The following is a 57,671-nucleotide window of genomic DNA, read 5'->3' as shown; positions in this document are numbered from 1 at the left end:
GACATCCGACGAGAGCAAAGGAGCTCGGTACGTGACCGACGCAACGACCGATCCCCGCTTCGCCGCGCTGGCCCCCGCCCTCGGCGGCCGCGCGCCCGGCAAGATCATCGCCGTGCACCTGGCATACGAGTCGCGCGCCGCCCAGCGCGGACGCCGCCCCGCCGCTCCGTCCTACTTCTTCAAGCCCGCGAGCTCCGTGTCGGCGAGCGGATCCGAGATCGAGCGCCCCGCGGGCACCGAGCTGCTCGCGTTCGAGGGCGAGGTCGCGCTGATCATCGGCACGGCCGCGCGCAGCGTGTCGCTCGAGCAGGCCTGGGACCACGTCGGATGGGTGACCGCGTCCAACGACTGGGGCCTGTACGACCTGCGCGGCAACGACAAGGGCTCGAACGTGCGCAACAAGGGCCGCGACGGCTACACGCCGCTCGGCCCCCAGCTGATCGACGCGCGCACGATCGACCCGCGCGCGCTGCGGGTGCGCACCTGGCGCAACGGCGAGCTCGTGCAGGACGATCGGACGAGCGACGAGCACCTGATCTTCCCGCTCGCGCAGTTCGTGGCCGACCTGTCGCAGCACTTCACGCTCGAGCCGGGCGACATCATCCTCACCGGCACGCCCGCGGGCTCGTCGGTGGCCGTGCCCGGCGACGTGATCGAGGTCGAGGTGGACGCTCCGGATGCCGCCGGCGCGCCCTCGAGCGGGCGTCTCGTCACGACCGTGGTCGAGGGACCGGGCGACTTCGACCCCGCGGTCGGGTCGCTGCCGAAGGTCGACGACCTGCAGCGCGAGGAGGCGTGGGGGTCGCGCGAGGCGGCCGGCCTCGCCGAGCCGCAGCCCGTGCTGACCGACGCGCTGCGCGCCAAGCTCATGGAGGCCCCCGTCGCGGGCCTGTCGCAGCAGCTGCGCCAGCGCGGCATCCGCTCGATCTTCATCGACGGCCCGAAGTCGGACACGCCCGGCGCCAAGATCGTCGGCACGGCCAAGACCCTGCGCTTCGTGCCGCTGCGGGAGGACCTCTTCAAGACCCACGGCGGCGGCTACAACGCCCAGAAGCGCGCGTTCGACGCGGTGCAGCCGGGCGAGGTGATCGTGATCGAGGCGCGCGGCAACGCCGGATCGGGCACGCTCGGCGACATCCTGGCCCTGCGCGCGCAGGCGCGCGGCGCGGCCGGCATCGTGACGGACGGCGGCGTGCGCGACTACGCGCAGGTCGCGGGCTTCGACATCCCCGTGTTCTCGCAGGGCGGCCACCCCGCCGTGCTCGGGCGCTACCACGTGCCGTGGGAGCACGACGTGACGATCGCCTGCGGGGGCGTCACCGTGCAGCCCGGCGACATCATCGTCGGCGACGACGACGGCGTGATCGTGATCCCGCCCGCCCTGGCCGAGGAGGTCGCCGACGGATGCCTCGCGCAGGAAGCCGAGGACGCGTGGATCGCCGCGCAGGTCGAGGCCGGGCATCCGGTCGACGGCCTGTTCCCCATGAACGCCGAGTGGCGCGCGCGCTACGAGGCCGAGACCGGTGCGCACCGGGACCAGGCCTGACACGACCATGACCGCCATCGAGACCGCGAGCAAGTCCGAGCGCGCGTACGAGTGGATCCGGGAGCGCATCTCCCGGCGCGAGTACGGGCCGGGCTACCGCCTCGTGCTCGGCACGATCGCCGACGCGCTGGACATGAGCGTGGTGCCGGTGCGGGAGGCGATCCGGCGTCTGGAAGCCGAGGGGCTCGTGGAGTTCGAGCGCAACGTCGGCGCGCGCGTGGCGCTGGTCGACCGCGACGAGTACGTGCACTCGATGCAGACGCTCGGCGTGGTCGAAGGGGTCGCCACGGCGCTGTCGGCCCCCGGCCTCACCCCCGACGATCTCGATCGGGCCGAGGCGGTCAACGCCCGGCTGAAGGCGCTGCTCGACGACTTCGACCCGTATCGCTTCTCGCGCCTCAACGAGGAGTTCCACTCGCTGCTGTACGCGGCCTGCCCCAACCCGCACATCGTCGACCTGGTGCACCGCGGCTGGAACCGCGTGCACAACCTGCTCGACACGACCTTCGCGTTCGTGCCCGCTCGCGCCCACGAGTCGGTGCAGGAGCACGCGCACCTGGTCGAGCTGATCCGCTCCGGAGCGGACGTGCTCGACATCGAGATGGCCGCGCGCCAGCACCGCTGGCGCACCATGAACGCCTATCTCGCCGACCACTGACCATCTTCCGATCCACCCCTCGACGCAGGAGGAACCCGAATGAACACCACCCCGAACGAGACCGCTCCCGACTACACCGAGCGGCACGTTCCCGCCGACCTGCCGGAGAAGATCCAGCACTACATCGGCGGAGCGCACGTCGACTCGATCGACGGCGACACGTTCGACGTGCTCGACCCCGTGTCGAACCAGACGTACATCCAGGCCGCGGCGGGCAAGAAGGCCGACATCGACGCCGCCGTCACCGCCGCGCGCAAGGCGTTCCTCGAGGGCCCCTGGCCCGAGATGCTGCCCCGCGAGCGGTCGCGCATCCTGCACCGCATCGCCGACATCGTCGAGTCGCGCGATGCCCGCCTCGCCGAGCTCGAGTCGTTCGACTCGGGTCTGCCCATCACGCAGGCGCTCGGCCAGGCCCGCCGTGCGGCCGAGAACTTCCGCTTCTTCGCCGACCTGATCGTGGCGCAGGCCGACGACACCTTCAAGGTGCCGGGCCGCCAGATCAACTACGTCAACCGCAAGCCGATCGGCGTCGCCGGCCTGATCACTCCCTGGAACACGCCGTTCATGCTCGAGTCGTGGAAGCTCGGCCCGGCGCTGGCCACGGGCAACACGGTCGTGCTCAAGCCGGCCGAGTTCACTCCCCTGTCGGCCTCGCTGTGGGCCGGCATCTTCGAGGAGGCGGGCCTGCCCGAGGGCGTGTTCAACATCGTGCACGGCTTCGGCGAGGACGCCGGCGACGCGCTCGTGAAGCACCCGGATGTGCCGCTCATCTCGTTCACGGGCGAGAGCCGCACGGGCCAGATCATCTTCGGCAACGCCGCGCCCTACCTGAAGGGCCTGTCGATGGAGCTCGGCGGCAAGTCGCCCGCCGTGGTCTTCGCCGACGCCGACCTCGACGCCGCGATCGACGCGACCATCTTCGGCGTGTTCTCGCTGAACGGCGAGCGCTGCACGGCCGGCTCGCGCATCCTGGTGCAGCGCGACGTGTACGACGAGTTCGTCGAGCGCTACGCCGCCCAGGCGAAGCGCGTGAAGGTCGGCTACCCGCACGACCCGGCGACCGAGGTCGGCGCGCTCGTGCACCCCGAGCACTACGACAAGGTGATGTCGTACGTCGAGATCGGCAAGAGCGAGGGCCGTCTGGTCGCGGGCGGCGGTCGCCCCGAGGGCTTCGACGAGGGCAACTTCGTCTCGCCCACGGTGTTCGCGGACGTGAAGCCGGATGCCCGCATCTTCCAGGAGGAGATCTTCGGCCCGGTCGTCGCGATCACGCCGTTCGACACCGACGAGGAGGCCCTGGAGCTGGCCAACAACACCAAGTACGGCCTCGCGGCGTACATCTGGACCAACGACCTCAAGCGGGCGCACAACTTCTCGCAGAACGTCGAGGCCGGCATGGTGTGGCTGAACTCGAACAACGTGCGCGATCTGCGCACGCCGTTCGGCGGCGTCAAGGCCTCGGGCCTCGGCCACGAGGGCGGCTACCGCTCGATCGACTTCTACACCGACCAGCAGGCCGTGCACATCACGCTCGGCAAGGTGCACAACCCGACCTTCGGCAAGGAGGGCGGATCGGCTCACTGAGCCACCGCCCCCACCCACCTCCGCCCGCCCCCTGTTCGTCGAGCGAGCGAGCGAAGCGAATCGAAACGGCGCACCATCGCCATGAGGCCGTTCCACCGTTTCGACTCGGTCGCTTCGCTCCCTCGCTCAACGAGCGAGGTGGGTGGGACATCCCGAACCAAGAAAGCAGAGACGTTGACATGACCACCGAACCCACCACCGACCGCCGCGGAACCCTGACCTCGTCGGGCTTCTTCGTCTCGCAGGAGGCCCCGATCGAGGCCGAGAACGCCGTCGCGACCCCGAAGGCGCCGGCGCCCGACATCCTCCGCTGCGCCTACATGGACCTGGTCGTGACCGACCTGAAGAAGTCGCGCGAGTTCTACGTCGACATCCTCGGCCTTCACGTGACCGAGGAGGACGACGAGGCCATCTACCTGCGCTCGACCGAGGAGTTCATCCACCACAACCTCGTGCTGCGCAAGGGTCCGATCGCGGGCGTCGCCGCGTTCTCGTACCGCGTGCGGACCCCTGAGGACCTCGACAAGGCCGTGGCCTTCTATGAGGAGCTCGGCTGCCGCGTCATCCGCAAGCCGGAGGGCTTCACGAAGGGCATCGGCGACTCGGTGCGCGTGGAGGACCCGCTGGGCTTCCCGTACGAGTTCTTCTACCAGGCCGACCACGTCGAGCGTCTGTCGTGGCGCTACGACCTGCAGATCCCCGGCGAGCTCGTGCGCCTGGACCACTTCAACCAGGTCACGCCGGATGTGCCCCGCGCGGTGCGTCACTACCAGGACCTCGGCTTCCGCGTCACGGAGGACATCCAGGACGAGGAGGGCACGGTCTACGCCGCGTGGATGCGCCGCAAGCCCACCGTGCACGACACCGCCGCGACCGGCGGCGACGGCCCGCGCATGCACCACGTCGCCTTCGCCACGCACGAGAAGCACAACATCCTGGCGATCTGCGACAAGCTCGGAGCGCTGCGCCGTTCGGACGCGATCGAGCGCGGCCCCGGCCGCCACGGCGTCTCGAACGCGTTCTACCTGTACCTGCGCGACCCCGACGGCCACCGCGTCGAGATCTACACGCAGGACTACTACACGGGCGACCCCGACAACCCGGTCGTCACGTGGGACGTGCACGACAACCAGCGCCGCGACTTCTGGGGCAACCCGGTCGTCCCGAGCTGGTACACCGAGGCGTCGCTCGTGCTGGACCTGGACGGCAACCCGCAGCCCGTCGTGTCGCGCGAGCACAAGAGCGAGATGGCGGTGACCATCGGCGCCGACGGCTTCTCGTACACCCGCGCCGACGACGAGCAGGAGATGCCGTCGTGGAAGCAGGGCGAGTACAAGCTCGGCCACCAGCTGTAAGGACGAGAGCACATGCTGACATCGGAGCAGATCGCTCAGATCGCCGCGGAGCTGGCCGAGGCGGATCGCGCCCACAGCGTGATCCCCCGCATCACGGCCCGCTTCCCCGAGGCGACCATCGAGGACTCGTACGCGATCCAGGGCATCTGGCGCGACTCGCAGATCGCCGCGGGGCGGCGCCTCGTGGGGCGCAAGATCGGTCTGACGTCGAAGGCGATGCAGCAGGCGACGGGGATCACCGAGCCCGACTACGGGGTCATGTTCGATGACACCGTGTGGGAGTCGGGCTCGGTGATCCCGGCCGAGGACTTCTCGAACATCCGCATCGAGGTCGAGCTCGCGTTCGTGCTGAAGGACCCGCTGGAGGGCCCCGCCTGCACGCTGTTCGACGTGCTGCGGGCCACCGAGTACGTCACGCCCGCGCTCGAGGTGCTGAACTCGCACATCGAGATGGAGGGTCGCACGATCGTCGACACGATCAGCGACAACGCCGCCTACGGCGGCATGGTGCTGGGCGGCCGGCCCATGCGGCCCGACGACCTCGACCTGCGCTGGGTGGGCGCCATGCTCTACCGCAACGAGCAGATCGAGGAGACGGGCGTCTCGGGCGGCGTGCTGGGTCACCCCGGAATGGGCGTGGCGTGGCTCGCGAACAAGATGCACCAGCACGGCGCCCGGCTCGAGGCGGGCGAGATCATCCTGGCCGGCTCGTTCACGCGACCCGTGTGGGCCAAGGCGGGAGACAGCATCCTGGCCGACTACGGGCAGATGGGGACGATCGCATGCAGTTTCGCCTGAGCCCCACGCTGCGGCATCGCCTGGCCGAGTCGGATCGCGCGCTGTACGGCGGCTGGATCTGCTCGGGATCGCCCGTGATGGCCGAGATCATGGCCGGAGCAGGGCTCGACTGGCTCATGATCGACATGGAGCACGGACCGGTCGGGCTGAGCGAGGTGCAGTCGCTGCTGCAGGCGACCGCCGCCTACCCCGTGACGACGATCGTGCGGGTGCCCGCGAACGACGCCGTGTGGATCAAGCAGGTGCTCGACCTCGGCGCCCAGACGATCATGGTGCCCATGGTGTCCACGGCCGCCGAGGCCGAGGCGGCCGTCGCGCACGCGTCGTACCCGCCCCGGGGCCACCGGGGCGTGGGCAACGCGCTCGCGCGATCCGGCCGCTGGAACCGCGTGGACGACTACCTCGCCCACGCCGCCGAGCACACCTCGGTGATCGCGCAGATCGAGACCGCCCAGGGCGTCGAGAACGCCGAGGAGATCGCGGCGGTCGACGGCGTCGACGGCGTGTTCGTCGGCCCGAGCGACCTGGCGGCGTCGATGGGCCTGATCGGCCAGCAGACGCACCCGGATGTCGTCGCCGCCGTGCAGCGGGCGTTCGAGGGCGTGCGGGCGGCGGGCAAGCCCGTCGGCGTCAACGCGTTCGTCGAGTCGGCCGCGCGCGGCTACGTCGAAGCCGGTGCGCGGTTCGCGCTGGTGGGCGCCGACGTGGGACTCGCGGCCCGCGGCGCCGAGAAGCTGGCCGCGACGTTCATCCCGGCGGCCGACGACACGCAGCGCGCGTCGTACTGACCCCGGACACGAGACGAGGGGCGAGCGGATCACTCCGCCCGCCCCTCGTCGTGTCGGGGCCGTCGTGCGTCAGGCCTGCAGCTGACGGCGACGGACCAGCATCAGGGCCGCGCCGGCGCCGATCAGCAGGATGGCCGCCGGGAGGATCGGCGCCATGACCGCGCCCGTGGCGGCGAGCGCGCTGCCGACCACCGTGAAGGTGTCGGTGAACTGCGTGCCGTCGGGCGCGGTGACCACGAGCGTGTACTCGCCGGAGGCAGCCCAGCCCGGGATGCGGATGCCCGTCGCGAAGTCGCCCGAGTCATCCGTCACCACGGTGATCGGGCCCGCGATCACGTCGCCGCCGGGTCCGATGACCTCGACCTCGAGCTCGGTGTTCGGCGGGAAGCCGCCGCCCGTCACGGGCAGCTCCTCCCCCGCGTCGACCGACTCGCCCGCGTCGACCTCGGGTGCGTACACCGCGACCGACGCCGCGCTCACGTGCCCGTCGGCATCGGTGACGGTGACGGTGTAGTCGCCCGGCGCCGCGTCGGCTGGGATGGCCACTGCCGTGCCCGCCGGCAGCGTCCCCTCCGGCGTCATGGTGACGGTGACCGGGTCGCCCACGGGGTCGCCGTCGGCGTCGGTCAGCTGCACCGTCACCTCGGTGCTCGGCGGCCAGCCCTCGCTCGTGACCGGCAGGTCGGATCCGGCGTAGCCGGGACCTGCCGCCGCGGTGCGCGGCGTGTACACCCCGAACGCCGCGAGCGCCCGGATGCCGCCGCCGGTGGTCGCTACCACGGCGTACTCTCCGGCGGTGGCGTCATCCGGCACCGCGATCGGCGCCGTGAGGCCGCCCTCGCCGTCGGTCGTCACCGTGACCGGGTCGCCAACGGGGTCGCCGTCGGCGTCCGTCAGCTGCACCGTCACCTCGGCGTTCGCGGGCCAGCCGCTGCCGGCCGCGTCGAACTCGTCACCCGGGAACGCCGCCGCGGGGGCCGCCACGGTGGGCGTGTACACCGTGATCGTCACCGGAGCGGAGGGCTCCGACACGTTGCCCGCGTCATCGGTCGCGGTCGCGGTGATGGTGTGCTCCCCGTCTTCCAGCGGCTCGGCCGGGGTGAACGTCCACGTGCCGTCCTCGCCGACCTCGGTCTCGCCCACCGGCTCGCCGTCGACGATCACGGTGATCGTGGTGCCGGGCTCGCCGGTGCCCGCGATCTCCGGGGTCGGGTCGCCGATCGCGGCGCCGTCGTCCGGCGTCGTGATGACCGGCGCGTCGGGAGCCGCCGTGTCGACCGCGAACGCGATCGGACCATCGGTCGCCGTGTTGCCCGCCTCGTCGATCGCGGCGGCCTCCACGGTGTGGTCGCCGTCGGCGAGCGGCTCGGTGGGCGTGAACGTCCACGTGCCGTCCTCGCCGACCACGACGTCGCCCACGGGCTCGTCGTCGATGATCACGGTGACGGTCGAGCCCGGCTCGCCCGTGCCGGTGATCGGCGGCGTCGGGTCGTTCACCGCCTCGCCGTCGGAGGGCGAGGTGATCTCGACCGTGGGCGGCGTGGTGTCGACCGCGAACGCGTTGGTCGTCGGCTCCGACACGTTGCCCGCGGCGTCGGTCTGGGCGGCCGTGACGGTGTGGTCGCCCTCGGCGAGCGGCTCCGTCACGGGCGCCGACCAGGTGCCGCCCTCGTCCACCAGCACGTCGTTCGCGATGGGGGCGCCGTCGATCGAGACGTCGACCAGCGCACCGGGCTCACCGGTACCCGTGACGGTCGGCGTCGCGTCGGCGATGCTGCTGCCGTCGGCCGGCGTCTCGATCACGGGCGCGGCGGGCGCGACCGTGTCGATCACGAACGCGACGGGCTCGGACGGGCCCGACTCGTTGCCTGCGGCATCGGTCTGCGTCGCCGTGACCGTGTGCTCGCCCTCGTCGAGCGGCTCGGCGGGCGTGTAGCTCCACACACCCTCCTCGTCCACGACGATCGGCTCGTCGGCGGCCACCGGAGTGCCGTCGATCACCAGCTCGACCGTGGCGCCGGGCTCGCCCGTGCCGGTGATGGCCGGCGTGGCGTCGGCGACCACGTCGCCGTCGGCGGGTGAGGTGATCACGGGCGGCGCGGGGGCCGTCGTGTCGACCGTGAAGTCGTTGCTCGCGGGGTCCGACTCGTTGCCTGCGGCGTCGGTCTGGGTGGCCGTGACGGTGTGGTCGCCCTCGGCGAGCGGGTCGACGACCGGCGTCGACCACGTGCCGTCCTCGGCCACGAGCACATCGTCCGCGACCGGCGCTCCGTCGATCTCGACGTCCACGAGCGCGCCGGGCTCACCCGTGCCCGTCACCGCGGGCGTGGTGTCGTTCGTGCTGCTGCCGTCCGCCGGCGTCAGGATGACCGGGGCGTCGGGGGCGGTGACGTCCGTGACCTCGAACTCGTCGGTCGCGACGATGTCCGTCGGCGTGCCGTCAGGGTTCAGCGCCGTCGCCGTGATCGTGTACGTGCCCTCGGCCGCGGTGCCCGGGATCGGGTACGTCGTGTCGGCGGGGATGGCGCCATCCGCGTCCGTGGTGACGACGATCGGGTCACCGACCGCATCGCCCGCCGGGTCGGTGACCTGCAGGCTCACCCGGTTGGTGACAGGCCAGCCGTCGCCGGTCGCGGTCGTGGAACCACCCGTCTCGGCGTCGGTCGCCGCGACGGTCGGGGTGAAGGCGAGCTGCACGTTCGGGCCGACCGACGACGTGGCCAGATCGAGCGTCAGCGCGTCGGTGCCCGGCAGCAGCACGACCTGCACGGCCGTCACAGACGCCGTCTCGCCGATGCCATCGACTCCCGTGTTCTGCACGTTCAGGTTGATCTGCACGACCTCGGCCAGCAGGTCGAGCACGTCTGCCAGGCCGTCCGTCAGGCCGGTGACCGCCGTGTCGAGGGCGGTGCCCGCGGTGGCGACCGCGGTGTTGAGCACGGGCTGGATCACCGCACCCAGGGCGTCCTGCACGATGCCGGTCGCCAGACCGAGCGGCAGCGGCGCGAGCAGGCCCGTGCCGGCGATCTCGAGATCGGCGTCGGCGGCCAGGAGGTCCTGCACGGTCCCCGTGTAGTCGATCGTGAGGCCCGCGAGAGTCCCGCCCAGCGGCGAGGGGATCGCGAGGTCGGAGTCGACCGTGAGGTCGATGTAGTCGAGGGCGTTGTTCAGCAGGCCGGTGACGTCGGTCTGCAGCTCGCCGAGCAGCTCTGCGACATCCTCGCTGATCGCCTGCAGCAGGGCCGGGCTCAGCAGCGTCGAGTTCGCCGGGATGTCGTTGAGGTCGATTCCGCCGGCGAGATTGACAGTGATGGCGCCCGTGCTGGGGGTGATGGTGATGAGGTCCGTGCTGAGCGTGTCGTCGAGCAGGTCGGACACCGCCGCGCCGAGCCGCGAGTCCACCGTCACGGTGGTCGTGGGGTCGATGACCCCGCCGACCCCTGGGACCAGCGCGACGACATCCTCGACGGCCCCGCCGAGCGCGGTCTGCAGGTCGTCCTCGAGCCCGTTGACCGCCGTGTCCACCGCGGTGACGGCCGCATCCACGTCGCCCGTGAGCCCCGCGACGAGCGGCGACTGCAGGTTCGCCGTGGCGGCGGCGATCTCAGTGGTGCGGGTCAGCGTGCCGTCCTCGGCGAGCGTGGCCTCCGATCCGACGGCGCCCAGCCCGACGTTCGCGGTGGCGAGCAGAGCGTCGCCGCCGATGACCGGCACGTCCGTCAGCGGAAGCAGGTCGAGTCCGAGGCCGGTCGTGCCGGTGTTGGCGGTCGAGGCTCCCCCGGGGAAGGCCTCGGCGTACTGCTCGACCACGCCGAGGTCCAGCACGTCTCCGACGAGGACCTCGTTCGGCAGCCCGAGCGTGAGCAGGCTCAGGGCCTCGACGTCGAGGCCGGGGTCGTCCACGTCCGACGCCGGTCCTTCTGTCGCGTCGACGTAGTCCGCGTGCGCGCCTTCGATGCCCGCGACGGAGTCGAGGTCTCCGCCCAGCAGCGCACCGTCGAGGAACACCGCATCGGCATGCGACTCCTCGCCGACGACGGCGAGTGCGGGGGTGGGCGCGTAGACGCCCAGGGCCGCGAGGCTCGCGGCGGCGAGGCCGGCGACGGTCGAGGTCGCCCTCCGTCTGGCCAGACGCCTGCGCCGAGCGGCGCTGCGGGCAGATGACGCTTCATTGCGGGACATGCATGCTCCGATTCCCTCGAATCCGAATGGGAAGAGCGGGGTCACCGGGGTGCGCCGCAGGCGCGTGTGGCGAGTTCCCCCCTCGCGGCGCCAGTATCCGAGCGGGGCGGCAGACATGTCCACGCCCCCACGCGCCGCCGCGCGCACAGTGCGACGGCCGTGAACGAGGGGAACCTGCGAGAAGTCTGGGTGTCGCCGGTGCGGGACTCCTATGTCACGGGACACGTAACGAAAGCATCACGACATCCGGGCTGGACACGGCGTGCGCCGATCCGCTATTCGCGCGGGGACCTCACCAGTCGCCGTCCTCGTCGCGGAAGCTCTGCACCGCCACGTCGAGCCACGCGCGCGTGCGGGCGTTCGGGCGCATCTCGCGCGACCAGGCGAGCGCGACGAACGGGTTCGAGCCCGGTTCGTCGTCCGTCGGCGTCATGGCCAGGGGCTTCGACACGACGCGCAGCCCCGCGTACGACAGGTCGAGCTTGGGGCGCTGGAACAGCACCGAGAACCCCATGCCCGCGCCCACGAGCGAGCGGACGGTGGCATAGCTGCGCGACCGATGCCGCACGTCGGGCGTGATGCCCGCGTCGCGGAACAGATCGAGCACACGCGTCGAGATGGGCGGCGCGTTGAACAGGATGACCGGGTCGTCGGCCACATCCTGCAGCGTGACCTGGTCGCGGTCGGCGAGCGGGTGGTCGTCGGCCAGCAGCAGGTACGGCCGCACCGACAGCAGCGACACGGTGCGGATGTCCGGCCCGAGGCCCGCGTCGTACAGGAACGCGACATCGATGGAGCCGGCGAGCAGCTGATCCTGCAGGTCGTCGTGATACCCCTCGACGAAGTTGACGTCCACCTCGGGGCACGCCTCGGCGAACGCGCGGAGCATGTGCGGGATCACCGCGGGGGCGAGCGGCATGTAGCAGCCCACCGTGAGAGGCCCGCGCACCCGCGCGCGGTCGTCGCCCGACAGGTGCACGAGCTCGTCGGTGAGGTCGAGGATCTGCCGCGCCTGCGCGAACGCCGCCTGGCCCGCAGAGGTCAGGGTCAGGCCGTGCGCCTTGCGCTTGACGCACAGCTGAGTGCCGGTCAGCCGCTCGAGCTCGGCGAGCGACATCGAGATCGCCGACGGCGCCATGTGCAGGCGGCGTGCCGCCTCGCTGATCGTCCCGGCCTCAGCCGCCGTGACGAAGTGCCACAGCTGACGGAGCGTGATGCTGGGGTTGCCCCGGATGTCCATGGCAATGCCTCCCCGACACATCTTCAGCAGGACTGACGAATCAGCACTGAATTCGCCTGTTTACGTGAGCATACCCGGCGGACAGCATGGAACCATGCCCGACAACGCCGTCTTCCTCAGCCGCGCCGCCGAGATCCTCGGGGCCGAGAACGTCTACCAGCCCGGCGAGGAGCACCCGTACCTCGAGAAGTCCTACGCCGACCCCTACGCCCTGCACCCGGATGCTCCGTCCGCGGCCGGCGTGCGCCCGGGCAGCACCGAGGAGGTGCAGGCGATCGTGCGCCTGGCCAACGAGACGGGCACGAGTCTGTGGACCGTCTCGCGCGGCAAGAACCTGGGCTACGGCGGCGCCGCCCCCCGCACCCCCGACCAGGTCGTGCTCGATCTGAGCCGCATGAACGCCATCGAGAAGGTCGACCCCGAGCTCGCGTACGCCGTCATCCAGCCCGGTGTGACGTTCTTCGACCTGTTCGAGCACATCCAGCAGAACCGCCATCCGCTGTTCGTCTCGGTGCCGGCGCTCGGGTGGGGCTCGGTCCTCGGCAACGCGCTCGACCGCGGCTACGGCATGTCGCCGTACGGCGACCACGTGCAGCAGCTGTGCGGCCTGGAGGTCGTGCTGCCCGACGGATCGCTGCTGCGCACGGGCATGTGGGGGCTCGAGGACAGCCCGCTCGCCAACGTGTTCAAGGGCGGCTTCGGCCCGAACATCGACCAGCTGTTCACGCAGTCGGGCCTGGGCATCGTCGTGCGGGCCGGCATCTGGCTCATGCCGTGGCCCGAGGCGTTCGCCTCCGGTGACATCGTGGTCGACGACGTCGACGACGTCACGACGCTGATCGACCGGATCGCCGACCTGCGCCGTCGCGAGATCTTCCAGAACAACTGCCTCGTGGGCAATGTCGTGCGCGCCGGCACCATGAACGGCCCCCGCTCGCGCTGGTACACCGGCGAGGGGTCCATCCCCGACGACGTGGTCGAGGAGATGCGCCAGAAGATGGGCATCGGGCACTGGAACGCCCGCTTCGCGCTCTACGGCGATCCCGGCATGATCCGCGAGCGCATCCGGATCATCCGGGAGACGTTCGACCTGCCCGGCTTCGAGGTCAAGGTGCGCCTGTACGAGGGCCAGGACGGCAAGCCCGTCACGTACGACGACATCGACGAGAAGGACAAGACCACGATGGCGGGCGTGCCCACGCTCGCCGGTCTGAAGACCGTCGGCTGGTACGCGGAAGACGGCGGCCACACCGACCTGGCCCCGCTCATGCCGGCACGCGGCGAGGAGGTCTACGACTTCTACAAGGAGGTCAAGGCGCTCTACGCCGAGCACGGCTTCGACCTGTACATCGGCTACCACGTGTACGCGCGCCACCTCGTGCACGTCACGATGATCTTCTTCGAGAACGGCAACGCCGAGCAGCTCGAGCGCGCCCGCGCCCTCTACCAGGCCGTGTCGGAGGCGGCGCTGCGCCGGGGCTACACGCCCTACCGGGGCCACATCGACAACATGGACGACATCGCGGCGGGCTTCTCGTGGAACGACGGCGCCGCCATGCGCTTCCAGGAGCTGCTGAAGGACGCGATCGATCCGAACGGCATCCTCTCCCCCGGCAAGCAGGGCGTCTGGCCGAAGCGCCTGCGCGGCTGATCCGCGCTCCCCTCTCCGAAAGCAGGTTCCTCCATGCCCCGCGCTCCCCTCCGTCCGTTTCCGGCCCCCCGCGGTCTCACGCTCCTCGCGGGCGCCGGATGCGCGCTCGCGCTCATCGGGTGCGCGCCGGGTGGCACGTCGGCGCCGGCGGCCGACGGCGCGGATGCCGTCACCGTGCTGTATGCCCCGATCGCGTACGAGCCGCTGTTCATCGCCGAGCAGGAGGGCTTCTTCGAGGACGCCGGGCTCGAGGTGGAGATCAAGCGGGGCGGTCCGCCTCAGGACAACCTGGCGCAGGCGATCGGCGGCTCCGCCGACATCATCACGGCGGCCTGGGACACCATGACCACCTCGACGTCCGAGGGCGTCCCGGTGCGCGTGATCGCGGGGAACAGCGTGGTGAGCGACACCGTCGACACCTCGGGGCTCATCGTGCGGGCCGACAGCGGCATCGACGAGCTGGCGGATCTCCAGGGGCGGACGATCGCCTTCGACTCGCTCGGAGCGGGAGGCTCGGCCGAGGTCTATGCCGCGCTCGCCGACGCCGGGATCGGCAAGGACGAGGTCCGCCCCGTGGCGGTCCCGTATGCGGGCATGGCCGCGGCGCTCGAGGCCGGTCAAGTCGACGCGGTCTTCCCGTCGGAGCCCTTCTACACCCCGCTGGCGACGGATGCCGCCGACCGCGTCATCGCCAACCCCGTGCGCGAGACGCGCGCCGGTGCGCCGATCACGCTCTGGGCCGCCAGTACGCCGTGGCTGGAGGCGAACGGAGACACCGCCGCCCGATTCCTGGAGGCCATGGACCGTGCCATCGCGTTCTACGAGGACGAGGCGAACCTGGACGCCGTCAAGGCGATCCGCGCCGAGGTGTCGCAGACGCCGCTCGCCGAGGTCTCCGACACGCTTGTGCCGATGCGTCTCGCGATCGACACCGACGCCGTGTCGACGGCGGTCGACCAGCTGGTCGATTTCGGCACGGTCGACCGCGCCGTCCCGGTCGAGGACATCCTCTGGCGCGACGCGCCCACCCATTGACGGGTCCGTCGCACGCTGCCGAACGGCCGTCGCCGGAAAACTCCGTTCTCCGCGTGTGAGAACGTCGTTTTCCGGCGACGCGGCGTCAGCGGGCGACGAGGGAGAGCTCGGTCGGCGTGAGCAGGTGCGGCTCGGCGCCGCCGAACTCGAGGCGCTGCGGCGAGGCGGGGTCGAAGGGCGGCTGACCGGCCGGCTCGCCCGTGCGGGCGAAGCCGACGAACCACTCCCGCAGCGCGGCCGACGTGACGTCGAAGACCTCGTCGCCGAGGCCCGCAAGCATCGGGGCGTCGTGCCAGACCGCCCGCTCTCCGAACAGGAACGGCAGCGGGAAGCAGTGCGGGCTGCCCGCGCCCCGGAGGGGGCTCTGCACGCCGAACGACGCGACGTACGTCGGGATGCCGGCAGCCGCTGCCAGCTCGAGGTGCGCGAGCCGGAACTGGTGCAGCGTCATCGCCTCGATCATCCGCTGCTTCGGCGACGCATCCGGGCGCTTGGCATCGATCCACGCGGCCGCAGCCGCGGGGCCGGCGAACTTCGCGCCGAGGAAACCATCGACCGCGGGCGGGGGAAACGCCTCGTCGGGCGCGGGGAACAGGAACGCCGCGGCCTCCTCGGACGTCGACAGCAGCAGCAGCTCTCGCACGTGCAGCCGCGGCGCCGACGCCGCGAAGTCGTGCAGGCCGGCCGGGATGGGCCCGGCCGCCGCCGGCATGAGAGCCATGCCCTTGCCGGCATATGTGCGCGCCAGCGCACCCTGCGCCTCCAGCACGGCGTCGGCCGAGGCCTCGCGCAGGTCGCCGCCGAGCGCGTCGAGCAGCACGGCACGGCGCTGCGCGTAGGCGTCCGCCGTCAGCGGCGCCTCGCGCGGCAGGCTGATCAGCGCGGTGCGGGCGAACAGCCCCTCCGTGTCGGGCAGGGTCGAGAGCGCGTACGCGTACCACGCGCCGGCCGAGTCGCCGGCGAGCGTGATGTTGTCGGGATCCCCGCCGAAGGCGGCGATGCGCGCGACCACCCAGTCGATGGCGTGCAGGAGGTCACGCAGGCCGCGCTGCGACTCGAGCGGATCGCCTTCGGGGCCCAGGTGGCCGAGCACGCCGATGCGGTAGTTCACGGTCACCAGCACGATCCCCGCTTGCTCGACCAGCTCGGGCGACGTGAACCAGCGGGCATTGCCCGTTCCGGTCATGAACCCGCCACCGGGGATGAACACGACCACGGGCGCGCCGACCGCCCCGTCGGGCGCCTGCACCCGCAGCTGGAACGCGTCATGGCTCTGCGGCAGCTCGCCGTTCGCGCCGCCCAGCAGCGGGTTCAGCGATCCCGGCCGCTGCGGAAACGCGAGCGGGCGCTCGACCACGACATCCGGGATCCGGTCGGACAGCTCAGAGAAGCGGTCGGACGGGTCGAGCCGCTCGCCGTAGCGGACGACGACGTCGGTCATCGCAGGAACTCGTAGTCGTCGGGGTTCACCTGCTCGGTGATCCGCCAGTACTCGCTGGTGCGATACGGCCACACCTGCGAGACGCGGTTGAACCGGTTCTTGTACCAGGTCTTCACGTACGGCTGACCCCAGGTCATCCGGTAGTTCTCCTCGTCGACCCAGGCGATGTGCCGGTCGAGGGCCTCCTGCTTCAGGTCGAGCGCCTTCGCGTCGCGCTCGAGCAGCTCCCGGATCGACTTGACCGCGTACTCGGCCGCCCGCTCGATCATGAAGTGCAGCGCGCCGCCGACCACGCCGCCGGTGTTCGGGCCGAGCAGCATGAACAGGTTCGGGAATCCCGGCACCGTGATGCCCGCGAAGCCCTTGGCGTCGCCGCCCCAGTAGTCGTGGATCTCCACGCCGCCCCGGCCCACGATCTCAATCGGGTCGAGGTAGTCGGACGGACGGAAGCCGGTTGCGTAGATCACCACGTCGACGTCGAGCTTCTCGCCGTCGCCCGTGATGACGCCATCCTGCTCGAACGACGTCAGGCCGCTCGTGATCACGCGCGTCTGCGGCGACTTCAGCGCCCGCGCCCACACGCCGTTGTCGCGCAGCATGCGCTTGGCGGACGGCGGGTACGTCGGGATGGCGACCTCGAGCAGGTCGGGTCGACCCTCGTACTGCTCCTTGTAGCGCTCGACGACCGCCTGGCGGAACTCCTCGTTGGCGCGCGAGACGCTGTGGGGCACGCCCTCCCAGCCGTCCTCGGCCTTGGCGATGTGCAGACGTCCGTCGATGCCGCCCGCCGTGACCCACAGGCGGAACCAGTGCCCGTAGTGAGGCACCTTGGCGTGCAGCCATCGCGCGGCGTCGCTCATCAGCTCGTGGTACGTCGGAGCCGGCAGCATCCACGGCGCGCTGCGCTGGAACACGTACAGCTGTGCCACGTCGTCGACGATGGCCGGCACGATCTGGTACGCGCTGGCCCCCGTCCCGATCACGGCGACGCGCTTGCCGGCGAGGTCGGCCGAGTCGTCCCACTCCTGCGAGTGCATCTGCACGCCGGTGAACGTCTGCTGGCCCGGGAACTCCGGGATGAAGGGATGGTCGAGCTGCCCGACGCCCGTGATCACCGCCTGGAACGTGCGCGTCTGCTCCTGGCCGTCCCGGGTGCGGGTCGTGGCCGCCCACGTGCCGCTCTCCTCGTCGAACACGGCCTTGACGAGGTGGGTGCCGAACTCCACGGTCTCGTCGGTCCATCCGGCGCGCTCGAACGTGTCTTTGAGGTACTCGAGCACCTCGTGGCCCTCGGCGAACTGGTGCGGCCAGTCGGTGCGCTGGGCGAACGAGAAGCTGTAGCCGTAGGTGGGGGTGTCGAGGCGCACGCCCGGGTAGCGGTTCTTCCACCACGTGCCGCCGAGCGTGTGGGAGCCCTCGATCCACGTGAACGGGATGCCGGCCTCCTGCAGACGCCAGGCTGCGGCGATGCCGGAGATGCCGGCGCCCACGATCAGCGCCTCGAACGGACGGCCGTTCGCCAGGTCCTCGAACCGCCAGTCGGCGGCGCCGTTCTTGTCGGGCGCGATGTCGAGCTCGTGCTTGAGCTGCCCCGCGTAGCCGGCGTCGCGCGTGCGGCCGTCCGTGAACCAGTCGAGGATCTCGTCGGCCATGCCCTCGGGAAGCGTGTCGACCGACCGGATGCCCTCGTCGCGCAGACGGGTCAGCGCCGCGAAGCCGATCTCCCGAGCGCGCTCCTGCTGCGCGGGGGTCATGCCGCCGTGAGGCTCGAGGTAGGGGCCCATGGGCGGGATCGGCGGGCGCACCGCGTCCTCGAGGATCGACGTGTCGCGCAGCGCGGCGGCGAGCGACGCCAGCAGCACCGGCAGCTCGGCCTTCGCGACGTACGCGCGCAGCTCGTCGTCGGTCTCCGTGATCGCGGGGTATTCCTCGATCCAGTAGAGGTCGCCGTGCGGCGCGCGGGTGGCCTCCGACAGCGGTGTCGGGTTCGCGTTCATCTCATCCTCCTGCGATGGATCAGGCGTGCTCGGGAGCCGTCGCGGGCGACGGCGAGACGGATCGGCGGATCGCGCGGGCGCGATCGTCGACGAAGGTGCGCAGCTTGTCCACGACGCGGTGCTCATCGGCCGCCGTGAACACCGCGGCGACGTAGCGGTCGGGACGCACCGCGATGAAGACGGGTTCGCCGGGCGCGGATGCCGTGAGCACGGGCGTCGACTCGGCGACCTCGCCGGCCTGAGCCGGCGCGCCCGGAGGCAGCACCCGCAGGTGCACGGCGTCGATGCCGTGCCAGTACGGGTCGCGCGCGTCGAGGCGGTTCGCGGCGCCGCCGACCTGCAGCAGCGCCCACCCCCGGCCGAGGTGGACGTCGAGCCCCGCCTCCGACCCGTCGGCGGCGAGGACGGTCGGCTGGCTGAGCGCCCGCCCCACGGCGACGCCCTCGAGGGCCGTCTCGCCCGCGACCGCAACGCCCGCGGCGTAGTCCGCCGGCGTGATGAAGCGCATGTTGGCCAGGAACTCGCGCACGCGCGGCACCATGCTCACCGTGCGCACGACCGCGTCGCGCACGCGGGTCACGACCGGGTTGGTGGCCATGACGACCGCGCCGATGCGGTGCGAGACCGTGACCATCTTCGCGCCGTGCGTGCGACGCTCGAGCTCGTACGAGTCGAGCAGGCGCTCGCTCGCGCCGCCCTTCACCGCCTCGATGAGCTTCCATGCCAGGTTGGTCGCGTCGCGCACGCCCGCGTTGAGGCCCTGCCCCGCGAACGGGGGCATCAGGTGCGCCGCGTCGCCGATCAGGAACGCGCGCCCGGTGCGATACGTGCGCGCGACGCGCTGATGCGCGACGTAGACGGCCGCGCGGCGCACGTCATCCGGGCGCAGCTCGGGGCGGAAGCGCGGCACGACGAGCTCGCGGATGCGCTCCGGCGTCGTCATGGCCTCGGCGTCCTCGCCGTCGAACAGCATGAACTCGATGCGCAGCCGGCCGTCCACGCCGGGCACCAGAACGTACGGCCGCTCGCCGTCGCAGTGGAACTCGGCGAACGGGTCGAGGGAGCGGGTCTCGTTCAGCAGGTCGATCACGAGCCAGCGCTGCGGCTGCGTGGTGCCGACCAGGTCGACGCCGAGGGCCGAGCGCGTGAAGCTGCGCCCGCCGTCGGCGCCGATCAGCCATCCGGCCTGGATCGTGCGGGTCTCCCCCGCCGCGGAGACCGTGACGGCCACGCCGTCGGTGTCGTGCGTGATGCTCGTCGCCTCGGCGCCCCGCACGAACTCGAGGCCCTCATGTGCCACCGCGCGGTCCCAGAGCAGCTGCTCGAGGATCGGCTGGTCGAACTGCGTCTTCGCCGGATGGCCCATCCGCGACGCCACGGGCTTGGCCTCGAGCAGCAGCTTCTCGCCGAGGCCGAAGTAGCGGCTGCCCGTGTCGAGCAGCGACTCGGCCTTGAGCGCGTCGGCCACACCGAGCTGCTCGAACGTGCGGAACGACTCGTCCTGCAGGCTGATCGCACGGGGCAGGTCGCCCGGGGCGGTGGCCTTCTCGACGATCGTGGTGCGCACGCCCGCGTCGGCGAGCAGCAGCGCGGCGACGAGCCCGATCGGGCCCGCCCCCACGACGACGACGTCGCGCTCGATCAGATCGGAGGACATCCGGATCGCCCTCAGCGCCGCACCATCTTGTTGACGAGCGTGCCGAGCTCGGTCACCTCGACCTCGACCACGTCGCCGTCTTCGAGGAACGTCGGCGGGTCCATGAACAGGCCCACGCCGCCGGGGGTGCCGGTCACGATGATGTCGCCCGGCTCGAGCTTGGTGAACGTGGTGACGTACTCGATCTGGGAGGGGATGTCGAAGATCAGGTCGGCCAGGGCGGCGTGCTGACGCACCTCGCCGTTCACGCGCGTCGTGATCTCGAGCTTCTCGATGTCGGCGATGTCGGCGGCCGGCACGTAATAGGGGCCGAACGTGCCCGACTCGGGGAAGTTCTTGCCCGGGATCCACTGGCCGGTGTGGCGCTGCCAGTCGCGCGCCGAGAAGTCGTTGAAGGCGGCGTAGCCGGCGACGTGGTCGAATGCCTCGTCGCGCGACACCTTGTAGGCCGGCTTGCCGATCACCAGGGCGACCTCGCCCTCGTAGTCGTACTGGGTCGACTCGGCCGGGATCGCTGCGTCGGCGCCGTGAGGCCAGAGCGTGTCGGAGAAGCGCGAGAACACCGTGGGGTGCGGCACATCCGCTCGCCCGGTCTCCTCCTTGTGGGTGCGGTAGTTGACGCCGATGCAGATCACCTTGTTCACGCCGCCGACCACGACGTCGAAGACCGTGCCCTCGACGGGCTGGGAGGGGGCCTCACCGTGCGCCGGGACGTCGGAGAGCGCACCCGACAGGATGGCGTCGCGCAGCGACGGGGCCACGTTCAGGCCCGACGGTCCGAGGTCGTACAGCGTGCCGCCGTCCTCGACACCCCACGTGTGCCCACCGTCGACGGTCTGGTAGCTGGCGTATCGCATGTTGTCCTCTCTGACACGTCCGGCATCGGCGCGAGAGGCGGAGCCGGGGGAACGTCCGGCGCCTCGGCAACGGGGCGCCTGGTGCCAGAGTACTCCAGATTGTGCATCCGTCAACCTGGAATGCATTATCCGCGCCCGTGGCGCGTCGTACATTGCCGCCGCAGGCGCCTTATATTGCATACATGGCTCGACGCGGCGAATCCGAGACCCTCAGCACCGAGGTGCGCGAGCGCCTGCGCGGCGACATCCTGGCCGGCCAGTGGGTGCCGGGCGAGAAGCTGCAGCTTGTCGCGCTGTCCTCCCACTACGGCACCAGCAGCACGGTCGTGCGCGAGGCCCTGACCCGCCTCACGGGCGAGCGCCTGGTCGAGCTGAAGCCCAACCGCGGCTTCTTCGTGCCGCGCCTCTCGCTCGAGGAGCTGCGCGACTTCAACGAGCTGCGCTGCCTCTCGGAGGAGTTCGGGATCAAGCTGGCGATCGAGCGCGGCGACCTGCAGTGGGAGTCCGAGGTCTTCGCCGCGCACCACACGCTCGAGCGCACGCCGCGCCACCATGAGGACGAGTCGCTCAACCCGGGCTGGGTGGCGGCGCACGCGGCGTTCCACGCCAAGCTGCTGTCGTCGTGCGGCCTGCCCGTGCTGATCGACCTGGCCGCCACCCTGTCCGACGAGACGTCGCTCTACCGCCGCTGGGCGGCGCCGTCGAAGAACCAGGTCCAGCGCGACATCGAGCAGGAGCACCGCGACATCCTGCAGGCCGTGATCGACCGCGATGCCGAGCGCGCCGGCGCCCTGCTGCGTCGCCACTACACGCTGACGATGGAGCTCATCCTGGAGTCGGGGCTGCTGCCAGAGGCGACCTCCTAGCCGGACGCGGCGGCGCGCCGTCGCACACCGCCCGGCTCGCGCCAGGTCCGCGGATCACGGCTCTGACGCGCATCCGCGTCGTTGCAGAACCGACGCGGACATTCAAGCCCTTCTGCACGGCAGACTCGCGTCCTTAGGGTTGCCTGCATGGGCGAGGAGATGCAGACCATGGTGCGCACCGAGGTGACCATCGACGGCACGAGCCACTTCCTGTCCCAGGGCCACGATCTTGAGGCCCTCAAGCAGCGGATCATCGAGGCGCTCCACGCGGGTGGCCGATTCGTCAGCTTCACCGTCGTCGGGAACCGCGCTGTGGACGCATTGATATCGCCAGGGACGCGTGTGGTGTTCTCGGTCGAGACAGTGCAGTACGACCCCCGCGACACCGGCGACGAAGCAACGCCGTACGGCGGGCTGTACGACCTGTAATCCGTCCACGCACGGGACTTCCCGTGATTATGCATTCCTGCTACTGTTGTGCACTATCCAGCGGTCAGTGACGACAGGAGCACCATGGCATTCGGCGTGATCAGCGAGATCGGCTACGTCTCGCTTCAGACCAGCGACATCGAGGCGTCCGTCTCGCATGCGAAGGACATCCTGGGCCTCGTCGAGACCGGCCGCAGCGGCAACGCCGTCTACATGTCGAGCCGGGCGAAGCTGCACCACGAGATGGTGTACCTCGACGCCCCCGAGCACGGCGTCGGGCACATCGGCCTGATCGCCGCCGGCAAGGCGGGCCTGGACCTCGCCCGCACGCGCGTGCGCGACGCCGGGTACCCGATCTTCAGCGAGACCGCACTGCACCCCGGGGTCGAGGACGGCTTCGCGTTCGTCGGCCCGGAGAACTTCGTGTTCGAGATCTATATCGGCCCGGCCCGATCCGACATCACCCTCGCGGGCCACACCCCCGACCGCTTCGGTCACGTCAACCTGCACCCGCAGAACCTGCAGGCGATGCTGACGTTCTTCACCGACGTGCTCGACTTCCGCGTCTCCGACGTGATCGGCGACGACTTCGCCTACTTCCTGCGCTGCAACGCCGAGCACCACGGAGTCGCGCTCATGAAGGGCAAGGGATGGATGCACCACCACGCCTGGCAGGTGCAGTCGATCGCCGAACTGGGCAAGGTGGGCGACCGCCTGCACGAGCACGGGCTGCGCCTGCTGATGGGCCCCGTCCGCCACGGTGCCGGCCACAACATGGCCGCGTACTACGTCGAGCCGACCGGCGCCGTCGTGGAGCTCTACACCGACATGGAGTGGATCCTCGACGACGACCGTCCGCCCATCGTGTGGCCGCAGGACGACCGCGCGTGGGCCACCAAGTGGTCGATCTACGACTTCAGCGAGTTCCGCTCGCACGGCCTGTTCCCCGCGCGCGAGGCCGTCGTCGCGCAGTAGCGTCGAGGCACCGTCCCGGCGCCCGGCGGCACCGGCTCAGGCGCCGCGGGCCCGGTCGCCGCGCGGGATGAGGAAGGCCAGGCCGAACATCGCCGCGGCGAGCACCGCCGACGCGGCGAACACGGCGCCGGACGACGCGATCACCGTGGCGCGGTCGTGCTCGTCGCCGCCCAGGCGCGAGATGATCCCGTTCGAGACGGCGCCCAGCACTGCGGCCACCACCGCCTGACCGATCGAGCGCGAGAACATCACCGCGCCCGAGGCCACGCCGCGCTCCTGCCACGGCACGGTCGTCTGCACGCCCACGATGGACGGCACTGCGACGAGACCGAAGCCCATGCCCGTCACGAAGAGCACGGTGGCCACGAGCCAGATGCTCGGCCACTGGGCGGCGACCGCGATCCCGATCGACGTGATCAGCACGAGCACCGACCCCGCGATGATCACCGCTCGGAAGCCGAACCGCAGATAGAGGTGGCCCGCGAACGACGACGAGATGGGCCATCCGATCGTCATGGTCGCCAGCGCGAGCCCAGCCAGCAGCGGCGTCGCGCCCGCGCTGCCCTCGAGGAAGGTCGGGATGTAGGCGGTGTACCCGATCAGCACCCCGCCGAGGATCACGTTGAGCAGTGCCGTCGATGCGACGACAGGCCGCGTGAAGATCCACAGCGGCAGGATGGGCTCGGCCGCCCGCCGTTCGACCAGCACGAACAGCAGGATGAGCACCGCTCCCCCGGCGAACACGCCGATCGACGGCGCCGACGCCCACGCCCACGCCACGCCGCCCTCGAGCACGCCGAGCAGCAGCAGGGTGAGGCCGGCCGTGAGCAGCGCGGCGCCTGCCCAGTCGATGCGGCGCTCGGCGCGCTCGACGTGCTCGTGGTAGCTGCGGGCGAGCAGCCAGTACGCCAGCAGGCATAGGGGGATGTTGACGAAGAAGATCCAGCGCCAGATGTCGAACTGCGCGAACACGCCGCCCAGGGTCGGGCCGATCACCGACGACGCGCCCCAGACGCTGGACACGTAGCCCTGCACACGGGCGCGCTCCTCGAGCGTGTAGATGTCGCCGACGATCACCATCGTCATCGGCAGGATGGCCCCCGCACCGATGCCCTGCACCGCACGGAAGACGATGAGCGACGTCATGTCCCAGGCGGCGCCGCACAGCACCGATCCCAGCAGGAACACCGCGATGCCGAACAGGAGGACGGGCTTGCGCCCCAGCTGGTCGGCGAGCTTCGAGTACACGGGCGTGAGCACGGCGCCGGTGAGCAGGTAGATCGAGAACAGCCACGGGAACGACTCGTATCCGCCGATGTCGGCGACGATCGACGGCACCGCGGTGGCGACGATCGTGGAGTCGACGGCGACCAGGCCGGTCGCGACCATGACGGACAGAAGGATGGGTCCCCGCTCGCTGCGGAGACCCACGGCGGCGGAACTCACCCGTCCATCCTGGCACCGCCGCGAGGACCGGGACGCAGGATGCCGGAAGCCGCTGGTGGTCGCGAGACGCCGCATGCCCGGATGGCCATGCGGCGTCTCGTGGCCGCCCGCCGGCCGGCTGGCAGCGCTACTTGCGCAGGCGCGTCAGGATGCGCCCGCGGGCATCCTGGAACCGGGGGTCGGCCTTGGTGGCGACCTGGTCGCGATGGGTGCCGAAACCCGTCTCGATCACGTCGACGACCGTGGCCGGCTTCTCGGCGATCACGATGACCTTGTCGGCGAGGTAGATCGCCTCGTCGACGTCGTGGGTGACGAGCATGATGGTGACGCCGAGCTTCTCGCGCAGGTCGATCACGAGGTCCTCGAGGTCGAACCGCGTCTGCGCGTCGACCGACGCGAACGGCTCGTCCATGAGCAGCACCTTGGCGTTGTACGCCAGGGCGCGGGCGATCGCGACGCGCTGCTGCATGCCGCCCGACATCTCCCACGGATACTTGTCGCCCTGCCCCGCGAGGCCCACGGCCTCCAGCGCCTCGTCGGCGGCCTTGTCGCGCGCGGCCTTCGGCTCGCCCTTGCCCTGCAGCGGGAAGGCGATGTTCTCGCGCGTGGTCATCCAGGGCATGAGCGAGCGCGAGTAGTCCTGGAACACGACCGCGATGTCGGGGTGCGGGCCGTTGATGGCCTGCCCGTCGACCGAGACCGTGCCGGCCTTGGGCGCCAGCAGGCCCGACAGGCCCTTGAGCAGGGTGGTCTTGCCCACGCCCGAGGGGCCGACGATCGAGACGAACTCGCCGCGCGCGACCTCGAGACTGAGGTTCTCGAGGATGCGCTTCTCGGTGGCGCCCGAGCCGTAGCCCATCGAGATGCTGTCGACCCTGAGCAGCGCCTCGCCCGAGGTGGCGCTCAGGGTTCCGGTGTGGATTCCGTTCGGGATCGTCATGTCGAACCGTCCTTCATCGTTGTCGTTGTCGTCCGGGCTCGTCACTGAGCGCCCGAGCGGAAGTACCAGGAGAGAACGCGGCGTTCGAACAGGCCGAACAGCAGCACGAGGATGTAGCCGATGACGCCGACGAGCAGCGCGCCGCCCCACGTCGCGGGGATCTTGAACGTGCTCGACGACTCGAGGATGTAGAAGCCGAGACCGATGTTGGCCGCGAAGAACTCGCTCACGACCATCACGACGATGCCGATCGGCAGGGCCACGCGCAGGCCCGCCACGATCTGCGGCATCGACCCGGGCAGGACGACCCGCCGGTAGTAGAGGCCCCGCGGCACGCCGAACACCTTCGCGACGCGGCGCACCGACGGGTCGACGCCGCGCACACCGTCGATCGTGTTGAGCAGGATGGGCCAGAGGCACGCGAACGCGACGGCGTAGATCTTGGGCTCGCGACCGATGCCCAGCGCGCCGATGATCAGCGGAACGAGCGCGGTCTGCGGCACCGACCGCAGGAAGTGGATGAACGGGTCGAGCGTCTCGCGCAGCCAGCGCACCTCGCCGATCACCAGTCCCAGGCCGATGCCCAGCACGGCGGCGGCCAGGAAGCCCACGAACAGGTTCACCAGGCTGGTGCCCATCGCGGCGACGAGCTCGCCGCTGGCGAAGTCGGCGACCACGCTCTGCACGATCTGCGACAGCGGCGGGATGAACAGGTTGGTGCTGGCCGCCGACGCGACCCACCAGAGCGCGACGAGCAGGATCGGCAGCCAGAGCCGCTCGACGACGCCCAGCGCGGCGCTCGCTGCGGCCGGCATCTCGGTGCGCTGCGCGCCGAGCGGACGCCAGACGGTGCGGAACACGCCGATGCGGGGCTCACGCGCCTGCGCGCGGATGGTCGAGGTGCGGGTGTCAGTCATCGCTCTGCCTGTTCCATGCGAGGAGGTGCTTCTCGGCGTACTGCAGCAGCGCGGCGACGCCCCAGCCGAACATGCCGGCGAAGAAGAGGTATGCGAACGTGTGGTCCCAGCGGCCGTTCTCCTGCGCGAGGGTGATCAGGCGACCGAGACCGGGCACCTGGGTGAGCACCTCCACGCCGACCGCGGTGAGGATCGCGATGGACGCCGCGATGCGCACGCCTGTGGCGATGAACGGCAGCGCCGAGGGCAGCAGCACGCGACGGAACCACAGCGCCCGCGGGATCCGGTAGATCTTGGCGGTGTCGACGATGCCGGCGTCGAGGCGACGCGATCCGAGGATCGACTGCACGAGCACCGGCCAGACGGCGCCCAGCACGATCATGGTGACCTTCATGTTCACCGACTGGCCCAGCAGCAGGATCATCACCGGCATGAGCGCCATGATCGGGAACGCGCGGCCGAAGTCGACGATGAGCGAAGTCGAGCGGTCGACGAACCTGTTCGCTCCGAAGAACAGACCGAGCACGACGCCGAGGACGGTGGCGATCAGCCAGCCGATCAGCGCCGCGAAGACGGTCTGGCCGAGGCCCTGCCAGAACGACGGCGCCACGAGGACCTCGCCGATGGCCAGCACGACCTCGATCGGCGACGGCACCATCGAGGGCCCCAGGCCGACCGCTGTGGCGAGCTGCCAGAGCCCCAGGATCACGATCAGCGCGATCAGGCGGCGGCCGGCGAGCGTCCAGGACGCTCGGCGGGGCACGCCGATTGCTGCGGTTGTCATGGTGTTCCTCTCCGATGAGGTCTCATGCTCGTCTGGATCAGATGAGCCGGATGTCCGGGACCGGCTGGTCCCGGACATCCGGTCGGTCAGCTGCGGGGAGCGTCGGCCCAGAGGATCTCGTCGACGGGCTTCGGCTCCTTCTCGACGAAGCCGAACTCCTTCAAGGCCTGCGTGGTCGCCTCGGCGACGTCGACCGGCGTCTCGAGCGCGGCCGGCGTCAGCACCTTCGAGACCTCCTCGACCGGCTTGCCGCTGATCTCCGAGCGCACCGCCAGCACGGCGTCGAGGTTGGCCTCGTCGTTGTAGAAGTCGGCAGCCTTCTGCATGGCCTCGTTGAACTTGTCGGCCGTGCCGGGGTTCTCCTGCAGCCACGGGTCGGTCGCCGCCCAGAGCGTGATCGGCAGTCCGCCGCGGAACTCGCGCGACGGGTTCGAGATGACCTTGTACGCCGGGTCCTGCGAGAGCGGCCCGTAGAACGCGTCGGACGGGAAGGCCGCGTCGACCTGGCCGCCCTCGAGCGCCGCCTGCATGCCGGCGAACGGGATGAGGACGTCCTCGACCTTCTCGGGGTCGACGCCCGCGGCCTCGAACGCCTGCTTCACGGCCACGTTGCCGCCCGATCCCAGGTCGTTGAAGGCGATGGTCTTGCCCTCGAGGTCGGCGAGCGACTCGATGCCACTGTCGGCGCGCACCACGACGCCGGACGTGTCGAACTCGGTCGAGACGACCGCGTTCGACGAGATCACCTTGATGGGCACGCCCTCCGACGTGGCGGTGACCGCGACGTCCCACGAGACGATCGTGAGGTCGGCGGATCCGCCCATCACCTGGGCGAGGTTGTCCTGCGGCGTGCCGCCGGGCTTGATCGTGACATCCAGGCCGACCTCGTCGAAGAAGCCCTCGCTGTCGGCGAGGTAGACGGGCTCGTAGTTGATCGGCGCGGTGACCACCGTGATCTCGGTCTTGCCGGGCCGCTCCCCCGACGCGGCGTCGCCGCTGGCGGGCGCGGGAGCGGGGCTCGAGCACGCCGTGGCGACGAGGGCGGTGGCGGCCATGGCGGCCAGGCCGGCCCAGCGGGCGGTGCGACGGATGCTGTGGCTCATGGGTCTGCTCTCCTCGTTGAGATGGAACCTCGGGTCCGCCGGGGACCCGACGGGGCTGCTCTCCCCCATGGAGAATGCATTACGCAGACGATAACGCATTCCCACGGGATTGTGGAACCTTTCGCTGAGAGATATTTCACTCAGTCCAGGCGGATGGCCACCGAGGTGAGCTCGGTGTACGCCTCGACGCCCTCGCGGCCGTTCTCCTTGCCATAGCCCGACGCCTTGAAGCCGCCGAACGGCATGTTGGGGTCCATGCCCGAGTACGTGTTGACGCGCACGTTGCCCGCCTGCAGGCGCCGCGCGACCCGATGGGCACGCGAGAGATCGCGCGTCCAGATGTACGACGACAGCCCGTACTCCGACGCGTTGGCACGCCCCAGGATGGCGTCGAGGTCATCCGGGTCGTCGAAGGTCTGGGTCACAAGCACGGGGCCGAAGATCTCCTCGCGCACGACCGACATGTCGGCGTGCGTATCGGTCAGCACGGTCGGCTGCACGAAGAAGCCCGGCCGATCAGGCGCGGATCCGCCCACCGCCACACCGGCGCCCGCTTCGCGCCCCTGCTCGATGTAGCCCAGCACCCGGTCGCGCTGCCTCGCCGAGATCAACGGCCCGGTCGTGACGCCCTCTTCGAGCCCGCCGCCGACGCGCAGCGCGGCCGCGCGCTCGGCGATGCCGGAGATCACGCGGTCGGCGACCCGCGCGTCGACGTAGAGGCGGGATCCGGCGGCGCAGACCTGTCCCGAGTTGGCGTAGATGCTCATGGCGGCCGCCTCGATCGCGCGGTCGAGGTCGGCGTCGGCGAAGATCAGCACGGGCGACTTGCCTCCCAGCTCGAGAGACAGACGCTTCATGGTCGCCGCCGTGGTGCGCTGCAGGTGCTGCCCGATCGCGGTGGATCCGGTGAACGAGATCTTGTCGACCAGCGGATGCGTCGCGATCGCCTCGCCGGCCACGTGCCCGAGCCCCGGCACGATGTTGACCACGCCGTCGGGGAAGCCGAGCCCGCAGATCAGCTCGCCCAGTCGCGCGGCCGTCACGGGGGTCAGCTCGGCGGGCTTCAGCACCGTGGTGCAGCCCGCCGCGAGCGCCGGCCCGAGCTTGGCCGCCGCCATCACGATGGGGTTGTTCCACGGCACGATGAGCCCGGCCACGCCGACCGGGCGCCGCATCGTGAACGTGTGCCACTCCCCCGGCAGTGACACGTCGCGCGTCTCGCCGTTGAGCTTGGTGGCCCAGCCCGCGTTGTAGCGCAGAATGGCGACCGCCTGCGGCAGCTCGAACTGGCGGGTGAGGCTCAGCGGCTTGCCGGTGTTGAGGGTCTCGAGCAGCGAGAACTCCTCGATCCGCTCCTCGAGCGCGTCGGCCAGGCGCCACAGCAGGGTGGCCCGCTGGGCCGGCGTGACGCGCGACCAGGGGCCGTCGAGCGCGGCGCGCGCGGCACGGGCGGCCCGGTCGACATCCGCCTCCGAGGCCCCGGCGAAGGTGCCGAGCACGGTCCCCTCGGAAGGATCGAAGAAGTCGATCGACTCCCCCGTGCCCTCGACCCATTGCCCGTCGACGAGCAGCCGGATCGGGGAGCGCAGGACGTCGGGCGTCGAGTTCGTCAGGGCCGTGGCGGAGGGCTGGGACATCGTCGTCTCCTCTGGGGTGGGGTGCGGTGTGGGTTTCGGTTCAGAGCGCGCCGGGGCGCGTGTTGAGCAGCCACCAGAACTGCCGAGCGATGTCGCCGGCGTCCGGAAGCGGATCGCGCCGGAGCCACCCGATCACGACCGAGAGCGCCGCTCCGGCGACGTAGTCGTAGTACGCGTCCCGCTCGACCGGCCAGGCGTCGGCGCCGGGCAGGCGGTGCATGGACGCGGCGACCGCCGAGCGCAGGACGTCGCGCATGCGGTGCAGGAAGGCCATGCTGCCGTCAGCCTCGAGCATCGCCCGGTACAGCCCCGAGCGCTGGGAGATGATGCGGAACACCTCGGCGAGGTCCTCCGGGGGCTCGTCGTCGCGACGCTTCCCGCCCGGGTCGATCGCCGCCGCCGCCTGGCGCACGCGGTCGAGCTCGACCGCCATGGCGTCGACCAGGAGCGCGTCGATGGTGCCGAACCGGTCGTAGAACGCGACGCGACTCACCCCAGCACGCGCGCAGAGCGCCGCGACCGTCAGCTCGCCGACGGACGTCGTCTCGAGCGCCGCGAGCGCGGCGTCGATGAGCGCGGTGCGGGTGCGTGCGACGCGCGGGTCCATGCGATCTCCCCGGGGACGGTTGACAGTGACTGACATCTGTAAGGTACTCTCCCTGACAGATGTAAGCAACAGCGGATCGTCTCCGCGCGCTCGAGGGAGAGCCCATATGCAGCAGAACGAGTTCGACGTCATCATCGTCGGCGCCGGCTCCGCCGGCGCGGTGCTCGCCAACCGCCTCAGCGCCGACCCGTCCCGTCGTGTGCTGCTGCTGGAGGCGGGCCTCGACTACCGCGGCGAGGCGATCCCCGAGTTCCTGCGTCACCGCACCCTGCGCACGGGACTGACCATGGCGCCGTCGCACGAGATGGAGCCCGACTACTACTGGACCGACATCACGGCGCGGCGCCGCCCCGAGCGCGAGCCGATGCTCTACCCGCGCGGGCGCGGACTGGGCGGATCCTCCAGCGTCAACGGGCTCATCGCCGCGCGCCCCGAGGAGGGCGACTGGACGCGCTGGGAGTCGCGGCTGGGCGCCGCCGGGTGGGGCATCGAGCCGATGCGGCGCGCGCTGAACCGCCTCGAGACGGACCTCGACTATCCGGATGCGCCCTTCCACGGCGACGCGGGGCCGATCCCGATCTACCGCGAGCCGCGAGCGGGCTGGGGCGACGTGGACCTCGCGCTCGACGCGGCCGGCGAGGCGCTCGGCTACGCCTATCACGACGACTACAACGCGCCCCACACGACCGGCCGCAGCCGCTACCCGGTCAACCACACCCGCGACCTGCGCCGCGTGTCGACCAACCACGGCTACCTCGACCCCGTGCGCGATCGCGAGAACCTCACGATCCGCGGCGGCGCACATGTCGTCGACGTCGTCGTCGAGGGCACGACGGCACGGGGCGTGCGCCTGCGCGACGGGTCGGAGATCCGCGTCGCGTCGGGCGGCGAGGTCGTTCTGTCGGCCGGTGCCGCGCTGTCTCCCGCGATCCTGCTGCGCAGCGGCATCGGTCCCGCGCACGAGCTCGGGCGCCTCGGCGTTCCGGTCGTCGCCGATCTGCCCGTGGGTCACGGCGCGCAGGACCACGCCATCGTGTTCGTGCAGTTCCGGCCGCGCGAGGGCCGCGTGGTCGCGGAGGGGATGCGCCCCACGCACCTCGCCATTCGCTTCTCGAGCGGCCTGCCCGGCACGATCCGCAACGACGTGGTCATCCTGGCGACCAACCACAACTACTGGTTCGGCAACGACACGGCCGGTCTCGCGGTGCAGCTGAACCAGGCGTTCTCGCGAGGCACGCTGTGGCTGCCGTCGGCCGATCCGGGCGTGCAGCCGGTGATCGAGCAGCGTCTGCTGACCGACTCGGTCGACTACGCGCGGATGCTCGACGGGCTCGCGCGGGCCACCGACCTGATGGAGCGTCCGGAGTTCGCGGCGCTGCGCGAGGGCGACCTCATCGCCCCGCGCACGCGCAGCGAGATCCTCGGGCAGGTCAAGGACGTCATGCACCTCTGCTCGACCGTCCGAATGGGCGCCGAGACGGACCCCGCCGCCGTGGTGGATCCGCTCTGCCGCGTGAAGGGCGTCGCCGGCCTGCGCGTGGTCGACGCGTCGATCTTCCCCGACGTCGTCACCGCCAACCTCAACATCGCCACGATCGCGGTCGCCGAGCGCGCGGCCGAGCTGATCGCGGGGTGCTGACCTCACCCCTCCTGCGACGCGAGACCGCCGCCCCGCCCGAAGGCGGAGCGGCGGTTTCACGTTGCGGGCCGCAGGCGGCGGGGACGCTCAGGCCGAGGGCCGCGGCAGCCCGAAGTGGTCGCGCAGCGTGGTGCCCTCGTACTCGGTGCGGGCGTAGCCGCGGTTCTGCAGCTCGGGCACCAGCAGCTCGCACATCTGCTTCATGCCGCCCGGGTTGTAGGGCGAGTTGAGGTTGAAGCCGTCGCACGCGCCCGCCTCGAACCAGTCGACCATGTTGTCGGCGATGGTCTGCGGCGTGCCGATGATCCACTGGTGACCGGCCGACCGCGCGGCGTCGATGATGATGTCGCGCAGGGTCATCCCCTGGTCCACGATCTTGCGACGGAACACGTGGTAGCGGCTGCCGAGGCCGGGGTCCTCGCTCAGCCACTCGGTCGGGATCTTCTCGTCGTAGTCGAGGCTCGACAGGTCGAGGCCCGCGAGGCCCGCCGAGACCTGCTTGCGGCCGTGCTCGAGATTGACGTACGAGCCGAGCTCGGCGGCGAGCTCCTCCGCCTCCTTCATGGTCTCCCCGATGATGGGCAGGATGCCCGGCAGCACCTTGGTGTGCTCAGGATTGCGGCCCTTGCCCTCGATCATCTTCTTGAGCTGCGCATAGAACTCGACCGCGCGCTCCTTGACGGGCTGCGCCGTGTAGATCGCGTCGCCCACCGAGCTGCCGAGGTCGAGGCCGGGGCCCGACGATCCGGCCTGCACGATGACGGGATGCCCCTGCGGCGAGCGCGGCCCGGGCATCGGGCCCTCGACCTGGAAGAACTCGCCCTTGTGGTTGATCTTGCGCACCTTCGAGGCGTCGATGTAGTTGCCGCTCGCGCGATCGGCGATCACGGCGTCGTCGCCCCACGAGTCCCACAGCGCCTTGACGACGGCGGCGAACTCGGTGGCGCGGCGGTAGCGGTCCTCGGGCGAGGGCACGCCGTCGAAGCCGTAGTTCTGGAAGCCGTCGAACGAGGTGACCAGGTTCCATCCGGCGCGGCCGCCCGACATGTGATCGAGGCCCGCGATCTGGCGAGCGACCGTGTACGGGCTCTCGAACGAGGTCGACATCGTGCCGATCAGCCCGATGTGCGTGGTGCGGCCGGCCAGGGCCGACAGCGTCGAGATGGGCTCGTAATAGCCGTTGGTCTTGATGTCGCCGCGCAGCGTCGGCTCGGCGTGGGCGATGTCGCCGAAGAACACGGCGTCGATCTTGGCCGCTTCGGCCATCTGGGCGAGCTCGGTGACGTAGTCGAGGCCCGGAACCTCCTCGATCCGGCTCCCCTCCTTGCGCCACGCGTCCTTGTGATGCCCCGCGGGGATGACGAACGTCGTCAGCGCCATGCGTCGGGTGGGCTGGGATGCCATGTGCGTGCCTTTCTTCTCGCGTCTTCTCGCGGTCGCCGGCGACCGGGGACGACGTCGCCGTCGCCCGCGCGACTGCCATTGTCATCCGGCAACGCCTGTTCACACCAGACGAAAGAATCGCGTTCAACCGTCAATGGAATTGAGGATGGCGATCTCGCGCCAGAGAATATATTCTTACGTCAGTAGTGCAAAGTTCCCGGATCCGCCGGGTCCACCGCACGCGGCGACGAGGCCGCAGACACAAGGAGGAACGATGAGCGAGAGCACCGCGATCGCACCTGCCATCGACCCGCGCGCCTTCCGTGACGTGATGGGCCACTACCCGACCGGCGTCGTAGTCGTCACGGCCACGATCGACGGCGCCCCCGTCGGCATGGTCGTCGGCACCTTCAGCTCGGTGTCGCTCGAGCCGCCGCTGGTGTCGTTCATGCCGATGACCACGTCGGAGTCGTACGCCAAGCTCCGCACCGCGGATGCCGTGACCATCAGCGTCTTCGCGCACGACCAGATCAAGGCGTGCCGCACTCTGGCGTCGAAGGATCCCGCGAAGTTCAACAAGGTCGACTGGGAGACCTCGCCGTATGGCGCCCCGCAGATCTCGGGCGCGGTCGCGCACATCCACGGCCGCATCAGCCAGGAGATCGAGGCCGGCGACCACTTCATCACCCTGGTGGCGGTCGACGACCTCGCGGTCGTGCGCCCGACCACGCCGCTGCTGTTCTTCCAGGGCGGCTACGGCGGCTTCTCCACCACGGGTCTCGCGGCGCACGTCGACGAGACGCTCATCTCGGCCGTGCGTGTCGCCGAGGCCGCGCGCCCGCAGCTCGACCGGCTCGCCCGGCGCTTCGGCTGCACCGCCGCCGCGCTCGTGCAGGTCTCCTCGATCGATCAGACCATCGGCGCGACGTCGTACGGCGCCGACACCGAGGTCGACGAGCGCATCGGCGTGCGCATCCCGCTCATCCCGCCGCTCGGCGAGGCCGCCGTGGCATGGAGTCCCGAGCAGGTCGACCAGTGGGTCACGCGCATCTTCCCGCCCGACCCCGAGGTGATCGAGGGCTACCGCGCGGCCGCCGACAAGGTGCGCGCACAGGGCTACGCCGTGTCGCGCCTCGACGGCGACCCCGCCGCGTACGACGCCCTCAGCGAGGCCCTGGCCGAGTACGCCGGGGGCGAGCTGACTCCCGCCCGCGACCGCGCCGTGCGCGGCACGATCGCGTCGGCCAAGGCCTGCTTCGGCGGCTCGATCGAGCCCGGCGAGCAGTCGGTCGACCTGGCGAGCATCGTGGCGCCGGTGTTCGACCCGGCGTCCGACGACCCCCGCAACTCGGGCCTGGTGCTGCGCCTGGGCAACCTGCCGCAGGGCGTCGCGGCGGAGTCCGCGCTCGAGTGGGTGTCGGCGCTGCAGGATGCCGCCGCCGAGGTGCGCGAGACCCTGCGCACCACCGCGCAGCGCGACTACGCCCGCTACACGGCCTCGGATCTGCGCAACAGCTGATCCCACGGCGGAAGGGCGGGGCGCACTCCGAGCGAGGGGCACCCCGCCCTTCTGCATGCCCGGCGGCATCCGCTCCGGCGCCCGCACAACACAGGAGCCGACCCGCCCAACCGGGCCGACACACCGACACCCGACAACGCCCGCCCCCACCCGCTCCTGCGTTGTGCAGACGGAGGGGCGGGTTCCCGGCCGGACCGGGGCCGGCCGACCTCAGCGGGCGAGCAGCGCCGGGATCTCCCCGAGGTCGGCGATGGCGTCGACGCCGAGCGCGAGGTCACGCAGGCGGTCGCCCGCCTCCGGCGTCAAGCCGCCCCAGGCGACGTTGTCGCGGAACTTGCGCAGGATGCGCTCATCGTCCAGCGGCGTGAAGTGGATGTCGCCGAGCGCCTTCTCGACGCGCACGCGGTGCACCGCCCCGGAGCGCAGCGTGACCTCGACCTCGGCGGCGCTGCCGGCGGAGGGGTCGAGCGAGGGCACGAGCTCCACGCGGTCGAGCATGGACGCCAGCCGCGGCGACTCCATGTGCTCGCGCGTCTGGTGGTCGACCCGCACGGTGCCGTCCAGCAGCGCGGTGGCGACGGCGAACCGGATCGAGAACGCGCCGGAGACCTCAGGAGACTCGCCCATACGGAACTCCTGCCCCACGAAGCCGTTCTTCACGCGGGGCGTCAGGTGCACGACAGCCCGCTCGACGTCGCGTGCTCGCACGCCGAAGCGCGACACCAGCTGCACCGTGGCGTCGAGCGACGGCTGCGACGCGCGGCACGTGGGCCAGGGCTTGATCGTGGCGTCGGCGTAGAAGGCGGACCCGAGGCCGTCGGTGATGGCCGCGAGGTCGGGATCGCCCGCGCTCCACTGCGACAGGAACCCGAACCGCCCGCCGATGGGGTCATCCGGGCCGCCGAAGCCCGCGGCCGCGAGCTCGGCCGAGAACACCGCGTTGCGCGACGACAGCGCGATGGGCAGCTTGAACGACAGCGTCTTGTCGTTGATGTTGTCGATCGTGCCGCCGAGCTGGTTGATCGCGATCCCCAGCGCGCGCTTCAGGCCCGCCGCGTCGAGGCCCATCAGGATGCCCGCGGTCGCCGTGCCGCCGAGCGCGTTGATCGTGCCCGTGTTGTCGCCGCCGCCGTACACGTCGAACCCGGTCGCGTGGCCGAGGCGGGCGGCCAGATCGTCGCCGTAGACCATCGCCGTCAGCAGCTCACGACCGGATGCGCCGCGCGCCTCTGCCACGGCGAGCGCGACCGAGGTCGTGGTGCCGGTGATGTGCGAGGGGATCTGCACGCCATCGGCGCGGTCGGCGCCCACCGGCTCGAAGTCGTACGAGCGCATCAGCACCGCGTTCGCCAGCGCCGCGTGCATCGCCGGCACCTTGGTGCGCGTGGTGAGGACGGTCGCATCCGGGCGCCCACCCCATCCCTCGACCAGGCGCACGATCTCGGCGCTGCCCTGCGCGCGCACGCCGGCGGCGATCAGGCCCAGCGCGTCGAGCAGGCGCGTCTTGGCCCGCGAAACCGCCTCTGGCGGCAGCGACTCGAAGGTCGCCGCCGCCAGATGGTCGGTGAGAACGTCGGAGAGGTTCTCGGGCACGGGATCAGGCCTCGGCCGGCACGGACGCCGAGCGCAGCGTCTGCTCGAAGAAGGCCTTGAGCGCACCCGAGTCGCCGCTGCGCTGCGCCTTCATGTGCTCGAGCATGCGCGCGCGGCCGATCGAGCCGAGGTAGAAGCGCTCGTAGAGCTCGATGCGCGAGCCGAGGGCGCTGCCGGCGAAGTCCCACGCGGTGCGCATGACCTTGGCGCGGTCGCGCGCCGAGATGTCCTTGGCGCCCGGCAGGTACTTCTCGAGCAGGGGTCCGAGACGCGCGTCGTCGAAGGCGGCCTGCGTGGGCGTGGCCAGCAGGTTGTGCGATCCGATGGTCTTGATGATGTCGTTCACGCGGATCATCCACTCCGACATGATGTTGCGCAGCAGGCCGATGTCGTCGTGCACGAAGTAGGCGCCGCCGCCCCAGTCGCTGGAGCGGGCCTCGGCCGAGTGGATGAGCGCGCGCGTGATGCCGAGGTAGGCGTGCACCTCGCCGAGCATCTGGATGACGTCGGGGCGCGTGTCCTGGCCCGTGGTCTTGGCGACCTCGACCAGCAGGTCGTACGCGAACTCGAGCTTCACGGCCGACCGGATGGCGGTCTGCTGCTGGGTGCAGCCGGTCGCCGTGCCCTGGTTGACCGAGTTGTAGAGGTCGAGCTCGCCGTCGATGAACACACGGTCGTGCGGGATGAGCACGTCGTCGAAGATGACGACGCCGTCCTGCTCGTCGAAGCGCGACGAGAAGGGACGGTCCTCGACCGACTGGTCGACGCCGTAGTGGTCGCGGCACACGACCACGACGCCGGGCGCGCTCATCGGGATGGCGAACGAGATGGCGTACTTCTCGTAGCCGGGCTTGATGGGCGTCGCTGGGTAGACGTAGCACTCGTCGGCGATCGGCCCGAGCGTGGCGAGCAGCTTCGCGCCGCGCACGACGATGCCCTCGTCGGTGCGGTCGACGACCTGCAGAGTCAGGTCGGCATTGGCGCCGTCGAGCTCGCCGATCGACTTGTCGATGTTGGCGTGCACGATCGTGTGGGTGAGCGCGAGGTCGTGCTCGGCGACATACTTCTGGTACGCGTTGATGCGCTCGTAGTAGACGGGGCTCGAGGCCTTCTGCCACAGGTCGGTGCGCGAGACGTGGCCCGCCAGCACGACGTTGACGTAGTCGGGGGTGCGGCCGAGCATGCCCACCGAGTACTTCGCGAAGCGCTCGAACGCGACGTGGCGCTTGTGGATGTCGTCCTGCGAGCGGGGGCGCAGGTGCGCGACGCTGATCAGGTCGCCCGTGTCGGGGCTCGGGAACAGGCAGTCGTCCTGGTGCTCCCACTGATAGTCGAAGTACGCGGCCATGCCGGCGACCGATCCCGCGAAGACGGGGTGCTCGGTGACGTCGACGCGCTCCGCGCCGTACCAGACCTCGCGGCCGTCCTTCAGACCGGCCAGATACTCGTGCCCGCGACGTGCGCCCACTGGACTCTCCCTTGTCTCCACCACGCTCTTGTCTCCACCACGCTGTGTTCGCCAGAAGGTGGTCGGCACCCGCCTGCGGGCGCTCGATGCACTCATATTACATTCCCGTGCAAATAATGCAATATGCGTGGATGATGTCCCTACCTCGTCCGTGACGCTCGGCGCGTGAGGAATCCGTCAGGATGACCGGTCGGCTTCACGCCCCGGAGTACGCTCGTGGCGCGAGTGAGGGGAACGCATGGCTGAGGGCGCGCTGCGGCTGCCGCGGATGAGCACCGGGGCACTCGGCTGGAAGCGCCGAGCCGCCGGATTCGCCGTCGCGCTCACGTGCGGCCCGCTGCTCTCCTGGCTGCTGTACGCCCTCGCGCACGAGGAGACGCTCGCCGCCAACGTTCTCGCCTACCAGCTGCTGGTGGTCATCGTCGCCCTGATCGGCGGCATCTGGCCCGCCCTGTTCACCGCCGTGCTCTCGGGCCTGACGCTCAACTTCCTGTTCCTGCAGCCGGTGTTCACGATCACGATCGCCTCGCCGACGCACGCACTGTCGGTCATCCTGTACGTCGCGAGCGCCGTGCTCGTCAGCTGGATCGTCGACCAGGCAGCGCGCCGCGCCCGCGTCGCCGAGCGCGCGGCGGCGGAATCGGAGCTGCTGGCCACGATCTCCGGCAGCGTGCTGCGGGGCGAGAGCGCCGCGCAGGCTCTCGTGACCCGCGCACGCGAGGCCTTCCACGCGACCGGCGCGCGCCTGGTCGGGCTCGACGGCGCGCTGATCGCGGCCGACGGCGAGCCGACGTGGGACGGCCGGTCGGTGTCGGTGCCGGTCGGGGCCGCGCAGACCCCGCGCGGCACGCTCGAGCTGCACGGCACCCGCCTGGGCGTGTCCGAGCGGCGCCTCCTCACCGTCGTCGCCACTCAGCTGGGCGCGGCGCTCGAGCACGCGCACCTCACCGAGGCCGCGCGGGAGGCGGACGCCCTCGCCGCGGCAGACGGTGTGCGGGCGGCGCTGCTGTCGGCTGTGAGCCACGACCTGCGGCGCCCGCTCGCGGCGGCGGTCGCGGCGGTCGGCGGGCTGCGCGCCGCGGGCGTGTCGCTGAGCGACGACGACCGCGCCGAGCTGATCGCCACCGCCGACGAGAGCCTGCGCACGCTGAGCGACCTGGTGGCCGACCTGCTGGACGTGAGCCGCGTGCAGGCCGGCGTGCTGGCGGTCTCGCTCGCCGCGCTCGACGCCGCCGAGGTCGTGCTCGCCTCGATCGACGAGCTGCGGCTCGGGCCCGACCGCGTCGAGCTGGCGTTCGCCCCCGATCTGCCGCCGGTGTCGGCCGACCCCGTCCTGCTGCAGCGCGTGGTGGTGAATCTGCTGGCCAACGCCGATCACCACTCTCCCCCCGGCCACCCGGTGCGCGTCGAGACGCGCGCGCACGGCGACGCCGCGCAGATCCGCATCGTCGACCGGGGTCCGGGAGTGCCCGCCGACCGACAGCAGGAGATGTTCGCGCCCTTCCAGCGAATGGGCGACACCGACAACACCACGGGCCTGGGGCTGGGCCTGGCCCTGTCGCGCGGCTTCGCCGAGGGCATGGGCGGCACACTCACGCCCGAGGACACCCCGGACGGCGGGCTGACCATGGTGGTCGAGCTGCCGCTCGCGCGTCAGCAGCAGCAGCAGCAGCAGAGTATGCGAGAGGACGGCGCGTGAGGATCCTGATCGCCGACGACGACCCCCAGCTGATCCGGGCCATGCGCATCACGCTCGGCGCCCACGGCTACGAGGTGGTCGCCGCGGCGGACGGCGCTGAGGCGATCGCCGTCGCCGCGCAGACGAAGCCCGACGTGGTGCTGCTCGACCTGGGCATGCCGCGGCTGAACGGCATCGAGGTCATCGAGGCGCTGCGGGGCTGGACGGATGCCCCCATCGTCGTCGTGTCCGGGCGCACCGGCTCGGGCGACAAGGTGGATGCGCTTGACGCGGGCGCCGACGACTACGTCACCAAGCCGTTCCAGATCGACGAGCTGCTCGCGCGGCTGCGTGCGCTCGCTCGGCGCATCGGCTCATCCTCGGGCGACCCGGTGGTGTCGTTCGGAGACGTGCGGGTCGACCTCGCGTCCAAGATCGTCACGCGCGCGGGCGAGCCCGTGCACCTCACGCCCACCGAGTGGCGCATGCTCGAGTTCCTCGCCCGCCACCCCGGATCGCTCGTGACCCGCCAAGAGCTGATGCGCGACATGTGGGGCACCGATCAGGTGGCCGATTCGGGCTACCTGCGCCTGTACATCTCGCAACTGCGCAAGAAGCTCGAGGCCGACCCGGCGCGCCCGAGGCACCTCCTCACCGAGCAGGGCATGGGATACCGCCTCGTCGTCGGCTGACGCTGAGGCGCGGCGAGCGGCGGTGAGCGGGCAGCGCCCGGGAAGCGCCCGGCGACTCTCCTCGGCGTGAGGAAGCGCCCGTGCGAGCCGCCGTGTGAGGAAAGCGTGAGGATCCGCTTCCGGGCGCCCCCGCCCCGTTACGCTCCTCGATCGTGTCCTCTTCCCCGCGGTGGCGCCCGGCGGCCCCGACCGCGCGGCGGCTCGCCCCGGCGCAGGCCATCGCGATGTCCTTCGCCGGGGTCGACCTCGTCGGCACGCTGCTGCTGATGCTGCCGCTGTCCTCGTCCGAGAGCCGCTGGACGGGTGCGGTGGATGCCCTGTTCACCTCGACCTCGGCCCTCTGCGTCACCGGCCTGATCGTGACCGACACCCCCGTGTACTGGAGCCCGTTCGGCAAGGTCGTCATCCTCGCCCTCATCCAGATCGGCGGTCTGGGGATCATGCTGTGCGCGGCCCTCATCGCGCTCGCCCTCGCACGCAGGCTCTCGATGCGCTCGCGCCTCATCGCGAGCGCCGAGACCAAGTCGGCGGGCGCAGGCGACGTGCGAAGCGTGGCGCGGGGCATCCTCGTGACCACCCTCTTCATCGAGACCGTCACCGCGGCGATCCTGTTCGCGCGCTTCGTCGCCGGATACGGCTACGACGTCGGTCGGGCCGCCTGGCACGCCGTCTTCCACGCCGTGTCGTCGTTCAACAACGCGGGCTTCGCGCTGTACAGCGACAGCCTGATGGGGTTCGTCGCGGACCCCTGGATCTGCCTGCCCGTGTGCGGCGCGATCATCCTGGGCGGGCTGGGCTTCCCCGTGCTGCGGCAACTGCGCCGCGAGCTGCGACGCCCCCTGCACTGGACGATGAACACGCGCGTCGTGCTGTCGACAAGCGCCGTGCTGCTCGCGGGCGGCACGGCGCTGACGCTCGTGTTCGAGTGGGACAACCCCGGCACGTTGGGCCCCCTCGACCCCGCCACGCGCGTGCTCGCAGGGTTCTTCCACTCCGTGCAGTCCCGCACGGCCGGCTTCAACTCGGTCGACACCTCGCAGCTGCACGACGAGACCTGGCTTCTGACCGACGTGCTGATGTTCATCGGCGGCGGCCCCGCCGGCACGGCGGGCGGCATCAAGGTCACCACGTTCGCGGTGCTGTTCTTCATCGTCTGGACCGAGCTGCGCGGCGGCACGGCGGTCAACGTGTTCGGCAAGCGCCTGTCGCGCTCGGTGCACCGCGAGGCGATCACGGTGGTCGTCGTGGCGATCGGGGCGGTCATGGCCGCTGTGGCGGCGATCCTGGCGATGACGGACCTGGATCTCGACCGCGTGCTGTTCGAAGCCGTCTCGGCGTTCGGCACGGTCGGGATGTCGACGGGCATCACCGCGGGTCTGCCCGACGCCGCGAAGCTCATCCTGGCCCTCCTGATGTTCCTCGGCCGGCTCGGTCCTCTCACGCTCGGATCGGCCCTCGCGCTGCGCGAACGGCGCATCGCGTACGAGCTCCCCAAGGAGCGGCCGGCCATCGGCTGACCCGGCGATCCGGCCGACCTCACATCGAAAGGACCCTCTCGTGGTCAAGTTCCTCTCCTTCCGCGAAGACGCCCGGCGCATCGCCGAGGCCGACTCGGTCGCCGTGATCGGCCTCGGCCGGTTCGGCGCGTCTCTCGCGCTCGAGCTCATGGCGTCGGGCACCGAGGTGCTCGGCATCGACTCGGACGAGGATCTCGTCCAGTCGCTCAACGCGCAGCTGACCCAGGTCGTGCGCGCCGACGCGACGAAGCTCGAGGTGCTGCAGCAGCTCGCGATCGGTGACTTCGACCGCGTCGTGGTGGCGATCGGCACCGACATCAAGGCGTCCATCCTGACCGCCTCGCTGCTGCTGCAGCTGAAGGTGCCGGTGATCTGGGCCAAGGCCGTCGACGAGCAGCACGGCATGATCCTCGAGCAGCTGGGCGTGCACAAGGTGATCTCGCCCGAGAAGGAGATGGGCCGCCGCGTGGCCCACCTGGTGCGCGGAGCCGCGGCCGACTACCTCGAGATCGACAAGGGCTACGCGATGGTCAAGACCGTCGCGCCGGCGCACCTGCACGGGATCACGCTCACCGAGGCCGCAGTGCGCACCGAGCACGGCGTCACCATCGCGGCGTACAAGCCCGGGCACGGCGAGTGGCGCAACGCCGATGCCGACACCGTGCTGCGGGCCGGCGACGTGCTTCTCGTCGTGGGTCCCACGAGCCGCGTCGAGGCGTTCGCGCAGCTGCGCTGAGCCGGCGTCCGGCTACAGCCGCACGACCTCGGTCACGCGCACGACCGCCGCGCCCGCCTCATCCGACGCCGCCAGGTCGACCTCGGCGCGGATGCGCCAGTCGTGGTCGCCCGCCGGGTCGTCGATGATCTGCTCGACGGTCCACGTCTCCCGCCCCTCGGAGATGCGGCACAGCTGCGGCGAGCGCGCGGCACCGGAGATGCCGATGGACTCGTGCTCGGCGTAGTAGCGGTCGAGCGCCTCGGGCCAGCCGGCGTCCGGATCCAGCTCGACGAGCTCGTCGTCGGCCTCGCGTGCCGCCAGCTGCACGCGGCGGAACATCTCGTTGCGCACCAGCACCGTGAAGGCCCGCCGGTTCTGCACGAGCGACGGCACGACGGGCTCATCCGACGGCGCGTCGGCGCCCGACACCAGCGCCTCCCACTCGTCCACCAGGCTCGAGTCGACCTGCCGCACGAGCTCGCCCAGCCACGCGATGATGTCGAGCAGCTCCTCGGTGCGCGCCTCGGCGGGCACCGTCTGCCGGATGGCGCGGTAGGCGTCGCTGAGGTAGCGCAGCACGAGCCCCTCGCTGCGGCCCAGCTGGTACCAGTTGGTGAACTCGGCGAAGCTCATCGCGCGCTCGTACATGTCGCGCACCACCGACTTCGGCCGCAGCTCGAAGTCGCGCACCCACGGCTGACTGGTGGCGAACACCTCGAACGCCTGCGCGAGCAGATCCTGCAGCGGCTTCGGGTAGGTGATGTCCTCGAGCAGCGCCATCCGGTCGTCGTACTCGATCCCCTCGCGCTTCATGGCCGCGACGGCCTCACCGCGTGCCTTGAACTCCTGCTGGCTCAGGATCGCGCGGGGGTCGTCGAGCGTGGCCTCGATCACGCTCACGACGTCGAGGGCGTAGTGGCCGGTGCCGACGGCGCCGGGCGCGTCATCCGGATCGAGCAGCTCGATCGCGGCGAGCGCGAACGGCGACAGCGGCTGGTTGAGCGCGAAGTTGGGCTGCAGCTCGACGACGAGGCGGATGTCGCCCGACGGCGTCACCTCGACGATGCCCGCGTCGCGCAGCGTGCGGAAGATCGCGATCGCCCGGCGCGCCAGGGCGTACTTCCGCGCGCGCGGCTCGTGGTTGTCGAACACGAGCGACCGGATGTCGCCGAACACGTCGCCGCTGTGCCCTTCGGACGACCGCGCGATGACGTTGATGATCATGGCCGATGTGATCTGCAGCTGCGGGGTGAGCGGCTCGGGCTGGGCCTGGACGAGCTTGTCGAACGTCGCCTCGGTCCACGACACGAAGCCGGCCGGGGCCGACTTGCGCTGCACCTTCTTGAGCTTCTTCGGGTCGTCCCCGGCCTTGCGCAGCGCCTGCTCGTTCTCGATCTCGTGGTCGGGGGCCATCACCACGACGTTGCCGTACGGGTCGAAGCCGGCGCGTCCCGCGCGGCCCGCGATCTGGTGGAACTCGCGCGCGGAGAGGCGGCGCATCCGGGTGCCGTCGTACTTCGACAGCGCCGAGATCAGCACCGTGCGGATGGGCACGTTGATGCCGACGCCGAGCGTGTCGGTGCCGCAGATGACGCGCAGCAGGCCGCGCTGCGCCAGCGTCTCGACGAGCCGGCGGTAACGGGGCAGCATGCCGGCGTGGTGCACGCCGATGCCCGCGCGCACCAGGCGCGAGAGGGTCTTTCCGAAGCTGGTGGTGAACCGGAAGCCGCCGATGGCCTCGGCGATCTCGTCGCGCTGCTCGCGCGTGGCCACCTTGACGTTGGCCAGCGCCTGGGCGCGCTCCATCGCGGCGGCCTGCGAGAAGTGCACGATGTAGATCGGCGTCTCGCGCTCTTCGAGCAGGCTCTCGACCAGCTCGTGCACGGGGCGCCGCTCGTAGGTGTGGTGCAGTGGCACGGGGCGCTCGGCTCCGGCCACGAGGGTCGTGTCGCGGCCGGTGCGGCGTGAGAGATCGGCCTCGATCGCGCTCGTGTCGCCGAGCGTCGCGCTCATCAGCAGGAACTGCGCGCGCGGAAGCAGCAGCAGCGGCACCTGCCACGCCCATCCGCGGTCGGCGTCGCCGTAGTAGTGGAACTCGTCCATCACGACCTGGTCGACGTCGGCGTCGCCGCCCTGGCGCAGTGCGAGATTGGCGAGGATCTCGGCCGTGCAGCACACGATCGGCGCGTCGGGGTTCACCGACGAGTCGCCCGTGACCATGCCGACGTTCTCGGCGCCGAACACGTCGACCAGGGCGAAGAACTTCTCGCTGACCAGGGCCTTGATCGGGGCGGTGTAGTACGTGCGCCCGCCGCGGGCGAGCGCGACGGCGTGCGCCGCGATGGCGACCAGCGACTTGCCCGTGCCCGTGGGCGTCGCCAGGATCACGTTGCTCCCCGAGACGAGCTCGATCACCGCCTCGTCCTGCGCGGGATACAGGCTGAGCCCCCGCTCCCCCGCCCATGCCACGAACGCGTCGTAGAGGGCGTCGGCGTCGTCACCGGCCGCGCGGGCGGCCTCGAGCAGGGTGGAGGTCATCCTGTCGAGTCTGCCTCATCCGGCCTGGGCGTCCGGCGGGCGCGTCGCTGCGGTGGCTTCGGCGCGGGCTTCGGGCGCGACTCGCGCGTGGCTTCGGGCGCGACTCCTGCGTGGCTTCGGGCGCGGCTCACGCGTGACTTCGGGCGGAGATCCCGGGTTCTCCGGGGCCGGATGCCCCGGATGGCCCGGAGGAGCCGGGATCTCCGGACGAACGCCGAGGGTCTCCGCCGCGCTCAGGCGAGCGGCACGCCGCCGTTCTGGCATGTGGCGCAGTACTGCGCGCCGCCCTTGGAGCCCGGCACGTCGCGCACGGTGTCGCCGCAGACGGGGCAGGCCTCGCCCGTGCGGCCGTGCACGCGCATCGCCGCCACCTTCTCGGCCTTCAGCCGATCGGGCGGCACGTCGCGCCGTCCCGCGAAGGCCGCGCGCAGCACATCCTGGATCGCCGCGTGCAGCCGCGCGCGCTCGCCGTCGTCGAGGGCCGACGCGTGGGTGGTCGGCGCCAGTCGTGCCGCGTGCAGGATCTCGTCGGAGTACGCGTTGCCGATGCCCGCCAGCGACTCCTGCTCCTGCAGCAGCGCCTTGAGCTGCTTGCGACGCCCGCGCAGGATGCCGTCCAGCACGTCGCGCGTGAACTCCGGCGAGAGCGGGTCGGGGCCGAGCTTCGCGATCGCGGGCAGCCGGCGCGGGTCGTCGGTCACCGACAGGGTCAGCGACAGCCACTCGCCCGCATCCACGAGCGCGAGCTGCGCGCCGTCGTCGAACAGGATGCGCGCGATCACGGCGGCGTCGCCGTCGGCGATCGCGCCGTCCGCCGCCGCCCGGTCGTCGGACCAGCGCGCCCAGCCGGCCCGCCCGAACCCGATCGCCAGGCTCGGGCCATCGGTGTCGAGCGCGAGGTGCTTGCCGAAGCGCCGCAGGCCGGCGACGGTGCGACCGGTCAGCTCGTCGAGCCGGCGATCCCTCGTCTTCAGCGCGCGGAACTCGTCGAGCTCGATCCGCTCGATCGTGCGGTCCGTCGCCCGCTCGCGCAAGAACCCTGCCAGGGCGTCGACCTCGGGGGACTCCGGCATGGGCCCATCCTGCCGCGAGGCGTCCGGGAGCGCCACCGGTGGCCAGGTGGCAGTGGCCTCGCGTTCGCCGCGAGGCCAGACTGTGAGCATGGTCGGAGATGTGGGGCGAGCCGCGGCCGCGGCGCTGGGGCTGCCCGGCGCGGCTCTGGAGCGCATCGCGCCCGTGGTCGAGCCGCCGGCGTGGTCGTCGACGCTCCGGGTCGCCGCGCTCGCGACCGACAGCGTCGCGCTCGCCTCGCTCGCCCTCGATCTGGCGGCCGAGGCACGCGGGGCGGGCGGGCGCGGGCCCGTCGTCGTGGACGGACCACGCGTGGCGGCGTCGTTCGCGAGCGATCGGGTGCTGCGCGTGGACGGAGAGAAGCCCGACGTGTGGTCGCCGCTCTCGGGCTTCTGGCGAACGGCCGACGGCTGGGTGCGCACGCACGGCAACTATCCGCACCATGCCGAGCGCCTGCGGGCGCTGCTCGAGGTGCGGGATGACGCGAGCCGCGACGACCTGGTGCTCGCGACGGCCGGATGGGCCGCGTCGGATCTGGAGGATCGCGCGGCGGAGGTCGGCGCGATCGTCGCCGCCGTGCGCGACGAGGCCACGTGGCGGGAGCATCCGCACGCCCGCGTGCTGGCGGCCGAGCCGCTGATCGCCACGATGAGCCTCGGACAGGCCGCGCCTCGGCGCTGGCCGGCCTCGGGCCCGCTGCCGCTCAGCGGCATCCGGGTGCTCGATCTCACCCGCGTGATCGCAGGCCCCGTCGCCACGCGTGACCTCGCCCACGCGGGCGCCGAGGTGCTGCGGCTCGACTCCCCCGCGCTGCCCGAGATCGACTGGCAGCACCTCGACATCGGTCACGGCAAGCGCACCGCCCTGCTCGACCTGCGCGTCGACCGGGACGAGTTCGAGCGGCTGCTCACCGGTGCCGACGTGCTCGTCACGGGGTACCGTCCTGGCGCGCTCGCGCGCTACGGGCTCGACGAGGACTCGCTGGCCGAGCGGCATCCGGGCCTCGTGACGGCGCGCATCTCCGCGTGGGGCGCGTCCGGCCCCTGGGCGCACCGGCGCGGGTTCGACAGCATCGTGCAGGCGACCACCGGCATCGCGGTGCGCGAGAGCGCCGACGGCGAGACGCCCGGCGCGCTGCCGGTGCAGGCGCTGGACCACTCGGGCGGCCACCTGCTCGCCGCGGCGATCGCGACCGCGCTGGTGCGCCAGCGCACCGCCGGCGGGTCGCCGCACGTCGCGGTGGCCCTCGCCCGCATCGCGCAGCAGCTGCTCGCGAGCCCGCCGGCCGAGCGCGCACCTGCGGCGACGCAGGATCTGCCCGCGCAGGTCTCCTCCGTGCCGGGCGGGCCTGAGCTGACGCACGCGCCGCCGCCGCTCGCCTTCGCGGGAGCGCCGGATGGCTTCGCCCCGCCGCGTCCCTGGGGCTCCGACGCGGCGTCGTGGAGCGGCGGCTGAGACGAGCGAAGCCCCGCCATCCGGCGGGGCTTCCGTGGCGGAGACGGAGGGATTTGAACCCTCGGTCCCCTTAAAGGGGACTCCACCTTAGCAGGGTGGTGCACTAGGCCTGACTATGCGACGTCTCCAGATCCCGAGGGATCCCGGCGTCCGCGAGGACGCACTTCCTCCATAGTAACCGGTCACAGGACCAGGGCGAAAACGCCGTCTCGCGACAGGGGTGTCAGAGGCCGGCGCCCTGAGCGCAGCTGGTGTCCTCAGCGGTGCGCCCGGGTGCCGCGAGCTCGGGATCCGGCGTCTCGGTGGCGATCGGCGCCGAGGGGTCGGTCGGGGTCGCGGTGTCGGTCGGGGCCGGCGTCTCCGTGGCCGGGTCGGCCGGGTCCACCGACTCGTTCGCCGCGATCATGGCGAACATCTCCTGCACCGCGAACTCGTCGGGCACGACGCGGTTCGGGTCATACGGGTCCGCGGCGACGGGGTACTGCAGGAACACGATGTCCGACAGCGGCACATCCTTCGCCGCCATCGCGATCTGCACGAGCGTGACCGGGCTGAGCTGGTCGCTCGGGTCCACATTGGTCACGGTCGTGCGCGCCAGGCTGAGCAGCGTGCTCGGGTTCGTGAGCACCTCCTCGCTCATGAGCTTGCGCGCGAGCGACGACATGTAGACCTGCTGGTTGCTGATGCGGCCCAGGTCGCCGCCGTCGCCGACGCCGTGGCGCGAACGCAGGAACGCGAGCGCCTGCTCGCCCGCCAGCGTGTGCGTCCCGGGCTCGAGGTAGAGCATGCCCGCCTCGACGTCGTTGATGCCCTGGTCGACGCACACGTCGACCCCGCCGATCGCGTTCGTGATCTCGATCACGCCGTTCCACGTCACGGTGGCGGCGTAGTCGATCGCGAGCTCCGGATCGAACGGCGTGGTGAGCGTGTCGATCGTCTTCGCGACGCACGGCAGGCCTCCCGCGGCGTACGCGGTGTTGATCATCCGCTTGTCCGACGCGGGCGTGACCGTGCCGTCCTCGAGGTTCGTGCACTCGGGGGTGGGGATCATCAGGTCGCGGGGGAACGCGATGGCGGTGATCTTGCGCGGCTCGGGCGAGATGTGCACGAGCAGGTTCACGTCGTTCAGGCCGTCCTGCAGCTGACGGCCGTCGTCGCCGTAGGCCGAGCGGTCGCTCGGGCAGCGGTCGCCGAAGCGCTCGTGCGAGTCCCACTCGCAGATGTCGATGCCGGTGAGCAGCAGGTCGACGCCCTTCTCACCCACGAGCTGGTCGATGTCGGGCGGTGAGACATCCTGCCCCTCGAGCTGCACGGCGTCGGCGGCGAATGTCGACGACAGGTCGTAGGCCGCGTAGCCGGCGACTCCGAGCGCCGCCAGCACGGTGCAGAGCGCACCGATGCCGAGCACGCGCATCAGACGCGCGAACGGGCTCGGCGCCGGCAGCCGCCCGTGACGCGCGACCGTGCGCCGCGCGCGCCGCTTCGACGTGTCGCTCATGGATGCCTTTCCGGGACGCCTGTGGGGCTCAGGCATCGTGTTCACTGCGGAGGGTGTGGGATTCGAACCCACGGGGCGCTAGCCCGCTGGTTTTCAAGACCAGATCCTTCGGCCGCTCGGACAACCCTCCCGGCAGGGTCGCCCCTGCGGATCAGGCGCGAGTCTAGCCGACTGGCCCGCCGGCCATTGTCCCGCCCGCTTCTGGACGGCCACTGAGCGCGGCTGGAGGATCGGCTGTGGACGCCGCCCTGCACCGCACGCGGAGATCTGCACCACGGCGGACCGGATCGGCCGATCCGGTCCGCCGATGTGCGGATCTCCGCGCCAGATGCTGCTGTCGCCCCCTAGGCGTCGAGCAGGTCGCGCAGGAGTGCCACCAGCAGAGCCGTTCGCGGCGCGATCTCATCGACCATGACGTGCTCGTGGTCGGCATGCGCGCCGCCGCCGACCGCGCCGAGGCCGTCGAGCGTGGGCACGCCGATGCCGGCCGTGAAGTTGCCGTCCGATGCGCCGCCCACCACGATCGCCTCGGGCAGCTGCAGCCCCAGCTCGCGCGACACGGCCAGCGCACGCTGCCACACGCCCTCTGCCGCCGACGTCTCGAGCGGGGGACGGTTGACCCCGCCGCTGACGGTGACCGTCGCCCCCGTGTGCGACGTCAGCGAGTGGAACGCCTCGTCCACGCGTGCCTGCTCGGCGATCGTGAGGGCGCGCACGTCCACCATGAACGACGCGTGCGCCGGCACGGTGTTGGTCGTCGTGCCCGACTGCGCGACAGTCGGCACGACCGAGGTGCCGGCCTCGGCATCCGCGAACCCGATCACCACGCCCACCTGGTGCGCCAGCTCGACGGTCGCGTTGAGACCCTTCTCGGGCTCGAGGCCCGCGTGCGCGGCCCGCCCGATGATGTCGACGCGATAGTTCGACACGCCCTTGCGCCCGATCTTGAGGGCTCCCCCGTCGCCGGTCGCCTCGAGCACGAGCGTGGCGACGCATCCGGCGGCCTCCTGCTCGATGAGCGCGCGCGACGCGGGCGAGCCGACCTCTTCGTCGCCGGTGACCAGCAGGGTGACGGCCGCGTTCTCGAGGTGGCCGATGCGGGCCGCCGCGTGCAGGGCCATCACGAGACCGGTGAGCATGTCGAAGCAGCCCGGGCCGCGCAGCACGCCGTCCTGGATGGAGAACGGGTGCGTCTCGATCGACCCCACGGGCCACACGGTGTCGTGGTGCGTGAGCAGCAGCACGCGGGGCGCCTCGGGGTCGGGCGAGCCGAGCCGCCAGCGCAGGTGCGTGACGCCCTCGACGACGAGGCGCTCGGGCGCGAACCCGAGGCGACGCTCGCCGATGGCGGCGATCAGATCGGCCGATCGCGCGACCGCCGTGTGGTCGGCCGACGGCGACTCGCACCGGATGATCTGCTCCAGATCCGTCAGCATGTCGGGCAGCGCCTGCTCGGCCCAGTCGAGCAGCGCCTGGCCGGCCTCGCTGGGCCGCACCTCGCCGGCCGCCGGGGTCGTCTCGGTCTCGGTCATCTGGGTTCTCCTCGCAGTCCGCGTCCGGGGTACGCATCAGCGACGATATCGCCGTCACGCACCACGAACCGGCCATTCACCAGCAGGTGGGTCACTCCGGTCGACGGGCGTGTGGGGTCGAGATACGTCGCCTGGTCGGTGATCCGGTCGGGGTCGATCACCACGATGTCGGCATCCGCGCCGGGCGAGAGGCGCCCCTTGCGCGTCGCGCCGGGCGCGATGCCGTCGAGCACGCGGGCGGGCAGGTAGCTGCACCGCCGGAACGCCTCGAGCCACGTCCACAGACCGTGCTCGCGCACCATGAGCCGCAGCGACTTCGCGAACGTCCCGGCCGTGCGCGGGTGCGTCTGACCGCCGGGTGGCAGCGGCCACTCGCGGGTGTCCACCGATCCGTCGGGCCAGATGATGTGCATCGAATCGGACGCGACGATGCTGTCCGGGAACGCCAGCGAGGCCCGCAGCGTGGCGGCATCCCGCTCGTCGCGCTCGTCGAGGAACTCGACGATGCACAGCGCCCCGGGGTCGGTGGCGCGCACGTGGCGCAGATGCGCCTCATCGCGGATGCGCTCCCCCGTCGCGACGAGCACGAGGTTGTGCGGCTTGAGGTCCCACGCGCCGAGCGCCTCGGGCGCCAGGAACGCCGCGCCGATGCCCGTGGAGCCCGCGCCGTACGGGTAGGCCTCGACCGTCACGTGCGCGCCGCCCGCGCGCGCGGTCTCGATCGTGCCGAGCGTGCGGTCGACGTGGCGGCGCGACGTCGAGTTGACGTGGCAGTGGTGCGCGGTGCCGCCGAACTCCATGGCCGAGCGGGCGACCTCGAGCGTGCCGTCGATGGGCGTGGTCGGATCGGACTCGACGATCTCCCGCACGTGCGTGAACGTGGGCGCGCCCGCCGCCGCAGCGATGCGCGCGACCTCGCGGAACTCCGCGGGGTCGGTGCGCGGCGCGTAGCCCATCAGCACGCCGATGCCCAGCGCGCCATCGGCCAGCTCGCTCTCCAGGATGCCCAGCCAGCGCCGCAGCTGGGCGGGCGACGAGTCGCTCAGCCAGTCGCGGTCATACAGGATGTCGAGCCCGCCGAACGGGTCGGCATCCGCGATCCTGCCCGACAGCACCACGGCCCGTGCCAGCAGCCACGAGGCCGAGAAGCCGTAGTTGAGGGGGCGCCCCTGCGCGGCCGCGTCGGCATACGCCTTCTCGACCGGCGAGAGCCCCATCTCGAGGTCGAGCGCGGTGGTGACGCCGTCCATCGCCTGCAGCCGCTGCCCTGCGATCGAGTGCACGTGGCTGTGCATGTCGATGAAGCCGGGGCCGACCATCCTGCCGGTCACGTCGACGACCGTCGCCCCCTCGGGCGCGACCGACCCGGGATCGCGGATCTCGGCGACCGCGCCGTCGCGCACCAGCACGTCGGCGATCCGGTCGGTGGCGGTGGCCGGGTCGATGACCCGGCCACCGCGCAGAAGGACCGCGGTCACGCGGCCTTCTTCGGCGTCGCACGCGCTCCCAGATGCACGTACTTCTCGCCGGTGGGCAGCGCGTAGAACGTCACGGCCATCCACGTCTCGGTTCCGGGCGCGCGCGTGACCCAGAGGTCGTCGCCCGAGACCGGGTGCAGCTCGAACTCGGTGCCCGGGTCGTCCTCGAGCTCGGCCAGCAGACCGACCGGCGTCATGCGCAGCACCGGCAGGCCGCCCGCCTCGGCGGGCGGGGTCACCTCGATGCGCACCGACGCCCGCTCGTACGTGCCCACGTGGGGGGTGATGTCGGCCTCCGCGCCGTCGACCGGCTGCAGCGGCTGGGCGATCTCGACTCCCGCGAGCTCGGCGAAGATCTCGCCGTACAGATCCATGTGCAGGTCGCGCGTGTGGCCGCCGTTGGTCAGCAGACCGACCGCGAGTCCCTGCTCGGGCAGGATGCGCAGGAACGCCGCCTGGCCGATCGTGTTGCCGTCGTGGCCGATGAGGCGGTGGCCGTTCCAGTCGAAGCGGATCCAGCCGATGCCCCACGAATCCCCGAGCGTGTACGGGTCGGGCAGCTCGGCCTGCTTGGTGGTCATCTCAGCGACGGCGGCCTCCGAGAGCACGCGCGTGCCGTCGGCGGCGACGCCGCCCGCGAGGTGCATGCGGGCGAACGACAGCAGGTCGCTCACGGGGCACGTGATCAGGCCGGCGGGGCCGAGCGGCCGCGGCAAGCTCCACACCGGCACCACGGTCGCGGTGCCGTCCTCGCCGACGTTGTGGCCCACGGCGGCGGGGTGCAGGATGGCCTCCTCCGGCAGGGTGCCCGTGGCCTTCAGGCCGAGCGGCGCGTACAGGCGCTCCCGCATCGCGACATCCCACGTCTTGCCGGTGAGCGCCTCGATGACCCGTCCCGCGAGCGAGAAGCCCGCGTTGCAGTACGACCACGTCGCGCCGATCGGGTGGTTCTGCGTCTGCTCCTTGAGCAGCGCGACGTACTTCTCGAGGTTGTCGTCGCCGCGACCGGTGTCGGTGAACACGTCTCCGTCGATGCCGCTCGTGTGCGCCAGCAGGTGGCGCAGCGTCACGGTGCGGGCCACCTCCATGTCGGCCAGCTCGAAGTCGGGCAGCGCCTCGATGATCGGGGTGTCGAGCGTGATCAGCCCCTCGTCCACGAGCTGCATGCAGACGGTCGCGGTCCACACCTTCGAGATGGATCCGATCTGGAACACGGCGTCGTCCGACACGGGGATCTGCGCGGGCACGTGCAGGTACCCGTGCGACACGGTGACCTGCTCATCCGGTGCCCCGTCGGCTCCGAGGCGGAAGATGCCCAGCTGCGCGCCGGGCACGCCGTGCTTGGCGGCGAGCGCGGCGAGGCGCTCCTTCCAGTGCGCGGCGTCGATCGCGGTGGTGGTGGCGGTATCGGTCATGGGGCTGCTCCTCAGGGCTTCGAAGACGTGGGGGTGGAATACAGCGGTTCGGGCACCGCGGCCAGCAGCTCGCGGGTGTACGGGTGTTCGGGGGACTCCAGGACGCGCGACGCGGGCCCGTGCTCGACCAGCCGGCCGCCCCGCATCACGGCGACGGTGGAGGCGACGTAACGCACCACCGCGAGGTTGTGCGAGATGAAGAGCATCGACAGCCCGAGCTCGGCCTGCAGCTCGCGCACCAGGTTGAGCACGGCGCCCTGCACCGACACGTCGAGCGCCGAGGTGATCTCGTCGGCCACGATCACGTCGGGCCTGGCGGCGAGGGCGCGGGCGATCGCCACGCGCTGCCGCTGGCCGCCGGACAGCTCCCCCGGGCGCGCGTCGGCGCGCGAGGGATCGAGGTGGACCAGCTCGAGCAGACGCTCGATCTCGGCGCGGCGGCCGTTGCGCGGCACGTCGGCCGGCAGGGCCTCGGCGATCGACCGGCCGATGCTCATGCGCGGATCGAGCGACGACTGCGGATCCTGGAACACCATCTGCACGGGCCGGCGCCCGCGCCGCGGAACCTCGCTCCCGTCGAGCAGGATGCGCCCGCTGGTCACGGGCGCGAGGCCCACGATCGCACGCGCGATGGTCGACTTGCCCGACCCCGACTCGCCCACGAGCCCGACGATCTCGCCGTGCGGCACGGTGAGGCTCACGCCGTCGACCGCGGCATGCGCGTGCGCGCCGTGCCCGTAGCGCACCACCAGGTCCTCGATCGCGAGCTCGCTCATGACTCCCCCTCCTGCACCGCCGCGGCGGCCTGGGCAGCGCGTCCCTGCGCCGCCCGGCCGGTCATCGCCCCCTCCACCGCCATGGCGCCCCGCAGGGTGGGCAGAGCCGACGTCGCGACCGGTGACTCGGCCACCGACACGGCGGTCGGCGTGGTCACGGGGTTCCAGCACGCGACCCGCTGGCCGTGCCCCGCCGGCACCGGCGCGAGAGCCGGGTCCTCCTCGATGCAGCGCGCGGTCGCGAACGGGCAGCGCGCCGCGAACGCACAGCCCACCGGCACGCGCGACGGATCGACCGGACGGCCCGGGATCGTCGCGAGCGGCTTGTCGCGATCCGTGCTCATGTCGGGAACCGCCGCGATGAGCGCCCGGGTGTACGGGTGCTGCGCGTCCTGGGCCAGGCGATCAGAGGCGATCTCCTCGACGATGCGGCCGGCGTACATCACGACGATGCGGTCGCACACCTCGCGCACCACCGCCACGTCGTGGCTGATGAGCAGGATGGCGGCGCCGTTCTCGCGCCGCACGCGCCCCAGCAGCTCGAGCACGCTCTTCTGCACCGTGACGTCCAGCGCGGTCGTCGGCTCGTCGGCGATCACCAGGCGCGGCGTCGCCATCACGCCCATGGCGATCATGGCGCGCTGGCGCATGCCGCCCGAGAACTCGTGCGGGTACTGCTTCGCACGGCGCTCGGGTTCGGTGATGCTGACGGCGCCCAGCCGTTGGGCGGCATAGGCGAGCGCCTGCTTCCAGCTCATCCCGCCGTGGTAGCGCGACACCTCGGCCAGCTGCGTCCCCATCTTCATGGTGGGGTTGAACGACGTCATCGGGTCCTGGAACACCATCGCGAGCGACGTGCCCAGCAGACGGCGGCGCTCGGCCAGCGCGCCCTGAGACCGCGGGGGCTGAGCGAGGTCGGCACCCGCGAACCGCAGCTCGTCGGCCTCCACGCGCAGCGGCTCCTCGACCAGCTGCGCGATCGCCAGGGCGGTCAGCGACTTCCCCGATCCCGACTCGCCCACGATGCCCACGGCCTCCTGCGCCGCGATGCGCAGGTCGACGCCGCGCACCGGAGCGACCTCGCCCCCGGCGCCCGGCAGTGTCACCCGCAGGCCCCGCACATCCAGCACCGCGTCGCCCCGCGGCGTCTCGGTCCGTGCGGCGATCGGCTGGTGCGCGCTGCCCCGTCGGGCGCCGCGCGCGCGGGCCGCGGCGAACGTGCCCGGCATGGCCGACACCGAGTACACCTTGGCGAGCGCCTCGCCCGCGAGGTTGAACGCGAGCCCCGCGATCACGACCGCGATGCCGGGCGCCAGGGCCGCGAGCGGGTTGATGTAGATGCGGCTGAGCCCCTCCATCATGAGGCGGCCCCAGTCGTACGCGGGTGCCTGCACGCCGAGCCCGAGGAACGACAGCCCCGCGAAGGCGAGCAGCGACCCGCCCGCCGCGATCGTCGCGTTGACGATGAGCGGCTCGGCGATGTTGGGCAGCACGTGCCGCAGCAGGATGCGGAAATGCCCGAGGCCGGCGGTGCGCGCGGCGGCCACGTAGTCGCGGTCCATGATGCCCGCGATCAGGGTCTGGCAGAAGCGCGCGAACGACGGCGCCCCGGCCACCCCGATGGCCCACATCGCGGCGTACTCGCCCACGCCCAGCACGGTCGCGAGGAACAGCGCGAGCAGGATGCCGGGGAACGCCACGGCGATGTTCACGGCCGCCACGACGAAGCGCCCGGCCGTGCGACCGAGCAGCAGCGGCGCCGCCCCCAGCAGCACGCCGATCACGAGAGCGATCGCCGTCGCGCCGAGGGCCAGGATCACCGTGAGCCGCGTGGCGACGAGTGTGCGCAGCAGCAGGTCCCGGCCGAGCGCGTCGGTGCCGATCGGGTGCTCGGCCGAGGGCGCCGCGTTGATGTTCGCGGTGTCTGTGAGATCGGCGGCCGAGCCCCACAGCAGCGGCGCGAGCACCGCCGTGAGCAGCACGAGGGCGAGCAGCAGCACCGCTCCCCAGGTGAGTGGCGAACGCCCGAGCGGCGTGCGCAGGATCGACGGCGCGCGCATCAGCGGGCTCCTCCGGTCTCGTCGAGGATCGTGGAGCGCGGGTCGAGCACCGCGAGGATCACGTCGACCGCCGTGTTGGCCAGCAGCACCCCGACGCCGTAGACCAGCACGATGCCCTGCACCAGCTGGTAGTCCTTGCCGAGGATCGAGCCGGTCACCGTCGCCCCGATGCCCGGCCATGCGAACACGTTCTCGACCAGCACCGTGCCGGCCACCATCGAACCGAGCAGCAGACCGCCCAGCGTCAGCGACGCGGTCACGGCGTTGGGCAGGGCGTGCCGCAGCACCACGCGAGCGGGCGCCAGCCGCTTGGCGCGCGCGGTGCGCACGTAGTCGGCCTCGAGCGCCGCGAGCAGCTCGACCCGCACGATGCGAGACAGGATGGCCGCGGGCCCCACGGCGAGCGCGAGCACGGGCAGGATGAACGACTCCAGTCCGTCGGCGCCCGCGACGGGCAGCCACTTCAGGGTCACGCCGAAGATCCACACGAGCGCCACGCCGAGCAGGAAGTCGGGAATGGTGCCGAGCACCACGCTCGACGACGCGAAGCCCAGCTCGAGGCCGCGGTTGCGCCCGCGGCGCGTGGCCACCGCGATCAGGGCGCCCACGGGGATGGCCACCAGCACCGCGACCACGAAGCCGGCCAGTCCGAGCGCCAGCGTCGCGGGCAGGCGGTCGCCGATCACGTCGACCACGGGCAGCCGGTACTGGATGGACGTGCCCAGCTCGCCCGTGAAGATGCCGGCGAGGAAGCGCAGGTACTGCTGCCACAGCGGAGCGTCGAGACCGAAGTTGGCGCGCGTCTGCGCGATCAGCTCGGGCGTCGCCGTGGGGCCGAGCGCCGCCCGGATGGGGTCGCCCGGCACGAGGTGGATCATCAGGAAGGCGGCCGTGACGAGCACCCACAGCGAGAGCAGCAGGCGGCCGCCGCGTCGCAGCACGAAGCGCGCCCACCGGTTCTGCAGCAGCGCAGGTCGGGCGCGTTCCGCGGCGGCAGGGGCCGGCGCGCCTGGCGCGGTCTGGATGGTCGTCACGGGTGTGCCGTCGCTTCCGTGTCGGGGCTGCTCGAGCCGGTCGACCTCGACCTCCACATGCATCGTGTGGGGCAGGCGTGCGATCCCCGCACGCAGTGCGGCGGTGAGCGCATC

42 protein-coding genes, 2 tRNA genes and 2 pseudogenes are annotated in these 57,671 nt (G+C 71.4%); 18 read left to right on the top strand and 28 right to left on the bottom strand.

Features of this window, described 5'->3' with window-relative positions:
* Positions 1 to 31: 31 nt before the first annotated feature.
* From ABTW64_RS13705 to ABTW64_RS13680, 6 genes are all read left to right on the top strand, one after another.
* Entirely contained in the window at positions 32 to 1,546 is a 1,515-nt protein-coding gene (locus tag ABTW64_RS13705) for a fumarylacetoacetate hydrolase family protein (RefSeq protein WP_350623355.1), read from the top strand.
* 7 nt (positions 1,547 to 1,553) lie between these two features.
* Complete coding sequence (locus ABTW64_RS13700) at positions 1,554 to 2,204, top strand: GntR family transcriptional regulator (protein WP_350623353.1); 651 nt, start codon at positions 1,554 to 1,556, stop codon at positions 2,202 to 2,204.
* 39 nt (positions 2,205 to 2,243) lie between these two features.
* Positions 2,244 to 3,788, top strand: a complete 1,545-nt coding sequence (hpaE, locus tag ABTW64_RS13695; RefSeq protein ID WP_350623351.1) for a 5-carboxymethyl-2-hydroxymuconate semialdehyde dehydrogenase — start codon at positions 2,244 to 2,246, stop codon at positions 3,786 to 3,788.
* Between the two features lie 179 nt (positions 3,789 to 3,967).
* On the top strand, positions 3,968 to 5,143 hold the full coding sequence (gene hpaD / locus ABTW64_RS13690) for a 3,4-dihydroxyphenylacetate 2,3-dioxygenase (RefSeq protein WP_350623349.1): 1,176 nt from the start codon (positions 3,968 to 3,970) through the stop codon (positions 5,141 to 5,143).
* A gap of 12 nt (positions 5,144 to 5,155) precedes the next feature.
* A complete protein-coding gene (hpaH, locus tag ABTW64_RS13685; RefSeq protein WP_350623347.1) occupies positions 5,156 to 5,941 on the top strand; it encodes a 2-oxo-hept-4-ene-1,7-dioate hydratase in 786 nt (261 codons plus the stop codon).
* Positions 5,926 to 6,729: an HpcH/HpaI aldolase family protein gene (locus ABTW64_RS13680; protein WP_350623345.1), complete on the top strand. Its 804-nt coding sequence runs from the start codon at positions 5,926 to 5,928 to the stop codon at positions 6,727 to 6,729. The genes hpaH and ABTW64_RS13680 overlap by 16 nt, the downstream gene beginning before the upstream one ends.
* Positions 6,730 to 6,798: 69 nt before the next feature.
* Here ABTW64_RS13680 and ABTW64_RS13675 read toward each other — a convergent pair whose 3' ends face one another.
* Together ABTW64_RS13675 and ABTW64_RS13670 are read right to left on the bottom strand one after the other, a co-directional pair.
* Positions 6,799 to 10,911, bottom strand: coding sequence for an Ig-like domain-containing protein (locus ABTW64_RS13675; RefSeq protein WP_350623343.1), 4,113 nt, complete (start codon positions 10,909 to 10,911; stop codon positions 6,799 to 6,801).
* Between the two features lie 292 nt (positions 10,912 to 11,203).
* Positions 11,204 to 12,151, bottom strand: a complete 948-nt coding sequence (locus ABTW64_RS13670; RefSeq protein ID WP_350623341.1) for a LysR family transcriptional regulator — start codon at positions 12,149 to 12,151, stop codon at positions 11,204 to 11,206.
* A 94-nt stretch (positions 12,152 to 12,245) separates the two neighbouring features.
* Between ABTW64_RS13670 and ABTW64_RS13665 the strand changes: the two genes are divergently transcribed.
* Positions 12,246 to 13,802, top strand: coding sequence for an FAD-binding oxidoreductase (locus tag ABTW64_RS13665; protein WP_350623339.1), 1,557 nt, complete (start codon positions 12,246 to 12,248; stop codon positions 13,800 to 13,802).
* Between the two features lie 33 nt (positions 13,803 to 13,835).
* Positions 13,836 to 14,837 carry an ABC transporter substrate-binding protein gene (locus ABTW64_RS13660; protein WP_350623337.1) on the top strand — a complete coding sequence of 334 codons (1,002 nt, stop codon included), beginning with the start codon at positions 13,836 to 13,838 and terminating at the stop codon, positions 14,835 to 14,837.
* Between the two features lie 85 nt (positions 14,838 to 14,922).
* On the opposite strand, the gene ABTW64_RS13655 is transcribed toward ABTW64_RS13660, so the two are convergent.
* The 5 genes and pseudogenes from ABTW64_RS13655 to ABTW64_RS13640 all read right to left on the bottom strand — a co-directional run bounded on the left by ABTW64_RS13655 (position 14,923) and on the right by ABTW64_RS13640 (position 20,789).
* A complete protein-coding gene (locus tag ABTW64_RS13655) occupies positions 14,923 to 16,278 on the bottom strand; it encodes a carboxylesterase family protein (RefSeq protein ID WP_350623335.1) in 1,356 nt (451 codons plus the stop codon).
* Positions 16,275 to 18,275 (bottom strand): flavin-containing monooxygenase, encoded by a 2,001-nt coding sequence (locus ABTW64_RS13650; protein ID WP_350623333.1) that lies wholly within the window; start codon positions 18,273 to 18,275, stop codon positions 16,275 to 16,277. Before ABTW64_RS13650 ends, ABTW64_RS13655 begins: the two co-directional genes overlap by 4 nt.
* A gap of 19 nt (positions 18,276 to 18,294) precedes the next feature.
* Positions 18,295 to 18,693 (bottom strand): annotated as a pseudogene (locus tag ABTW64_RS15335) (hypothetical protein); the annotation flags it as partial.
* Positions 18,694 to 18,960: 267 nt separating this feature from the next.
* A pseudogene (locus tag ABTW64_RS15330) lies at positions 18,961 to 19,932 on the bottom strand (FAD-dependent monooxygenase); the annotation flags it as partial.
* Between the two features lie 11 nt (positions 19,933 to 19,943).
* On the bottom strand, positions 19,944 to 20,789 hold the full coding sequence (locus ABTW64_RS13640; RefSeq protein WP_350623329.1) for a fumarylacetoacetate hydrolase family protein: 846 nt from the start codon (positions 20,787 to 20,789) through the stop codon (positions 19,944 to 19,946).
* Positions 20,790 to 20,971: 182 nt separating this feature from the next.
* Here ABTW64_RS13640 and ABTW64_RS13635 point away from each other — a divergent pair, with 182 nt between their 5' ends.
* The 3 genes from ABTW64_RS13635 (at position 20,972) to ABTW64_RS13625 (ending at position 23,059) form a co-directional block, all read left to right on the top strand.
* Complete coding sequence (locus ABTW64_RS13635) at positions 20,972 to 21,655, top strand: GntR family transcriptional regulator (protein WP_350623327.1); 684 nt, start codon at positions 20,972 to 20,974, stop codon at positions 21,653 to 21,655.
* 147 nt (positions 21,656 to 21,802) lie between these two features.
* Positions 21,803 to 22,084, top strand: coding sequence for a hypothetical protein (locus ABTW64_RS13630; RefSeq protein WP_350623325.1), 282 nt, complete (start codon positions 21,803 to 21,805; stop codon positions 22,082 to 22,084).
* 84 nt (positions 22,085 to 22,168) lie between these two features.
* The gene (locus ABTW64_RS13625; protein ID WP_350623323.1) at positions 22,169 to 23,059 is read left to right on the top strand and encodes a VOC family protein; all 891 of its coding nucleotides are present in this window, start codon (positions 22,169 to 22,171) and stop codon (positions 23,057 to 23,059) included.
* A 36-nt stretch (positions 23,060 to 23,095) separates the two neighbouring features.
* Here ABTW64_RS13625 and ABTW64_RS13620 read toward each other — a convergent pair whose 3' ends face one another.
* From ABTW64_RS13620 to ABTW64_RS13590, 7 genes are all read right to left on the bottom strand, one after another.
* Positions 23,096 to 24,505 (bottom strand): MFS transporter, encoded by a 1,410-nt coding sequence (locus ABTW64_RS13620; RefSeq protein WP_350623321.1) that lies wholly within the window; start codon positions 24,503 to 24,505, stop codon positions 23,096 to 23,098.
* Between the two features lie 127 nt (positions 24,506 to 24,632).
* A complete protein-coding gene (locus tag ABTW64_RS13615) occupies positions 24,633 to 25,445 on the bottom strand; it encodes an ABC transporter ATP-binding protein (RefSeq protein ID WP_350623319.1) in 813 nt (270 codons plus the stop codon).
* A gap of 41 nt (positions 25,446 to 25,486) precedes the next feature.
* Entirely contained in the window at positions 25,487 to 26,362 is an 876-nt protein-coding gene (locus tag ABTW64_RS13610; protein WP_350623317.1) for an ABC transporter permease, read from the bottom strand.
* Complete coding sequence (locus ABTW64_RS13605) at positions 26,355 to 27,146, bottom strand: ABC transporter permease (RefSeq protein ID WP_350623315.1); 792 nt, start codon at positions 27,144 to 27,146, stop codon at positions 26,355 to 26,357. The genes ABTW64_RS13610 and ABTW64_RS13605 overlap by 8 nt, the downstream gene beginning before the upstream one ends.
* A gap of 86 nt (positions 27,147 to 27,232) precedes the next feature.
* Positions 27,233 to 28,249 carry an ABC transporter substrate-binding protein gene (locus tag ABTW64_RS13600; RefSeq protein ID WP_350623313.1) on the bottom strand — a complete coding sequence of 339 codons (1,017 nt, stop codon included), beginning with the start codon at positions 28,247 to 28,249 and terminating at the stop codon, positions 27,233 to 27,235.
* A gap of 140 nt (positions 28,250 to 28,389) precedes the next feature.
* Entirely contained in the window at positions 28,390 to 29,886 is a 1,497-nt protein-coding gene (locus ABTW64_RS13595; RefSeq protein ID WP_350623311.1) for an aldehyde dehydrogenase family protein, read from the bottom strand.
* Between the two features lie 40 nt (positions 29,887 to 29,926).
* A complete protein-coding gene (locus ABTW64_RS13590; RefSeq protein ID WP_350623309.1) occupies positions 29,927 to 30,493 on the bottom strand; it encodes a TetR/AcrR family transcriptional regulator in 567 nt (188 codons plus the stop codon).
* Positions 30,494 to 30,599: 106 nt separating this feature from the next.
* Here ABTW64_RS13590 and ABTW64_RS13585 point away from each other — a divergent pair, with 106 nt between their 5' ends.
* A complete protein-coding gene (locus tag ABTW64_RS13585; RefSeq protein WP_350623307.1) occupies positions 30,600 to 32,132 on the top strand; it encodes a GMC family oxidoreductase in 1,533 nt (510 codons plus the stop codon).
* An 87-nt stretch (positions 32,133 to 32,219) separates the two neighbouring features.
* Here the strand turns inward: ABTW64_RS13585 and ABTW64_RS13580 are convergent, their stop codons facing one another.
* The gene (locus ABTW64_RS13580; protein ID WP_350623305.1) at positions 32,220 to 33,536 is read right to left on the bottom strand and encodes an NtaA/DmoA family FMN-dependent monooxygenase; all 1,317 of its coding nucleotides are present in this window, start codon (positions 33,534 to 33,536) and stop codon (positions 32,220 to 32,222) included.
* A gap of 253 nt (positions 33,537 to 33,789) precedes the next feature.
* Between ABTW64_RS13580 and ABTW64_RS13575 the strand changes: the two genes are divergently transcribed.
* Complete coding sequence (locus tag ABTW64_RS13575) at positions 33,790 to 35,034, top strand: flavin reductase (protein WP_350623303.1); 1,245 nt, start codon at positions 33,790 to 33,792, stop codon at positions 35,032 to 35,034.
* 210 nt (positions 35,035 to 35,244) lie between these two features.
* On the opposite strand, the gene ABTW64_RS13570 is transcribed toward ABTW64_RS13575, so the two are convergent.
* Both ABTW64_RS13570 and ABTW64_RS13565 read right to left on the bottom strand, forming a co-directional pair.
* Positions 35,245 to 36,627 carry an MmgE/PrpD family protein gene (locus ABTW64_RS13570; protein ID WP_350623301.1) on the bottom strand — a complete coding sequence of 461 codons (1,383 nt, stop codon included), beginning with the start codon at positions 36,625 to 36,627 and terminating at the stop codon, positions 35,245 to 35,247.
* Between the two features lie 4 nt (positions 36,628 to 36,631).
* Entirely contained in the window at positions 36,632 to 38,095 is a 1,464-nt protein-coding gene (locus tag ABTW64_RS13565; RefSeq protein WP_350623299.1) for a 4-hydroxyphenylacetate 3-hydroxylase N-terminal domain-containing protein, read from the bottom strand.
* Between the two features lie 238 nt (positions 38,096 to 38,333).
* Here ABTW64_RS13565 and ABTW64_RS13560 point away from each other — a divergent pair, with 238 nt between their 5' ends.
* The 4 genes from ABTW64_RS13560 to ABTW64_RS13545 all read left to right on the top strand — a co-directional run bounded on the left by ABTW64_RS13560 (position 38,334) and on the right by ABTW64_RS13545 (position 42,718).
* Positions 38,334 to 39,794: an ATP-binding protein gene (locus tag ABTW64_RS13560; RefSeq protein WP_350623297.1), complete on the top strand. Its 1,461-nt coding sequence runs from the start codon at positions 38,334 to 38,336 to the stop codon at positions 39,792 to 39,794.
* Positions 39,791 to 40,465 carry a response regulator gene (locus ABTW64_RS13555; protein ID WP_350623295.1) on the top strand — a complete coding sequence of 225 codons (675 nt, stop codon included), beginning with the start codon at positions 39,791 to 39,793 and terminating at the stop codon, positions 40,463 to 40,465. Before ABTW64_RS13560 ends, ABTW64_RS13555 begins: the two co-directional genes overlap by 4 nt.
* 152 nt (positions 40,466 to 40,617) lie before the next feature.
* Positions 40,618 to 41,982: a TrkH family potassium uptake protein gene (locus ABTW64_RS13550; RefSeq protein WP_350623292.1), complete on the top strand. Its 1,365-nt coding sequence runs from the start codon at positions 40,618 to 40,620 to the stop codon at positions 41,980 to 41,982.
* 40 nt (positions 41,983 to 42,022) lie between these two features.
* Positions 42,023 to 42,718, top strand: coding sequence for a potassium channel family protein (locus tag ABTW64_RS13545; protein ID WP_350623290.1), 696 nt, complete (start codon positions 42,023 to 42,025; stop codon positions 42,716 to 42,718).
* A gap of 12 nt (positions 42,719 to 42,730) precedes the next feature.
* Here ABTW64_RS13545 and ABTW64_RS13540 read toward each other — a convergent pair whose 3' ends face one another.
* Both ABTW64_RS13540 and ABTW64_RS13535 read right to left on the bottom strand, forming a co-directional pair.
* Entirely contained in the window at positions 42,731 to 45,238 is a 2,508-nt protein-coding gene (locus ABTW64_RS13540; protein ID WP_350623288.1) for a DEAD/DEAH box helicase, read from the bottom strand.
* 233 nt (positions 45,239 to 45,471) lie between these two features.
* The gene (locus ABTW64_RS13535) at positions 45,472 to 46,311 is read right to left on the bottom strand and encodes a DNA-formamidopyrimidine glycosylase family protein (RefSeq protein WP_350623286.1); all 840 of its coding nucleotides are present in this window, start codon (positions 46,309 to 46,311) and stop codon (positions 45,472 to 45,474) included.
* Positions 46,312 to 46,399: 88 nt separating this feature from the next.
* Here ABTW64_RS13535 and ABTW64_RS13530 point away from each other — a divergent pair, with 88 nt between their 5' ends.
* Positions 46,400 to 47,764 (top strand): CoA transferase, encoded by a 1,365-nt coding sequence (locus tag ABTW64_RS13530; protein WP_350623284.1) that lies wholly within the window; start codon positions 46,400 to 46,402, stop codon positions 47,762 to 47,764.
* A 35-nt stretch (positions 47,765 to 47,799) separates the two neighbouring features.
* Here ABTW64_RS13530 and ABTW64_RS13525 read toward each other — a convergent pair.
* From ABTW64_RS13525 to ABTW64_RS13485, 9 genes are all read right to left on the bottom strand, one after another.
* Positions 47,800 to 47,892 (bottom strand) — tRNA-Ser (locus tag ABTW64_RS13525).
* A gap of 95 nt (positions 47,893 to 47,987) precedes the next feature.
* Entirely contained in the window at positions 47,988 to 49,262 is a 1,275-nt protein-coding gene (locus tag ABTW64_RS13520; RefSeq protein WP_350623282.1) for an LCP family protein, read from the bottom strand.
* Between the two features lie 47 nt (positions 49,263 to 49,309).
* Positions 49,310 to 49,392 (bottom strand) — tRNA-Ser (locus ABTW64_RS13515).
* A 214-nt stretch (positions 49,393 to 49,606) separates the two neighbouring features.
* The gene (locus tag ABTW64_RS13510) at positions 49,607 to 50,794 is read right to left on the bottom strand and encodes a M20 family metallopeptidase (RefSeq protein WP_350623280.1); all 1,188 of its coding nucleotides are present in this window, start codon (positions 50,792 to 50,794) and stop codon (positions 49,607 to 49,609) included.
* Complete coding sequence (locus ABTW64_RS13505) at positions 50,791 to 52,272, bottom strand: amidohydrolase family protein (RefSeq protein ID WP_350623278.1); 1,482 nt, start codon at positions 52,270 to 52,272, stop codon at positions 50,791 to 50,793. The genes ABTW64_RS13510 and ABTW64_RS13505 overlap by 4 nt, the downstream gene beginning before the upstream one ends.
* Positions 52,269 to 53,687, bottom strand: coding sequence for a serine hydrolase domain-containing protein (locus tag ABTW64_RS13500; RefSeq protein WP_350623276.1), 1,419 nt, complete (start codon positions 53,685 to 53,687; stop codon positions 52,269 to 52,271). Before ABTW64_RS13500 ends, ABTW64_RS13505 begins: the two co-directional genes overlap by 4 nt.
* Before the next feature lie 11 nt (positions 53,688 to 53,698).
* Positions 53,699 to 54,463, bottom strand: a complete 765-nt coding sequence (locus ABTW64_RS13495; protein WP_350623274.1) for an ABC transporter ATP-binding protein — start codon at positions 54,461 to 54,463, stop codon at positions 53,699 to 53,701.
* On the bottom strand, positions 54,460 to 56,523 hold the full coding sequence (locus ABTW64_RS13490) for a dipeptide/oligopeptide/nickel ABC transporter permease/ATP-binding protein (protein WP_350623272.1): 2,064 nt from the start codon (positions 56,521 to 56,523) through the stop codon (positions 54,460 to 54,462). Before ABTW64_RS13490 ends, ABTW64_RS13495 begins: the two co-directional genes overlap by 4 nt.
* Positions 56,523 to 57,671: ABC transporter permease (locus tag ABTW64_RS13485; RefSeq protein ID WP_350623270.1), on the bottom strand; the 1,149-nt coding region annotated here is incomplete at its 5' end. The genes ABTW64_RS13485 and ABTW64_RS13490, both read right to left, overlap by 1 nt.

The organism is Microbacterium sp. NPDC096154 (assembly GCF_040302945.1).
Taxonomy (GTDB): domain Bacteria; phylum Actinomycetota; class Actinomycetes; order Actinomycetales; family Microbacteriaceae; genus Microbacterium.
Note: the sequence above shows the minus strand (reverse complement) of the source record. Positions and strands in the feature narration are given on the sequence as shown.

Excerpts from the sequence above, each read along its gene's own strand:
- ABTW64_RS13700 (WP_350623353.1), top strand. The coding sequence starts at position 1,554 with ATGACCGCCATCGAGACCGCGAGCAAGTCCGAGCGCGCGTACGAGTGG.
- hpaE (WP_350623351.1), top strand. The coding sequence starts at position 2,244 with ATGAACACCACCCCGAACGAGACCGCTCCCGACTACACCGAGCGGCAC.
- hpaD (WP_350623349.1), top strand. The coding sequence starts at position 3,968 with ATGACCACCGAACCCACCACCGACCGCCGCGGAACCCTGACCTCGTCG.
- hpaH (WP_350623347.1), top strand. The coding sequence starts at position 5,156 with ATGCTGACATCGGAGCAGATCGCTCAGATCGCCGCGGAGCTGGCCGAG.
- ABTW64_RS13680 (WP_350623345.1), top strand. The coding sequence starts at position 5,926 with ATGCAGTTTCGCCTGAGCCCCACGCTGCGGCATCGCCTGGCCGAGTCG.
- ABTW64_RS13675 (WP_350623343.1), bottom strand. The coding sequence starts at position 10,911 with ATGTCCCGCAATGAAGCGTCATCTGCCCGCAGCGCCGCTCGGCGCAGG.
- ABTW64_RS13670 (WP_350623341.1), bottom strand. The coding sequence starts at position 12,151 with ATGGACATCCGGGGCAACCCCAGCATCACGCTCCGTCAGCTGTGGCAC.
- ABTW64_RS13665 (WP_350623339.1), top strand. The coding sequence starts at position 12,246 with ATGCCCGACAACGCCGTCTTCCTCAGCCGCGCCGCCGAGATCCTCGGG.
- ABTW64_RS13660 (WP_350623337.1), top strand. The coding sequence starts at position 13,836 with ATGCCCCGCGCTCCCCTCCGTCCGTTTCCGGCCCCCCGCGGTCTCACG.
- ABTW64_RS13655 (WP_350623335.1), bottom strand. The coding sequence starts at position 16,278 with ATGACCGACGTCGTCGTCCGCTACGGCGAGCGGCTCGACCCGTCCGAC.
- ABTW64_RS13650 (WP_350623333.1), bottom strand. The coding sequence starts at position 18,275 with ATGAACGCGAACCCGACACCGCTGTCGGAGGCCACCCGCGCGCCGCAC.
- ABTW64_RS13640 (WP_350623329.1), bottom strand. The coding sequence starts at position 20,789 with ATGCGATACGCCAGCTACCAGACCGTCGACGGTGGGCACACGTGGGGT.
- ABTW64_RS13635 (WP_350623327.1), top strand. The coding sequence starts at position 20,972 with ATGGCTCGACGCGGCGAATCCGAGACCCTCAGCACCGAGGTGCGCGAG.
- ABTW64_RS13630 (WP_350623325.1), top strand. The coding sequence starts at position 21,803 with ATGGGCGAGGAGATGCAGACCATGGTGCGCACCGAGGTGACCATCGAC.
- ABTW64_RS13625 (WP_350623323.1), top strand. The coding sequence starts at position 22,169 with ATGGCATTCGGCGTGATCAGCGAGATCGGCTACGTCTCGCTTCAGACC.
- ABTW64_RS13615 (WP_350623319.1), bottom strand. The coding sequence starts at position 25,445 with ATGACGATCCCGAACGGAATCCACACCGGAACCCTGAGCGCCACCTCG.
- ABTW64_RS13610 (WP_350623317.1), bottom strand. The coding sequence starts at position 26,362 with ATGACTGACACCCGCACCTCGACCATCCGCGCGCAGGCGCGTGAGCCC.
- ABTW64_RS13605 (WP_350623315.1), bottom strand. The coding sequence starts at position 27,146 with ATGACAACCGCAGCAATCGGCGTGCCCCGCCGAGCGTCCTGGACGCTC.
- ABTW64_RS13600 (WP_350623313.1), bottom strand. The coding sequence starts at position 28,249 with ATGAGCCACAGCATCCGTCGCACCGCCCGCTGGGCCGGCCTGGCCGCC.
- ABTW64_RS13595 (WP_350623311.1), bottom strand. The coding sequence starts at position 29,886 with ATGTCCCAGCCCTCCGCCACGGCCCTGACGAACTCGACGCCCGACGTC.
- ABTW64_RS13590 (WP_350623309.1), bottom strand. The coding sequence starts at position 30,493 with ATGGACCCGCGCGTCGCACGCACCCGCACCGCGCTCATCGACGCCGCG.
- ABTW64_RS13585 (WP_350623307.1), top strand. The coding sequence starts at position 30,600 with ATGCAGCAGAACGAGTTCGACGTCATCATCGTCGGCGCCGGCTCCGCC.
- ABTW64_RS13580 (WP_350623305.1), bottom strand. The coding sequence starts at position 33,536 with ATGGCATCCCAGCCCACCCGACGCATGGCGCTGACGACGTTCGTCATC.
- ABTW64_RS13575 (WP_350623303.1), top strand. The coding sequence starts at position 33,790 with ATGAGCGAGAGCACCGCGATCGCACCTGCCATCGACCCGCGCGCCTTC.
- ABTW64_RS13560 (WP_350623297.1), top strand. The coding sequence starts at position 38,334 with ATGGCTGAGGGCGCGCTGCGGCTGCCGCGGATGAGCACCGGGGCACTC.
- ABTW64_RS13540 (WP_350623288.1), bottom strand. The coding sequence starts at position 45,238 with ATGACCTCCACCCTGCTCGAGGCCGCCCGCGCGGCCGGTGACGACGCC.
- ABTW64_RS13535 (WP_350623286.1), bottom strand. The coding sequence starts at position 46,311 with ATGCCGGAGTCCCCCGAGGTCGACGCCCTGGCAGGGTTCTTGCGCGAG.
- ABTW64_RS13530 (WP_350623284.1), top strand. The coding sequence starts at position 46,400 with ATGGTCGGAGATGTGGGGCGAGCCGCGGCCGCGGCGCTGGGGCTGCCC.
- ABTW64_RS13520 (WP_350623282.1), bottom strand. The coding sequence starts at position 49,262 with ATGAGCGACACGTCGAAGCGGCGCGCGCGGCGCACGGTCGCGCGTCAC.
- ABTW64_RS13510 (WP_350623280.1), bottom strand. The coding sequence starts at position 50,794 with ATGACCGAGACCGAGACGACCCCGGCGGCCGGCGAGGTGCGGCCCAGC.
- ABTW64_RS13500 (WP_350623276.1), bottom strand. The coding sequence starts at position 53,687 with ATGACCGATACCGCCACCACCACCGCGATCGACGCCGCGCACTGGAAG.
- ABTW64_RS13495 (WP_350623274.1), bottom strand. The coding sequence starts at position 54,463 with ATGAGCGAGCTCGCGATCGAGGACCTGGTGGTGCGCTACGGGCACGGC.
- ABTW64_RS13490 (WP_350623272.1), bottom strand. The coding sequence starts at position 56,523 with ATGCGCGCGCCGTCGATCCTGCGCACGCCGCTCGGGCGTTCGCCACTC.